General features: G+C 40.7%; 45 protein-coding genes. 27 read left to right on the top strand and 18 right to left on the bottom strand.

The window, feature by feature from the left end; genetic code table 11:
- Window positions 1–1,379: 1,379 nt before the first annotated feature.
- Window positions 1,380–2,141: a TatD family hydrolase gene (locus tag ED622_RS08125; RefSeq protein WP_122033397.1), complete on the bottom strand. Its 762-nt coding sequence runs from the start codon at window positions 2,139–2,141 to the stop codon at window positions 1,380–1,382.
- Between the two features lie 135 nt (window positions 2,142–2,276).
- Here ED622_RS08125 and hemB point away from each other — a divergent pair, with 135 nt between their 5' ends.
- Window positions 2,277–3,290, top strand: coding sequence for a porphobilinogen synthase (gene hemB / locus ED622_RS08120; protein WP_122033396.1), 1,014 nt, complete (start codon window positions 2,277–2,279; stop codon window positions 3,288–3,290).
- A gap of 471 nt (window positions 3,291–3,761) precedes the next feature.
- Here hemB and gppA read toward each other — a convergent pair whose 3' ends face one another.
- Together gppA and rhlB are read right to left on the bottom strand one after the other, a co-directional pair.
- A complete protein-coding gene (gppA, locus tag ED622_RS08115) occupies window positions 3,762–5,255 on the bottom strand; it encodes a guanosine-5'-triphosphate,3'-diphosphate diphosphatase (RefSeq protein WP_122033395.1) in 1,494 nt (497 codons plus the stop codon).
- A 32-nt stretch (window positions 5,256–5,287) separates the two neighbouring features.
- Window positions 5,288–6,598 (bottom strand): ATP-dependent RNA helicase RhlB, encoded by a 1,311-nt coding sequence (rhlB, locus tag ED622_RS08110; RefSeq protein ID WP_122033394.1) that lies wholly within the window; start codon window positions 6,596–6,598, stop codon window positions 5,288–5,290.
- Between the two features lie 112 nt (window positions 6,599–6,710).
- Between rhlB and trxA the strand changes: the two genes are divergently transcribed.
- The 6 genes from trxA to fre all read left to right on the top strand — a co-directional run bounded on the left by trxA (window position 6,711) and on the right by fre (window position 12,850).
- The gene (trxA, locus tag ED622_RS08105) at window positions 6,711–7,037 is read left to right on the top strand and encodes a thioredoxin TrxA (RefSeq protein WP_005416871.1); all 327 of its coding nucleotides are present in this window, start codon (window positions 6,711–6,713) and stop codon (window positions 7,035–7,037) included.
- Window positions 7,038–7,245: 208 nt separating this feature from the next.
- Window positions 7,246–8,505 carry a transcription termination factor Rho gene (rho, locus tag ED622_RS08100; protein WP_122033393.1) on the top strand — a complete coding sequence of 420 codons (1,260 nt, stop codon included), beginning with the start codon at window positions 7,246–7,248 and terminating at the stop codon, window positions 8,503–8,505.
- 160 nt (window positions 8,506–8,665) lie between these two features.
- Window positions 8,666–9,661 (top strand): hypothetical protein, encoded by a 996-nt coding sequence (locus ED622_RS08095; RefSeq protein ID WP_122033392.1) that lies wholly within the window; start codon window positions 8,666–8,668, stop codon window positions 9,659–9,661.
- Window positions 9,662–9,751: 90 nt separating this feature from the next.
- Complete coding sequence (ubiD, locus tag ED622_RS08090; RefSeq protein WP_122033391.1) at window positions 9,752–11,596, top strand: 4-hydroxy-3-polyprenylbenzoate decarboxylase; 1,845 nt, start codon at window positions 9,752–9,754, stop codon at window positions 11,594–11,596.
- 182 nt (window positions 11,597–11,778) lie between these two features.
- Window positions 11,779–12,042, top strand: coding sequence for a 2Fe-2S iron-sulfur cluster-binding protein (locus ED622_RS08085; protein ID WP_005416876.1), 264 nt, complete (start codon window positions 11,779–11,781; stop codon window positions 12,040–12,042).
- 97 nt (window positions 12,043–12,139) lie between these two features.
- Window positions 12,140–12,850 carry an NAD(P)H-flavin reductase gene (fre, locus tag ED622_RS08080; RefSeq protein WP_122033390.1) on the top strand — a complete coding sequence of 237 codons (711 nt, stop codon included), beginning with the start codon at window positions 12,140–12,142 and terminating at the stop codon, window positions 12,848–12,850.
- A gap of 87 nt (window positions 12,851–12,937) precedes the next feature.
- Here fre and ED622_RS08075 read toward each other — a convergent pair whose 3' ends face one another.
- From ED622_RS08075 to hemC, 4 genes are read right to left on the bottom strand one after another with little or no spacing between them, the layout of a single operon-like run.
- Window positions 12,938–14,122, bottom strand: a complete 1,185-nt coding sequence (locus ED622_RS08075) for a heme biosynthesis HemY N-terminal domain-containing protein (protein ID WP_122033389.1) — start codon at window positions 14,120–14,122, stop codon at window positions 12,938–12,940.
- Window positions 14,119–15,363: a uroporphyrinogen-III C-methyltransferase gene (locus ED622_RS08070; RefSeq protein ID WP_122033388.1), complete on the bottom strand. Its 1,245-nt coding sequence runs from the start codon at window positions 15,361–15,363 to the stop codon at window positions 14,119–14,121. Before ED622_RS08070 ends, ED622_RS08075 begins: the two co-directional genes overlap by 4 nt.
- The gene (locus ED622_RS08065) at window positions 15,360–16,121 is read right to left on the bottom strand and encodes a uroporphyrinogen-III synthase (protein ID WP_122033387.1); all 762 of its coding nucleotides are present in this window, start codon (window positions 16,119–16,121) and stop codon (window positions 15,360–15,362) included. The genes ED622_RS08070 and ED622_RS08065 overlap by 4 nt, the downstream gene beginning before the upstream one ends.
- Before the next feature lies 1 nt (window position 16,122).
- Window positions 16,123–17,058 carry a hydroxymethylbilane synthase gene (gene hemC, locus ED622_RS08060; protein WP_122033386.1) on the bottom strand — a complete coding sequence of 312 codons (936 nt, stop codon included), beginning with the start codon at window positions 17,056–17,058 and terminating at the stop codon, window positions 16,123–16,125.
- Between the two features lie 255 nt (window positions 17,059–17,313).
- On the opposite strand from hemC, the gene ED622_RS08055 reads away from it, so the two are divergent.
- A complete protein-coding gene (locus ED622_RS08055) occupies window positions 17,314–19,830 on the top strand; it encodes a class I adenylate cyclase (RefSeq protein WP_122033385.1) in 2,517 nt (838 codons plus the stop codon).
- Between the two features lie 158 nt (window positions 19,831–19,988).
- A complete protein-coding gene (gene uvrD, locus ED622_RS08050; protein WP_122033384.1) occupies window positions 19,989–22,193 on the top strand; it encodes a DNA helicase II in 2,205 nt (734 codons plus the stop codon).
- Between the two features lie 411 nt (window positions 22,194–22,604).
- Here uvrD and rarD read toward each other — a convergent pair whose 3' ends face one another.
- The gene (gene rarD, locus ED622_RS08045) at window positions 22,605–23,513 is read right to left on the bottom strand and encodes an EamA family transporter RarD (RefSeq protein WP_122033383.1); all 909 of its coding nucleotides are present in this window, start codon (window positions 23,511–23,513) and stop codon (window positions 22,605–22,607) included.
- A gap of 181 nt (window positions 23,514–23,694) precedes the next feature.
- On the opposite strand from rarD, the gene recQ reads away from it, so the two are divergent.
- The 4 genes from recQ to polA all read left to right on the top strand — a co-directional run bounded on the left by recQ (window position 23,695) and on the right by polA (window position 30,182).
- Window positions 23,695–25,530, top strand: a complete 1,836-nt coding sequence (gene recQ, locus ED622_RS08040) for an ATP-dependent DNA helicase RecQ (protein ID WP_122033382.1) — start codon at window positions 23,695–23,697, stop codon at window positions 25,528–25,530.
- 3 nt (window positions 25,531–25,533) lie between these two features.
- Window positions 25,534–25,824, top strand: coding sequence for a DUF3630 family protein (locus tag ED622_RS08035; RefSeq protein ID WP_122033381.1), 291 nt, complete (start codon window positions 25,534–25,536; stop codon window positions 25,822–25,824).
- 138 nt (window positions 25,825–25,962) lie between these two features.
- Entirely contained in the window at window positions 25,963–26,634 is a 672-nt protein-coding gene (locus ED622_RS08030; RefSeq protein WP_122033380.1) for a 7-cyano-7-deazaguanine/7-aminomethyl-7-deazaguanine transporter, read from the top strand.
- A gap of 746 nt (window positions 26,635–27,380) precedes the next feature.
- The gene (polA, locus tag ED622_RS08025) at window positions 27,381–30,182 is read left to right on the top strand and encodes a DNA polymerase I (RefSeq protein WP_122033490.1); all 2,802 of its coding nucleotides are present in this window, start codon (window positions 27,381–27,383) and stop codon (window positions 30,180–30,182) included.
- A 689-nt stretch (window positions 30,183–30,871) separates the two neighbouring features.
- On the opposite strand, the gene yihA is transcribed toward polA, so the two are convergent.
- Complete coding sequence (yihA, locus tag ED622_RS08020) at window positions 30,872–31,519, bottom strand: ribosome biogenesis GTP-binding protein YihA/YsxC (RefSeq protein ID WP_122033379.1); 648 nt, start codon at window positions 31,517–31,519, stop codon at window positions 30,872–30,874.
- 287 nt (window positions 31,520–31,806) lie between these two features.
- Between yihA and ED622_RS08015 the strand changes: the two genes are divergently transcribed.
- From ED622_RS08015 to hemN, 5 genes are all read left to right on the top strand, one after another.
- The gene (locus ED622_RS08015; protein ID WP_122033378.1) at window positions 31,807–32,424 is read left to right on the top strand and encodes a cytochrome c; all 618 of its coding nucleotides are present in this window, start codon (window positions 31,807–31,809) and stop codon (window positions 32,422–32,424) included.
- 156 nt (window positions 32,425–32,580) lie between these two features.
- On the top strand, window positions 32,581–33,222 hold the full coding sequence (locus tag ED622_RS08010; protein ID WP_122033489.1) for a class I SAM-dependent methyltransferase: 642 nt from the start codon (window positions 32,581–32,583) through the stop codon (window positions 33,220–33,222).
- Window positions 33,222–33,776: a Der GTPase-activating protein YihI gene (yihI, locus tag ED622_RS08005; protein WP_122033377.1), complete on the top strand. Its 555-nt coding sequence runs from the start codon at window positions 33,222–33,224 to the stop codon at window positions 33,774–33,776. The genes ED622_RS08010 and yihI overlap by 1 nt, the downstream gene beginning before the upstream one ends.
- Window positions 33,777–33,778: 2 nt before the next feature.
- Window positions 33,779–34,270, top strand: a complete 492-nt coding sequence (locus ED622_RS08000) for a DUF2489 domain-containing protein (protein ID WP_122033376.1) — start codon at window positions 33,779–33,781, stop codon at window positions 34,268–34,270.
- A 106-nt stretch (window positions 34,271–34,376) separates the two neighbouring features.
- The gene (gene hemN / locus ED622_RS07995) at window positions 34,377–35,750 is read left to right on the top strand and encodes an oxygen-independent coproporphyrinogen III oxidase (protein WP_122033375.1); all 1,374 of its coding nucleotides are present in this window, start codon (window positions 34,377–34,379) and stop codon (window positions 35,748–35,750) included.
- 242 nt (window positions 35,751–35,992) lie between these two features.
- On the opposite strand, the gene asnC is transcribed toward hemN, so the two are convergent.
- Window positions 35,993–36,454, bottom strand: a complete 462-nt coding sequence (asnC, locus tag ED622_RS07990) for a transcriptional regulator AsnC (protein ID WP_122033374.1) — start codon at window positions 36,452–36,454, stop codon at window positions 35,993–35,995.
- A gap of 153 nt (window positions 36,455–36,607) precedes the next feature.
- On the opposite strand from asnC, the gene ED622_RS07985 reads away from it, so the two are divergent.
- Window positions 36,608–37,384: a class I SAM-dependent methyltransferase gene (locus ED622_RS07985; protein ID WP_122033373.1), complete on the top strand. Its 777-nt coding sequence runs from the start codon at window positions 36,608–36,610 to the stop codon at window positions 37,382–37,384.
- 66 nt (window positions 37,385–37,450) lie between these two features.
- Here ED622_RS07985 and ED622_RS07980 read toward each other — a convergent pair whose 3' ends face one another.
- Window positions 37,451–37,879 carry a universal stress protein gene (locus ED622_RS07980; RefSeq protein WP_122033372.1) on the bottom strand — a complete coding sequence of 143 codons (429 nt, stop codon included), beginning with the start codon at window positions 37,877–37,879 and terminating at the stop codon, window positions 37,451–37,453.
- A 182-nt stretch (window positions 37,880–38,061) separates the two neighbouring features.
- On the opposite strand from ED622_RS07980, the gene ftnA reads away from it, so the two are divergent.
- The 4 genes from ftnA (at window position 38,062) to ED622_RS07960 (ending at window position 42,772) form a co-directional block, all read left to right on the top strand.
- A complete protein-coding gene (ftnA, locus tag ED622_RS07975) occupies window positions 38,062–38,589 on the top strand; it encodes a non-heme ferritin (RefSeq protein WP_122033371.1) in 528 nt (175 codons plus the stop codon).
- Window positions 38,590–38,683: 94 nt separating this feature from the next.
- Window positions 38,684–39,022 carry a universal stress protein UspB gene (gene uspB, locus ED622_RS07970; RefSeq protein ID WP_122033370.1) on the top strand — a complete coding sequence of 113 codons (339 nt, stop codon included), beginning with the start codon at window positions 38,684–38,686 and terminating at the stop codon, window positions 39,020–39,022.
- Between the two features lie 48 nt (window positions 39,023–39,070).
- Window positions 39,071–40,255 (top strand): NAD(P)/FAD-dependent oxidoreductase, encoded by a 1,185-nt coding sequence (locus ED622_RS07965; RefSeq protein WP_122033369.1) that lies wholly within the window; start codon window positions 39,071–39,073, stop codon window positions 40,253–40,255.
- 30 nt (window positions 40,256–40,285) lie between these two features.
- A complete protein-coding gene (locus ED622_RS07960; RefSeq protein ID WP_122033368.1) occupies window positions 40,286–42,772 on the top strand; it encodes an EAL domain-containing protein in 2,487 nt (828 codons plus the stop codon).
- On the opposite strand, the gene ED622_RS07955 is transcribed toward ED622_RS07960, so the two are convergent.
- The gene (locus ED622_RS07955; RefSeq protein WP_122033367.1) at window positions 42,736–43,359 is read right to left on the bottom strand and encodes a tRNA-uridine aminocarboxypropyltransferase; all 624 of its coding nucleotides are present in this window, start codon (window positions 43,357–43,359) and stop codon (window positions 42,736–42,738) included. The genes ED622_RS07960 and ED622_RS07955 overlap by 37 nt on opposite strands.
- A 2-nt stretch (window positions 43,360–43,361) precedes the next feature.
- On the bottom strand, window positions 43,362–44,405 hold the full coding sequence (locus ED622_RS07950) for a hypothetical protein (protein WP_122033366.1): 1,044 nt from the start codon (window positions 44,403–44,405) through the stop codon (window positions 43,362–43,364).
- 146 nt (window positions 44,406–44,551) lie between these two features.
- Here ED622_RS07950 and ED622_RS07945 point away from each other — a divergent pair, with 146 nt between their 5' ends.
- Window positions 44,552–45,187, top strand: a complete 636-nt coding sequence (locus ED622_RS07945; RefSeq protein ID WP_122033365.1) for a bifunctional 4-hydroxy-2-oxoglutarate aldolase/2-dehydro-3-deoxy-phosphogluconate aldolase — start codon at window positions 44,552–44,554, stop codon at window positions 45,185–45,187.
- 148 nt (window positions 45,188–45,335) lie between these two features.
- Here the strand turns inward: ED622_RS07945 and add are convergent, their stop codons facing one another.
- The 5 genes from add to glnA all read right to left on the bottom strand — a co-directional run bounded on the left by add (window position 45,336) and on the right by glnA (window position 53,326).
- Complete coding sequence (gene add / locus ED622_RS07940; protein ID WP_122033364.1) at window positions 45,336–46,337, bottom strand: adenosine deaminase; 1,002 nt, start codon at window positions 46,335–46,337, stop codon at window positions 45,336–45,338.
- Between the two features lie 133 nt (window positions 46,338–46,470).
- Window positions 46,471–49,023 carry a GGDEF and EAL domain-containing protein gene (locus ED622_RS07935; RefSeq protein ID WP_122033363.1) on the bottom strand — a complete coding sequence of 851 codons (2,553 nt, stop codon included), beginning with the start codon at window positions 49,021–49,023 and terminating at the stop codon, window positions 46,471–46,473.
- A gap of 206 nt (window positions 49,024–49,229) precedes the next feature.
- A complete protein-coding gene (gene glnG / locus ED622_RS07930; protein WP_122033362.1) occupies window positions 49,230–50,633 on the bottom strand; it encodes a nitrogen regulation protein NR(I) in 1,404 nt (467 codons plus the stop codon).
- A 55-nt stretch (window positions 50,634–50,688) separates the two neighbouring features.
- Window positions 50,689–51,732: a nitrogen regulation protein NR(II) gene (gene glnL / locus ED622_RS07925; RefSeq protein ID WP_371413432.1), complete on the bottom strand. Its 1,044-nt coding sequence runs from the start codon at window positions 51,730–51,732 to the stop codon at window positions 50,689–50,691.
- A gap of 184 nt (window positions 51,733–51,916) precedes the next feature.
- Window positions 51,917–53,326, bottom strand: a complete 1,410-nt coding sequence (gene glnA / locus ED622_RS07920; RefSeq protein WP_122033361.1) for a glutamate--ammonia ligase — start codon at window positions 53,324–53,326, stop codon at window positions 51,917–51,919.
- Window positions 53,327–53,883: 557 nt separating this feature from the next.
- Between glnA and typA the strand changes: the two genes are divergently transcribed.
- The 3 genes from typA (at window position 53,884) to dtd (ending at window position 57,352) form a co-directional block, all read left to right on the top strand.
- Complete coding sequence (gene typA / locus ED622_RS07915; RefSeq protein ID WP_122033487.1) at window positions 53,884–55,719, top strand: translational GTPase TypA; 1,836 nt, start codon at window positions 53,884–53,886, stop codon at window positions 55,717–55,719.
- A 294-nt stretch (window positions 55,720–56,013) separates the two neighbouring features.
- Complete coding sequence (locus ED622_RS07910) at window positions 56,014–56,946, top strand: virulence factor BrkB family protein (protein WP_122033360.1); 933 nt, start codon at window positions 56,014–56,016, stop codon at window positions 56,944–56,946.
- The gene (gene dtd / locus ED622_RS07905; protein WP_122033359.1) at window positions 56,918–57,352 is read left to right on the top strand and encodes a D-aminoacyl-tRNA deacylase; all 435 of its coding nucleotides are present in this window, start codon (window positions 56,918–56,920) and stop codon (window positions 57,350–57,352) included. The genes ED622_RS07910 and dtd overlap by 29 nt, the downstream gene beginning before the upstream one ends.
- The last annotated feature ends 319 nt before the right edge of the window (window positions 57,353–57,671 follow it).

The following is a 57,671-nucleotide window of genomic DNA, read 5'->3' as shown; positions in this document are numbered from 1 at the left end:
AACTACGGATTGTTAACGGATCAGGATAAGATCAAGGACACCGCTAGGATGGCGAGAAAGGAATGCACTGAAGGAATCAGTATACTATCAAGGATTTGATGCATGGAGCACCATTAGTAGCCGGATTGCTGCGAGTAAAGTTATAACCCCGTTAGACGAGAGTCTAGCGGGGTTTTTCTTGTTTGGAAAAAAATAAAAGCCTATACGCTGCGCTAACTAGAAACTAGAAACTAGAAACTAGAACGCTTCGCTTCTATAAGAGCAAGAGCTGATTCTGAATTTAATAGATTATGGTGTCAGCAACCCCCTCTAACTCCTCCTTATATTGATATTATCGATCCCAGTAATTCATAGAGAAAGGGGGTGAACCTTCTTTGGTGCGGATATTTCAGCGCTTACAATACAGTTCCTCCCCTTGAGTAAATATCCTTATGTGATCACCAATGTCGATATAAGGGGAGGCTAGGAGGGGTTGTGAATGCAGGGTTTAATTGCTCCGTATTTTTTCTTGATCTTATAGTTTCTAGTTAGCGAAGCGTATCGTTTCTAGCTGTATTTACCACTTATCACGTTCACTCCTGAAACCTCTAGCGAAGCGATCTTAATCCTTACTCCCAAAACACCATCACCCGTGTGCGAGATCTCTCACAAACAAGTGCGCTTTTTCGCTTTATTTATGGATAAATATAACCAGTTATATTTTAAGTTGTTGATATTTAATTGCTTTGTGTGTTTCAGCAAAAGGGCGATAATTATTTTTGCAAAAGTTTGAATTTAGTCTATTGCTGAAAATAATGAAAAGCGTAATCTTATTGGTGTCGGAAGGATGCTGACACGGAACAGGAACTAGCCAAGGATTTGGTACGCTTCAGGATGAGGCACTCGGTTACTTAGGATTAGTAATCGGCAAGGATAGCAAAACGGACATTGAATGGACGCAATAGTAACTAGGATGGTTGCTACTAAGGAAAGACAATGGACACCTCTAGGATTGAGGTAAAAGGACTGCACATCAGGATGATGTAAGGGACACCGCTCAAGGAACAAGCGAAGAGAGTTAACTACGGATTGTTAACGGATCAGGATAAGATCAAGGACACCGCTAGGATGGCGAGAAAGGAATGCACTGAAGGAATCAGTATACTATCAAGGATTTGATGCATGGAGCACCATTAGTAGCCGGATTGCTGCGAGTAAAGTTATAACCCCGTTGGACGAGAGTCTAGCGGGGTTTTTCTTATTTGGGACAAAGTAAAAGCCTATACGCAGCGCTAAAGAATCAGCTTTTTCTCTTATAGAAGCGAAGCGGTCTAGCCTCTAGTTAGCGTAGCGTATAGATTCTTCCTGAAACGAAGCGATCTGAACTCTATTGTTTTCTCTTAAATCCCAAAAAGTTTTTTAGCATTAGCCGTTGTAACCGCATCAACATCCGCCAGACTCATCTCACGTAAATCCGCTACACGTTGAGCAACCAACTGCGTATATGCAGGCTCATTACGCTTACCACGGTGAGGTACTGGTGCTAAATATGGGCAATCGGTCTCTAAGATTAAATAGTCCATATTAAGGTGTGGAATGATTTTATCCATACCGCCATTTTTAAAAGTAGAAACTCCACCAAGACCTAAGTGAAAGCCTAAATCATTGATCGCTTTAGCTTCATCAACTGAGCCACCAAAGCAGTGGAAAGTGCCTGATAACGAGCCGTCTTGCTCTTGTTTTAGCAGGGTTAATGTCTCTTCAATAGAGTCACGAGTATGAATCACTACCGGCAGTTTCATCTCTTTTGCCCAATTTAATTGGGTGATGAATGCCATCTCTTGTTCGGCTTTAAAGGTTTTGTCCCAGTATAGGTCAATACCTATTTCACCTACCGCTATGAAGTTGTGTTTTTCAAACCAAGAGTGGATGGTCGCTAGGGTTTGCTTAACATCAGCATTTACATAACAAGGGTGTAATCCCATCATCGAGCGACAAATATTAGGGTAGGCAGCCTCGGTTTTTAGCATTGGTTCGATAGAGTCTAAATCAATGTTAGGCAATAAGATCTGATCGATACCTTGTGATAAGGCACGTTGAACAACCAAATCTCGGTCTTCATCAAATTCTTTCGCATATATGTGAGCGTGGGTATCAATCATAATTAAGGATCTTTTATTCAAGTTATGTTTTCTATCATACCAAGTTAATTGTAAAAATCAGATCCCTAAGAAAATTTGGATTCAAAAGGCGATGGGTATATATTGAACGCATCATAAATACAAAAGGAGCTCAGTGTGTCTGTATCCATTCAAGGTGCGTTTCCAAACCGTCGTATGCGTCGTATGCGTAAGCATGAATTTAGCCGTCGTCTAATGGCTGAGAACCAATTAACCGTTAATGACTTAATCTATCCAATGTTTGTACTTATGGGTAAAGATCGTCGTGAAACGGTAGATTCAATGCCAGGTGTTGAGCGTTTATCGATTGATTTATTACTTGAAGAAGCACAACGTTTATATGATTTAGGCATCCCTGCGATTGCTTTATTCCCAGTCGTTTCTCAAGATGCGAAAAGCTTATGTGCAGCAGAAGCTCATAATCCAGAAGGCTTAGTTCAGCGTGCTGTGAAAGAGTTAAAAGCACATGTTCCTGAGTTAGGTGTTATCACTGATGTGGCATTAGACCCATTCACGACTCACGGCCAAGATGGCATTATTGATGAAGATGGTTACGTGATGAATGACGTAACGACAGAAGTTCTGATTAAGCAGGCGTTATCGCATGCTGAAGCCGGTGCTGATGTGGTGGCTCCGTCAGATATGATGGATGGCCGTATTGGTGAGATCCGTAAAGCGCTAGAGAAAGCAGGTTATGTACATACGCAAATCATGGCGTATTCTGCAAAATATGCGTCTTGTTACTACGGTCCGTTCCGTGATGCAGTCGGTTCATCGTCTAACTTAAAAGGTGGTAACAAGAAAAACTACCAGATGGACCCAGCCAACAGCGATGAAGCTATTCACGAAGTGGCAATGGACATCAATGAAGGTGCTGACATGGTAATGGTGAAACCAGGTATGCCTTACTTGGACATCGTTCGTCGTGTTAAGACTGAACTTCAAGTTCCTACGTTTGCTTATCAAGTGTCTGGTGAGTATGCGATGCACAAAGCCGCTATTATGAATGGTTGGTTGAGTGAGCGCGATACTGTGATGGAATCTCTGTTGTGCTTTAAGCGCGCAGGTGCTGATGGCATTTTGACTTACTTTGCGAAAGATGTCGCTGAGTGGTTGGCGGAAGAGAAATAAGAGCAGGGTTCAGATCGCTTCGCTTAAAGGTTTCAGGGGTGGGTGTGGTGGGTTTTAGTATTAACTAGAGACTATACGCTGCGCTGACTAGAAACTATAAGAGCAGAGTTCAGATTGCTTCGCTTAAAGGTTTCAGAGGTTGGTGTGATGAGCTTTGGTGTTAACTAGAGATTATACGCTGCGCTAACTAGAGGCTATAAGAGCATAGAATTCAGTGCTGTTAACTTTTTTCTAAGAAATAAAAAAAGCATGATGATTTTAGTTAATCATCATGCTTTTATTTTTCCTGAATCCTGAATCCTGAATCCTGAATCCTGAATCCTGAATCCTGAATCCTGAATCCTGAATCCTGAATCCTGAATCCTGAATCCTGAAACTAGCATAATAAGGCTCTTGCTTTTGCTCTTATAGAAGCAAAGCGTTCTAGCCTCTAGTTAGCGCAGCGTATAGGCTCTTACTCGTCCCTAAATACTAGTCCCTAGCATCAATAACCAAATCCCAACCAATATTCGTCTGCTTATCTGCTTCAATTTCCAACTCCGCTCTTGTCAGCGGGTTTTCTGCTAGCCATTGCTTATCAATCGCCAACGATAAAACATCATCTTTTTCAGATAGAGTCACAACTGGAGCTAAAGATACATCACGACGATGGGTTAAAATAAGCGCTAAACGTAGGATACGTAACATACGTTGAGCTGATAAATCAGACACCGCATGTTGGTTCGGCATTGCAGAGAACTGCTCGCGATAACGACGCAGTAATTCAGCTAATAGGTGCTTTTGAGCGCGAGTATAACCCGGTAAATCTAAGGCATTGATTAAGTAGGCTGAGTGTTCGCCCCCTTTTTTATAATCAATGCACATACCAATCTCATGAAGTTGAGACGCAGCTTTTAATAGCGGTAACGCTTGAGGCTCAATTAACCAATCATCACCACATTGTACGACAAGTTGTTCCACTAAATTAGTCACTTGTTGAGCGTAGTCGGTATCAAGTTGGTATCGTTGCTGAATGCTTGAGATGGTTCTTTTACACACTTCATCGTATTGAAGCGCTTCGATCATGCCATAGCATAACCCTTCACGCAGAGCACCGCCTGCGAGTGTCATTGAATCAATATCCAATAACTCAAAAATAGCGATAAGAATAGATAAACCACTTGGGAACACTAAAGCGCGCTCAAGGGTAAGGCCATCAATATCTAATTGTTCTAAATGTTCGTATTGCATTGCTTGCTTTTGAAGGCGCTTAAGCTTGGCTAAGGTAATAACCTCATCCATGCCTTGCGCCAACATAATTTCTTGCAATGCTTGAACCGTACCACTTGCACCTACACAGGTTTGCCAACCAAGATCGGTATACTGCTGTAAAATAGGAGCCAGTGTCTCTTTTGCGCCAGCAATAGCCGCATCAAAGTTATTCTTAGTTAATGCACGGTCTTTAAAATAGCCTTCAAGCCAAGTAACACAGCCCATTTTTAGACTTGTGAGTGCTTGTGCTTCAAAACCTTCGCCAATGATTAGTTCTGTACTTGCGCCGCCAATATCGACCACTAAGCGACGGCCATTACCACCCGAAGTGTGTGCAACTCCTTGGTAAATCGTACGAGCCTCTTCTTCACCTTCGATCACATTAATATCATGACCTAAGATTTGATTGGCTTTTTCTAAGAAGACATCCACATTGGTGGCTACACGCAATGCTGCGGTGCCGACAATGCGAATGTTTTCTACAGGGATGTCTTGCAAACGTTCTGCAAATAAGCTCAAACAATCCCACCCACGCTGCATAGCTTCATGGCTAAGTGTGTAGTTTTCATCTAATCCCGCAGCCAAACGAACTTTACGTTTGATTTTGGCCATGGTTTGCACACTACCATTTATATGACGCACAACAAGCATATGGAAGCTATTTGAGCCTAAATCAATGGCGGCATACATAGGTGATATCGTTGAACTTTTCATAACATCCTTTTCATTTTTCCGTAGAGCTCAGATTACGCTTGAGGGCTACGAGGTTGACGTGGGCGAGAGTACTTACGATTTCCGCCTTGACGCTGACCATTGTTGTTATTGTTGCCATTACGACGATTTTGCTGCGGACGACGTTGTAGACGTATAGGTGCAGGTAAGTCTTCTAATAGTGCCGAAGAGTCGTAATCAGATTGTGGGATTGAATGCTCAATGTATTCTTCGATTGCTGGAAGATTGATTGCGTATTCTTCACAAGCAAAACTGATAGAGTTACCACTTTCACCAGCACGACCAGTACGACCGATACGGTGAACGTAATCTTCAGCTTCGTTTGGTAAATCGAAGTTAAATACGTGAGTTACTTGTGGGATGTGTAGACCACGAGCTGCAACATCAGTCGCAACTAGGATATCAACGTCACCTTTAGTAAATTCTTCTAGGATGCGTTCACGTTTTTTCTGTGGCACGTCACCAGTAAGAAGACCAACACGGTGTTTATCTGCTGCTAGGTGACCCCAAACAGATTCACATTTGTGCTTGGTATTAGCAAAGATAATCGCACGATCTGGCCATTCTTCTTCGATAAGTGTTTGAAGAAGTGCCATTTTATGATCGTTTGAAGGATAGAATAATTCTTCCTTAATACGATGACCTGTTTTTTGATCCGGTTCTACAACAACGTGTTCTGGCTCTTGCATGTGTTCAAAAGCAAGCTCTTGTACACGGTAAGATAGCGTTGCAGAGAACAGCATGTTTAAGCGTTCTGTTGGCGCAGGCATACGACGGAAGATAAAGCGAATGTCTTTAATAAAACCTAAATCGAACATACGATCGGCTTCATCAAGTACAACGGCTTGAATCATCTTAAAGTCGATGTGACCTTGCTTGTAGAAGTCGATGATACGACCGGTAGTCCCGATCAAAATATCAACGCCTTGCTCAATCACTTGTTGTTGTTTTTCATAACGTTCGCCACCGTAAGCTAGCGCGGCTTTGATACCAGTGCTTGCGATTAGTGACTCAGCATCTTTATGAATTTGAATCGCTAATTCACGCGTTGGTGCCATGATAATGGCACGCGGTTGCGTAATTTTACGACCTTCAGGAGCTGGTGTCGTTAGTAGGTGATTAAAAGTAGCAGTAAGGAACGCTAGCGTCTTACCTGTACCCGTTTGGGCTTGGCCTGCAATGTCTTGGCCGGCGAGCAGTACCGGCAATGCCTTAGCTTGAATAGGAGTACATTTTATGAACCCCTGTGCATTCAAACCATCAAGGACCTGAGGCTCTAAACCTAGGTCGGCAAAGTTTTGCTCTGTGATGTGCGTCTTTTTCATTGCTATAGAATATCAGTTAAAGCTTGCAATACGAAACGTATTCCATTCAAATAGGGCATCAATTTGCTGGTTATCATCAAATCAGCCTTTAAATTTAACGTTGGAGTTGACGATGAGCGACAAAATTTTGCAGCTTACAGATGGCGGTTTTGAAGAAAGTGTGATCAATGCTGCAGGCCCAGTACTAGTAGATTTCTGGGCAGAATGGTGTGGTCCTTGTAAAATGATTGCCCCTATTCTGGATGAGATTGCTGACGAGTACGAAGGCAAACTAACGATTGGTAAATTAAATATCGATCAGAATGCAGGAACACCACCAAAATTTGGTATCCGTGGCATTCCTACGCTGCTTTTATTTAAAGATGGCGGCGTTGCTGCAACGAAAGTGGGTGCACTTTCGAAAACTCAACTTAAAGAGTTTCTTGATGCAAACCTATAATATAGGGTGCAATTAAGTCTGATAGAACCGCATATAATGAGAAATTATGTGCGGTTTTGTTTTTCTAAGCTAGACTAAAATGCGAATAAGTGATAATTTATTCGCGCGTATTTCATACGATTTCATTTCTTGACCGAGCTCGAAGGTCATCCATTCTTAAATCCACTAAAGATAGAATCTGATTTTGACTAAACAACTACCTACCACTATGAATCTTACTGAACTTAAAAACCGACCTGTATCGGATCTTGTTGCTCTTGGCGAATCATTAGGCCTAGAAAACCTAGCGCGTCTAAGAAAACAAGACATCATCTTCTCCATCCTTAAGCAACATGCGAAAAGCGGTGAAGACATCTTTGGAGATGGTGTTCTTGAGATTCTTCAAGATGGCTTTGGTTTCCTTCGTTCAGCAGATTGTTCTTATTTGGCTGGTCCGGATGACATCTATGTCTCTCCAAGCCAAATTCGTCGCTTTAACTTGCGTACTGGTGATACGATTGCTGGAAAGATTCGTCCACCAAAAGATGGCGAACGTTACTTTGCTCTTCTTAAAGTAAACGCAGTTAACCATGATCGCCCTGATAATGCTCGTAACAAAATTCTTTTCGAAAACCTTACTCCTTTACATGCTAACGATCGTTTACGCATGGAACGTGGTAATGGCTCAACAGAAGACATTACAGCACGTGTTCTTGATTTAGCATCACCAATTGGCCGTGGTCAACGTGGTCTTATTGTTGCTCCGCCAAAAGCGGGTAAAACAATGCTACTTCAAAACATTGCTCAAAGTATTGCTTATAACCACCCTGAGTGTGAGTTAATGGTTCTACTTATCGATGAACGTCCAGAAGAAGTAACTGAGATGCAACGCCTAGTTAAAGGTGAAGTTATTGCATCAACGTTTGATGAGCCAGCGTCTCGTCACGTACAAGTTGCAGAGATGGTTATTGAGAAGGCAAAACGTCTTGTTGAACATAAGAAAGACGTGGTTATCTTACTTGACTCAATCACTCGTCTAGCTCGTGCATACAACACCGTGATCCCATCGTCTGGTAAAGTTCTTACTGGTGGTGTTGATGCTAACGCACTTCATCGTCCTAAGCGCTTCTTCGGTGCTGCACGTAACGTTGAAGAAGGTGGTAGCTTAACTATCATCGCAACAGCCTTGGTTGATACTGGCTCTAAAATGGATGAAGTAATCTACGAAGAGTTTAAAGGTACAGGTAACATGGAATTACACCTAAACCGTAAAATTGCGGAAAAACGTGTATTCCCAGCTATCGATTTCAACCGTTCTGGTACTCGTCGTGAAGAGCTTCTAACTAAGTCTGATGAGCTACAGAAAATGTGGATCTTGCGTAAGATTGTTCACCCAATGGGCGAGACTGATGCAATGGAATTCTTAATTGATAAACTATCAATGACGAAGACTAACGATGAATTTTTTGATGCAATGCGTCGTCAGTAATTGATAACTAACTCAATTATTGGTACCAAGCTCAATAAATAATGAAACGCTGCCTAATAAGGTGGCGTTTTTTGTTGATTGTTTGTTAATTTGACGGCATCATCATTTGTACTAAGCTTGGTATAAGGAATATCCACTTAGTCCATTGAAGGAATAACATATGCAACAAGGACTGTTAGCATCGATCCTCCTTTCTGCAAGTTTGCTGACTGGTCATGTATCAGCGTCTGAAGTTCAACCAAGCTTTGTGAATAGTTTATTGGTTGATCAGCAACTCAATAAGAAGGTCGATGAACTGCATCAATATTTGATTGATGGCGATATCATCACACTCAACTTTTCTCTCAATCGTCTATCTATGCCACAGCAAGAAGCCGTTCGCTTCATGTTGGTTCAGCAGATAGAGCAGCAGCAATTGATCCTCGATCCAAAAGGAACCATCTGGCTTAAAGAGCAATTGACTATCCACCCAACCTACACCATTAAAGAGCAAGGTAATGGGTATGTGGTGACGAAACTCGCTTTTGATTATTCAAGTATTGCTTCGCGTGTTTTAAGTCAAATGTCGAAAGATCAACAAGTATTGGATTTTATACTCGCAGCAGAAGAGCACCGCTTAGTGTTATCTGAATGGCTAGTGGGTGAACCTCATGAAGTGCGTGTTCGTCAATCGATAGTATTAGCTGAATTAGACAGCTTAACCCCTGAAGCGTTAGATTATCTTGTTGCTCAGATAACAGATGACCCTTTGTCAGTTTGGTTACCAACGACCGAAGTCATGGTGCGTTTAGCGCAGTTATCTCGAAACAGTGAAGTGTATAAAATCCTATGGAAAATGCGCACTGATCAGCACAGTATCGCAGAGCTTGAGCGTCTATCTAACGTCGCTCCAGATCCATTCGCAACTCAACAATTAATGTTAGCCACTAATAATCCTTCACTAAAACAGAATGCTTTTGCTTCGTTAGCACAACTTCATCCTCTTCCTAAAGATGTTCAGCAATTCTTATTGGCTAAAATTGATCATATTCAAGATGGTGGTGCGGTTGCTATACATTTGGCTAATTATGGCCATACATCTTGGTTAGAAAGCTTACCGACAACGCGAAACAAAGTCCGCAAACAGCACGTAAGATTAGCGTTATCACAACGTTAACAGCTAGGACGGTAGGTAAAGATAAATAGAGAGTGTGAGTTTGAATTGGGTTGGGTATAATCTATTCAAACTTCACGACAGTAGATAGCGATGAAATATAAGGATTTACGTGATTTTCTCGATCACTTGGAACAGATCGGACAGTTAAAACGCATTTCACACCCCATTGACCCGCATTATGAAATGACAGAGATCAGCGATCGTACTTTACGAGCGGGTGGTCCTGCATTGCTATTTGAAAATCCTATCGGTTACGATATTCCTGTATTAACGAATCTATTTGGTACTGCTGAACGTGTTGCGATTGGTATGGGGCGTAAAGATGTTCTTGAACTGCGTGAAGTAGGTAAATTATTAGCGTATCTAAAAGAGCCAGAGCCACCAAAGGGCTTTAAAGATGCTTTAGATAAACTGCCAGTATTCAAACAAGTATTGAATATGCCAACCAAGAATATTCGTAAGGCAAATTGCCAACAGATTGTTTGGCAAGGTGATGAGGTTGATTTAGATAAAATTCCAGTAATGAGTTGTTGGGCTGATGATGTAGCGCCTTTATTAACTTGGGGTTTAACCATCACTAAAGGCCCAAATAAGAAACGTCAGAATCTGGGTATTTATCGTCAACAGAAACTCAGTAAAAATAAAGTCATCATGCGTTGGCTTGCTCATCGTGGTGGAGCGCTTGATTTACGTGACTGGATGGAAACAAATCCAGGTGAACCTTTCCCTGTCTCTGTCGCATTTGGTGCCGATCCTGCCACTATTCTTGGAGCTGTAACGCCTGTTCCTGACACCTTATCAGAATACGCATTTGCAGGTCTGCTGCGTGGTAGTCGAACTGAGATCACCAAATCTATTAGTAATGACTTAGAAGTCCCAGCCAGTGCTGAAATTGTACTTGAAGGCTATATAGACCCAACAGAATTTGCCGATGAAGGCCCTTATGGCGATCACACCGGTTACTATAACGAAGTTGAAAAGCATCACGTATTTACTGTAACGCATATCACCATGCGTAAAGAGCCTATCTATCACAGTACGTACACAGGTCGTCCGCCAGATGAGCCAGCTGTGCTTGGTGTGGCTTTAAACGAAGTGTTTGTGCCGATTTTACAAAAGCAGTTTCCTGAAATTATTGATTTCTATTTACCACCAGAAGGCTGCTCGTATCGCATGGCGGTAGTGACGATGAAGAAACAATACCCAGGACACGCAAAACGCGTGATGATGGGTGTGTGGTCGTTCTTACGTCAGTTCATGTACACCAAATTTGTATTAGTGTGTGATGAAGAGGTAAATGCACGAGATTGGTCACAAGTGACAGCAGCAATGTCTCAGCATATGGACCCATCACGTGATAGTTTGATGATAGAGAACACACCAATCGATTCATTAGATTTTGCTTCGCCAGTCGTTGGTTTAGGCTCAAAAATGGGTTTAGATATCACTAAAAAATGGGATGCAGAATTAGCATTATCACCTAATGTAGAATATTCACTGACAGACAGTGAAAAGATTGAAGGCTGTTTAGCTGAAATAACCAAAGCATGCCCTGAGATTATCGATATTCATTTGCAAAACAACAATGCCAGTATGGTCGTCGTTTCTATCAATAAGCAAGCGGTCGGTAATGGTAAGAAAATCATGCAAGAGGTTTGGTCTCAGTTTGATGAGAACAAGTTTGTTATCGTGTGTGATGACGATGTTGATGTGAGTGATTGGAACGACATTATTTGGGCGGTAACCACTCGAATGGACCCTGCAAGAGATACGTTATTTTTGCAAGATGGGGACGGACACTCAAAAATGGGGCTAGATGCGACCAATAAATTGGGCTCTGAATGTCTTCGTGAGTGGGGAACACCAATCAAGAAAGAACCAGAAGTTGTTGCTAAAATCGATGCCATTTGGGATGAATTAGGTATTTTCAAATAAGTATTGGTTTACTACATATTTTAGTGAAGTGTAATGTCTTGTAGCAAAACAGCTGTTGTTATCGATAAGCTATCAACACTAATTAAATCCATTCTGCTTTTGCGGAAAGGCATTTCATTTCACTGGATAAAGTAAACGAAAAGGTATTTCATTAAGCTCTGAAAAAGATAAAGAAAGGTGTGATGAAAAAAATAACCTTACTCCCACAACAAAAAGAATTCAGCATCGAAGAAGGGCAAACCATCTTAGATGCGGCATTGGAAGCGGGGATAAACTACCCAAATCGATGCCAAGTAGGTGCATGTGCCATGTGCTTATGTAAAAAGTTAGAAGGGGAAATTGAATACGATTTAGAACCACTTCTAACCGACAAAGAACAACAAGAAGGGTGGGTATTTGCGTGTCAGGCAACAGCAAAAAGTGATTTAGTGCTGTTGTTAGAATAAATCCTCCCCGTATAATTAGAGCTTAATGCTCAATACACATAATAATTACAGCGTATAAATACCATGTTAAATAGGTATCAGCTGAAAAAGGAAAGTCATGCCAATCAATTGCAAAGTAAAGTCTATCGAGCCATTGGCTTGTAATACTTTTCAAATATTACTTCACCCAGAACAGCCAGTAGAATTTAAAGCAGGCCAATACCTAATGGTTGTGATGGGAGAGAAAGACAAGCGTCCATTCTCAATCGCTAGCAGCCCTTGTCGTCATGAAGGCGAAATTGAACTACACATCGGTGCTGCAGAGCACAATGCCTATGCTGGCGAAGTGGTTGAGTCAATGAAAGCGGCACTAGAAAACGGCGGAGATATCCAAATTGATGCCCCTCATGGTGAAGCGTGGATCCGTGAAGACAGCGAGCGTTCAATGCTGTTAATCGCTGGTGGTACTGGTTTTAGCTACGTACGTTCAATTTTAGACCATACCATTAGTCAAAAAATTCAAAAGCCAATCTTCTTATACTGGGGTGGCCGTGATGAGTGTCAATTGTATGCAAAAGCAGAGATAGAAGCGATTGCAGCAGCACATGAACACATTACCTTTGTACCAGTAGTTGAACAAACTGAAGGTTGGACAGGTAAAACGGGTAATGTACTTGAAGCGGTAAAAGCCGACTTTAACTCATTAGCTGAAGTGGATATTTATATTGCAGGTCGCTTTGAAATGGCAGGTGCGGCTCGTGAGCAATTCATCACTGAAAAACAAGCAAAGAAAGAGCAGCTATTTGGTGATGCATTCGCATTTATTTAATCTAGAACAGTCGTTACATTAGTACTAATACCAATAAAAATGCCACTTCAAAAGAGTGGCATTTTTATGATATTTAATAGCTCAGGGTTAAGTTTGACTATCAACCATAGTCAACGCTTTACGAGACAGATCCGCCGCCGCTTGTTTACGGTTTTGTTTCTCTAAAACGCGCGCAAGATAAGCGTAATCAGACATATTCTCACGAATGGCTAAGGCCGCTTCAAAATGGTCACGTGCAGGCTGCCATTTCTCAGTTCGCATATACAGCTGAGCTAGCGTACTTTGAATCACAGGGTTACGAACATCGTAATTTGCCATGCCTTCAAGCAGTACTGTTGCCGGGTGATAATCGGCCAGGTTTAAGGTTGGTAATAGCTCTACCAAGCGATCATCGCTGCGCTTTTTCAAGTTATCACGTAGGATAATATAAGCTTCAGAATCCGCTTTACGTGCGTGTAGTTGCTTGATTAAACAGACCAATACAGGAACGTGTTTTTGTAGCTTCTTAGGTAAAGAGTTCCAGTGATCTAATAACCCTGCAGTCCCCTTATTTGTCGCAATAAAGGCCATTAATCCACATTCTGCTTTCTCTTCTAATTCCAGCGCTTGTTGCTCTGAAATAAGGTTCGCTTTAGTTAGAGGATGAATGATGTTCTTCAGAGCTTGCCATTCATTTAGCGCCAAATAACATTCTTTAAGTAACTCAAGCAAAACAGGATTACGTGGATAATCCACTTTTACCGACTGTAGCGTAGCAAGAGCAAGTTCATACTGTTGCTCACGCATTTGTAATTTCGCGCTCGTTAATGCAACCGCCAGTCTGCTGTCTGACTGTTCAGAAGCTAGCTTTAAGTAATGATCGCGTTGTTCAATTTGCTGACGACCTTGAGCTGCTTCTGCTGCGGCAAGATAGTTCAATAATGGGAAGTCATTATGTCGGCCACCTTTAGTGATAAGGCGCTCTGCATCTTTCCACTCACCCTCATGAAGCTTTATCATACCTTTGAACGTGTTATAGCGAGCTTTACGTAAGTGACGAGCACTGAACCAACCGCGAGTGAAGTTGCCCACTGATAGGATACGCTTTACCAAGATCTCTAATAGGAACAATCCAGCAATTAATGCCCCAATAAAGATAACCAGTGTGGTTAGGCTCATCTCAATCGTAGTATCAGCAACAGAAATGAGAACATAACCTTGTTGATCGGCAAACGTCGTTCCTACGATTAATCCGCCGACTAAAACAATGGCCAGAAGAAGTAATCGGATCATGAGTTACCTCCTTCTGTTGCTTCAGCTTGTTTTACTGGAGCCGTTTTTTCTTTCACAGGATCTGCTTTTGCAGGAGTCTCACCAATCGCTTGCACATTTCGACGTAAACGTTCAGAAATGAAATCAGACAGTAGGGCTTGCGTCTTCATTTTTTGAGGGTAACGAACATCAACTTTAAATTTCGCTAATGAATCTAATTGAGCCATAAAGCTCATCACCGCAGGATCATCTTGTTGGAAGTATTGAGAAGACCATAACTTCGCGCTCTCTAGTGATGAGGTATACACTTCACTTTGTTCACGATATAGCGCTTTAGAAGCCAATAGTAATTTACCTTTGATGTTCTCTTTTAGGTAAAAGTGCTGCTCAGGGCTAAGTAACGGGATCACATTACCTTCACGCACTCGGTACGTAATAAAGTGACCCGCAAAATCATTAACAGATTGCATTAGGTTTGATTGCCAATCATTAATATTGCTTGATACTTCTTTCTTTTCTATGGCTTCTGCTTCAGGAAGAATAGCACTCGCTAAAGGCAGAGTATTTACTTGTTGTTCAAGGCTATTTAGTTTGAGAACTAAGCCATCGCGGTCAATAAGAGGAATCGCTTTTAGGGTTGAAATGTCACTTGCCATTGCTCGACGTAGTGGCATTAGGCTTGGATCATTTAACGCTGAAATACGCTGATCGGCATTTTCCATTAGACGTGTAGCGCTAACCACGTCATGCTCGAGCCATAATTTACGCCCCGCCATTTTTACTAAGTAATCGGCTTCAGCAAGTAGCCAATCATTTGGACGGCGACCTTTAACATCTGCGATCGCCAATTGAAGGCTCGCAATGCTTTTATCTTGTTGTTGCATCAGAACCGTCGCTTTACGAACGATTTCATCTGCTTTACCCGTAATTCGTTGCTCAGCGGTTACCAGTTTTGCATCAAAGGTACTGTCAGCGCTGATCAGCTTTTGTTCTAACTGAGCAATTTGTATTTGTTGTTGAGTTACTTGCTGCTGTGATGCTAAGAAAGCACCCCCGCTGAATAAAATTGAGATAATGATTGCAACGGTACCTAAACGGCGGCCTTTTTTATCAACCAATTCTTCTGATTTTTTAGTCGTTGAAGAACCTGTTGGTGTCATTGTCTGCTCTGGCTCTTTTTTATCTTTATTTGTTGTAGAAGAAGCCGAAACCAATGCTGCATTTTCTTCTGCAGGCTGTGGTTTATTGTTGTTTTCTGTCATTTGAAAGTCCCATCATTATGATGCTCACTGAAATAGTGCAGCAAGTCGGAATTAGAGGCTCCGCCAACCGTTTCAATATGTTGATAACCAAGTTGTTGGCCAAGTTGGTTAATTCGTTCGCTAGGTACTAATAATCGACAACCTAGTACCCAATCTAAATCGGTATTAGTAAATTGAGAGGTGAAAAAAGAGAGCTGTTCACCACTGGTTATTACTAGGGTGTTTACGTTGTTCTCTTGCCACTCTTTAGCTTTAGTGGCGCCATTAAACGTGGTGGATTGACGTTGATAGGTTTCACAATAGGTGACTTCTGCACCAAGCTCTTCAAGTGCTTGATAAATGAGATCGCGTCCACCGTTGCCACGTAAAATAAGTACTTTTTTCCCTGCCACATTATCTAAGACTGGAAGTGCCAATAAATGTTCACTGTCGCTTGGCGTTGGGAAGTGTACTGGATCTGAAATATAGGATCTGAGGTATTGAGCGCTCTTTTGACCAACGGCAATGTAATTTACCCCTTTTTTCCACTCTTTTTGCTGCAATTGCAAATAATCTTGCGCGTGTTGCACTGCATGTTGACTCACAGCAATAAGAAAATCCCCATCAGAAAGTGATGAGAAATAGTTAGGAAGTAGAGAAAGTTCTTTACCTGGGTGAATGGTTAAAAGAGGATGAGAAATAGCATGATGCCCTAATGCTTGCAGGGCATCACACAATGCTTGGCTCTCTTGCTCAGGGCGAGTCACCAATATGGTCATATTAAGCGTCTGCGTATAGGCGATCTAAAATATCTTTCGCGCCATCGTTAAGTAGTTGCTCAGCCAATTGGGTACCTAATGCTTCTGCATCTGATACTGGTCCAGTAATTTCGCCACGAACCATGATAGTGCCATCGGGTTCACCAACTAAAGCACGTAACCAGATTTGGTTACCATCAATTAATGAATAACTACCGATAGGAACCTGACAGCCACCTTCAAGGCGGTTGTTCATTGCTCGTTCACACAGAACTCGATGTGCGGTTTCTGGATGATTAAGTGGTTCAAGTAGAGCACGAATACGAGTGTCATCTAGACGAGTTTCTATACCAACAGCACCCTGGCCAACGGCAGGTAAAGATTGTTCTGGTTCAATTGAGCTTTTGATTCGATCTTCTAGACCAAGACGGATAAGACCTGCACAGGCAAGAATGATTGCGTCATAATTACCATCGTCTAATTTCTGTAGACGAGTACCCACATTGCCGCGAAGCTCTTTAATTATTAAATCTGGACGAGCTTCTTGTAATTGGCACTGGCGACGTAAGCTACAAGTACCCACAACCGAACCTAGTGGTAAGTCTTCAATACAAGTATAAGTATTAGATACAAATGCATCACGTGGGTCTTCACGCTCACAAATCGTCACTAAGCCTAACCCTTCAGGGAACTCAACAGGCACATCTTTCATTGAGTGAACCGCAAGATCAGCACGACCTTCTAACATAGCCACTTCAAGTTCTTTTACGAATAATCCTTTTCCGCCAACTTTTGCTAATGGTGTATCAAGAATGATGTCACCTTTAGTTACCATGGTAACTAGTTCTACTTCCAAACCTGGGTGAAGCGTTTGCAGTGCATCTTTAACAAAGTGAGCTTGCCATAGAGCCAGAGGGCTTTTTCGAGTGGCAATTCGAACTGGTAATTGCTGTGACATAGTAGTATCCGATCAAAATAATTGCCTTATCCTACCACTACTTGAGGGTGAGGTGAAAATACAGGATGACAACAGTGTGATTATAGGTTAAAAACGACACCGAAATAGTATGGACACCCATATTGTTGTAAGCGTGTAAACTTTACGAGCATTATTAAAAGTGTTATCTTGATCACGTTTTACCGTCGGTATTGAGTAAATGGTATTCAATATTAACCGTCATCACTGATGACAAAGATAAACTAGGCTTTCTATTTGCAAACCTATATTGAAACTTTAATTGCTCGACAACAACGCCTTACTGAACAACGTATAGAGCGTGCGTTAGCATTAATGAAACCACTTGGGCAGGAGATCTTCCATCAATTGCCGTTGCTATTGCATTTCAATCACTCGGAACTTCCGGGCTTTGTTGAAGGTGCACCTAGTGGTATTAAACAGTTTCATGCAAATAAGAAGCAGCGTGAGTGGATGGCTCAACTGACGCTTCGTTACCCTCTATCTACCTCTAACCAAGGCAATATTCTTGGTTTGTATTCTATGGGTAGTACTTCTTCTATTGGCCAAACCATTGGCAGTGACCTTGATATTTGGGTCTGCATTCCAGAAAATCTTCCCGCAGATAAAAAAGCGTTATTGCAGAAAAAGTGCGATGCTTTAACTGAGTGGGCAGAGCAGTTTTACATTGAAGCGAACTTTTTCTTAATGGAACAGAATCGTTTTCGTGAAGCTTATTCTGAAGAGATGACGGGCGATAACTGTGGTTCTTCGCAGCATTTATTATTATTAGATGAGTTCTACCGTACAGCGGTATGTCTTGGTGGGCAGCAACTGTTATGGCAAATTATTCCTCCAGAAATGGAAGAAAGCTATGACGAATATGTCGACCAGCTGTGCTCTCAAGGTGTAATAAAAAGAGAGCAGTGGATTGATTTTGGACGCCTTAATCATATCCCAGCAGAAGAGTACTTTGGTTCTAGCCTATGGCAACTCTATAAGAGCATCGATTCACCGTTTAAGTCGGTGCTAAAAGCGATCTTGTTAGAAGCTTATTCGTGGGAATACCCACACACTCAATTATTAAGTATTGATAGTAAACGTCGATTCTTTGCCGATGAGCCTGATCTCTACGGTATGGATGCGTATTACCTGATGCTAGAAAAAGTCACGCGTTATCTTGAGCGTACCAATGACGCATCTCGTCTAGAATTAGTACGTCGCAGTTTCTATCTTAAAACACATGAGAAATTGTCACGTCGACAAGGACAAGGCTCTGTAGAGTGGCGTCGCAAAGCGCTAACTGAATTAACCTCACAATGGGGTTGGTCTCAAGCAACGATTGTTGAGCTTGATTCTCGTCGTACGTGGAAAGTGGAACAAGTTAAAAAATCGCATAACGATCTACTAGAAGCGTTAATGCAAAGTTATCGTAACTTGATCCGTTTTGCGCGTAATAATGACATAACGTCGTCGATAAGCCCTGAAGATATCAGTATTCTTGCTCGTAAACTTTACGCCGCATTTGAAGAGCTCCCAGGCAAAGTAACGTTACTCAATCCGCAAATTTCGCCAGACTTGCATGAAGCTGATTTAAGTTTTATAGAAGTACAAGATAACGGCATTAATAAAGCAGGTTGGTATGTATACAAACAACCATTAATTGCAAAAGAGTTGATGGGTGCAAAATATCTCGAGCACAATAGATATTTAAGTAAATTAGTTGCGTGGGCATTCTTTAATGGTTTGCTAACGGAATCTACACGATTAGGTGCGGTTGTTCGTCAGGCTGATTTGAACATTGATAAGTTCTATCAAATGGTGAGTGATCTAAGAAATACCTTCTCAGTACATATGCCACAACCAACCAAAGAAGAGTTAGGTAGCCCATGTGAGGTTCGCCAACTTTCTATTTTTATTAATTTGGAAAATGACCCAACTGAAACATTGAAGATGAAGCCTGAGCGTATGAATCAGACGGATGCTGATATCTTTAGTTGTGGTAGCGACCAGAATAATTTGATCGGCAGTGTCGACTTGGTATATCGCAATTCATGGCATGAAGTAAGAACACTTAACTTCAGTGGTGAAACGGCAATTTTAGATGCGCTTAAAACCGTGCTATGTAAAATGCACCAAGATGCTACTCGCCCTGAGTCGGTAGATGTCTTCTGCTACAGTAAACAAATGCGCGGTATTATTCGTAATAATATCTATCAATTGTTGGCTGAGTGTATCGAACTTCGTCTAAAACCGGTTGAAAATAACGAAAAACGCCGTCGCTTTAAAGGCATTAAAATTGGCTCGACCATGTATGGTTTATTCTTTGAACGCCGTGGTGTATCGATTCAGAAATTGGAAGATTCAGTTCAATTCTATTCAAGTATTTCAACCAATAAAGCGATTGGTTCAACGACGATTCCTCTTGGCGATAGTAGTGGTGTTGCGATTCCTGAAGCGGTAGATTCGTTTGCAAGTGAAGGCTTAATTCAGTTCTTTTTTGATGACAGTCAGGACGAAGGTTTTAATATTTACGTCTTAGATGAAGAGAATAAGGTTGAGATTTACCACCAATGTTATGGCAGTAAAGATGACATGGTAAACAGCATTAATCATTATTACACCTCAAGTCGTAACAATGTGGACTTAGCGAATCCAGATAAAGTGAACTTCAATTTACCTCAGTTTTATGAGGTGGTTTCTAATGGTGAGCAAGAAGCTTGTATTCTTCCTTATCGTAGCGGACAGCAACAATGTAAGGCAAAACAAGCCTAAGCTTTCTTATAAACTAAAGCGAAGGCATATTAAGTATAAGCTAAGTCGAAGTCAGTCTTAGCTTTGCTCAATTAAAGGCAAATCCCCCCTCGGCGTTTGGGTCTCACTTCATTTCAGTATATACTTCACGCACATGTATAAATAACCAGTGTGATGTGATGGACGTTTCTTTTCTTCTTGATGGTCTTAATGACAAACAACGCGAAGCCGTAGCCGCTCCGTTAGAAAACATGCTTGTACTTGCGGGTGCCGGTAGTGGTAAAACTCGAGTACTTGTTCATCGTATCGCATGGTTAATGCAAATCGAACAAGCGTCTCCTTTCTCTATTATGTCAGTGACATTTACCAATAAAGCGGCAGCAGAAATGCGTGGTCGTATTGAAGAGTTAATGCATGGCAGTGCTGGCGGGATGTGGAACGGTACCTTTCATGGTATTTGTCATCGTATTCTTCGTGCACATTATCTGGATGCGAAATTACCAGAAGGTTTCCAAATTATTGATTCAGATGATCAGCAGCGTTTATTAAAACGTTTGATCAAAGCTCAGAATTTGGATGATAAAAACTGGCCTGCACGTCAAGCAGCTTGGTTTATTAATGGTAAGAAAGACGAAGGTCTACGTCCTCATCAAATCAATACATTTAATGATCCTATCGCTCAGACTTGGCTAAAAGTTTATACCGCTTATCAAGAAGCGTGTGATCGTTCAGGCTTGGTTGATTTTGCTGAAATCCTACTTAGAGCGCATGAATTACTGCGTGATCACAAACACGTACGTGAACATTATCAAGCGCGTTTCAAGCACATTTTGGTCGACGAATTCCAAGATACCAACAACATCCAATACGCATGGTTACGCATGATGGCGGGCTCTGATTGTAAAGTGATGATCGTGGGTGATGATGATCAGTCTATTTACGGTTGGCGTGGTGCTCAAATCGAAAATATTCAAAAATTCTTAGATGAGTTTGTGGGTGCTAAGATCATTCGTTTAGAGCAAAACTACCGTTCAACTGCGAATATTCTAAATGCTGCCAATGAACTGATCAGTAATAACACTGAGCGCATGGGTAAGAAGTTATGGACTGAAGACGCGGATGGCGATCTGATTTCTATTTATTCTGCTTATAACGAAATGGATGAAGCCCGTTTTGCTGTAGGGAAAATTAAAGAGTGGCGTGATAACGGTGGAGCACTGCAAGATTCAGCGTTCTTGTACCGTAATAACGCCCAATCTCGTGTATTAGAAGAAGCCTTAATTCAAGCAGGATTACCGTATCGAATTTATGGTGGTATGCGATTCTTCGAACGACAAGAGATCAAAGATGCTTTATCTTACCTTCGTTTAATGAACAATCGTCATGATGATGCGGCTTTTGAGCGTGTTGTAAATACACCAACGCGTGGCTTGGGTGATAAAACATTAGAAACAGTACGTTTTGCAGCGCGTGAACGTGGAGCGACCATGTGGCAAGCCAGTCTTGCTTTGATTGAAGAGCAAGTATTACCGGGTCGTGCTGCCGGTGCATTAAGCCGTTTTATCGAGCTAATTAATGCATTAGAAGACGATACTCGTGACTGTCGTTTACATGAACAAACGGACCAAGTGATTAAAAGCTCTGGCCTGTTTACGATGTATGAGCAAGAGAAAGGTGAAAAATCAAAAGCCCGTATTGAGAACTTGGAAGAACTGGTAACGGCGACTCGTCAGTTTGATAAGCCAGAAGAAGCAGAAGAGATGACAGACTTAACTGCTTTCTTAACTCATGCTGCATTAGAGGCCGGTGAAGGTCAAGCAGATGAGTTTGAAGATGCGGTTCAACTGATGACATTACACAGTGCTAAAGGGTTGGAATTCCCATTAGTATTTATGGTGGGTGTTGAAGAAGGGATGTTCCCAAGCCAAATGTCAGCAGAAGAAGCAGGGCGTTTAGAAGAAGAACGTCGTCTTTGTTATGTTGGTATGACGCGTGCGATGGAAAAGCTGTATATTATTTATGCAGAAACGCGCCGAGTGTATGGCCAAGAGAAATACCACAAACCGTCACGCTTCATTAAAGAGCTCCCGACTAACTGTGTTGAAGAAGTTCGTATGAAGGCTAAAGTAAGCCGAACGGGGTCTTATGGTGGTTATGGTTCTCAAGAGGGTTCATCTGACAGTCGATTTGGCCAGAAAGCGATTAATAATAACTTTAATGAAACTGGCTATGCATTAGGGCAACGAGTTAAGCACCCTAAATTTGGTGAAGGTACAATCATTAACTTTGAAGGTGCTGGCGCGCAAGGTCGAGTACAAGTCGCCTTTAACGGTGAAGGTATTAAGTGGCTTGTCACTCAATATGCAAAATTAGAATCAATGTAAATTTAAGTGATTCGAAAATAAAAAAAGAGAGCAAATATGCTCTCTTTTTTTATTTCTATGCGGCATCTACTTTTCTTGACGTAAATGGGCTTATGAATTGTAATTCATTGCAGCCATGGCATTTGAATTTTTTCGTATCGCGTTTAGTTATGTGTTTTTCCACAAAACTTCTTTTTGTTGGTAAGAGCGGTAGCTCCGTATTACATTTCGTACACCTAGCCATAATAGATACCTAATTACAATATTATCAATAGTTTATTTTGTTTTTATTAAACTAGTGTCACATAATAAGTAATAGATTTCATGGTTTTTTTACGATTCTCACATAATATATTTATATATTATAAACTAGCTCTATTATTTATAATATTTGTGTGGCTATAGTGTAAGTAATTGTTTAATACTTTAGAGTTATGATGCAATTTTCTTCTTTTTGAATAATAATGCGTCCGTAGTAAATATAATCAACGCACCCCAAATAAAGACAAAAGTAATCGCTTTATCTGTACTAAATGCTTCACCGTAAAGACCCACCGCAAGAACAAACATCAAGCTTGGCCCTATGTATTGAAAGAAACCTAACGTTGATAGCTTTAATCGTGTTGCTGCGCCAGTAAAGCAAAGCAGAGGAACCGTAGTGATAATCCCTGCGGCAATTAGGAGTAAATTTAGATTGGTTGAGTTCTCTGCAAAATTTGAGGTTGGAGAGTTGGCAATAAATAGCAAATAGGTTGCTGCGATTGGCAATAAAACCAAGGTTTCAATAAATAAGCCTGATTGCGCATCCATCGCTACTTTCTTACGTAATAGTCCATAAAACCCAAAACTACAGGCTAGGGCTAACGCAACGATAGGTATCGATCCAAATGTGATTAATTGGATAAGAACGCCGATAGCCGCAAAAACAACTGCAAGCCACTGTAATTTTCGTAATCGTTCCCCTAAAAAGATCATACCGAGCATGACATTAAAAATGGGGTTGATGAAATAGCCGAGACTGGCATCCAACATGTGATCAGCAGTGACAGCCCAAATGAAAATTAACCAATTAGCGCCTATCAACACACTGCTTGTCATTAGATAACCCATTTTTCGTTTATCTTTTAATGTATTGGCAACGGTTTTCCATCCTTTAGATAGAAACAGCAATCCAGCTAGAAAAAAGAAAGACCAAATAATACGGTGACTTAAAATCTCAAAAGGCGACACTTCACTGATGGTTTTAAAATAAATAGGTGCAATACCCCACATGGTGTAAGCACTAAGAGCAAAAAATACACCCTGACGAGTGCGCTGTTGTTCGATTTCAGTGGTTGGCATAAGTCGATTCTTAACGAAGTAATGTAACGGGAAAGGTGGTTTTATGATCACACCTTGTATGAGTTGTTATGCGACGAAGTATAGAGGGGAGTGTCGAATGTGCCTAGTATTTTCCTATTGCTCTTTTCCTCACCAATAACCATAGGTAGAATAAGCCTCCCATAGTATTGATGAGTTTTTTATGTCCAGCATTATCGCAGAGCAGCCAGCAGAACAGGTTTCACAGAGTTACACTGTTTTAAAAGACGTGTTTGGCTACCAAGAATATCGTGTTGGACAAGAAGAAGTCATCAATGCCGTCCTTGATGGTAAAGACAGCCTCGTTATCATGCCTACGGGCGGGGGTAAATCTCTCTGTTATCAGATACCCGCATTGGTTTTTGATGGGTTAACCTTGGTTATTTCTCCTTTAATTTCATTAATGAAGGACCAGGTTGATCAACTTAAAGCTAATGGAGTAAAGGCGGAATGTTTAAACTCAACCATTGATCGTGAAGAGCAAATTTCGATTTGGAATCGTGTTAACTCTGGCGTGGTAAAAATGCTGTATGTTTCTCCTGAACGCGTGATGATGCGTGATTTTATGGATCGTTTAGAGTCCTTAAATCTTTGCATGATAGCAGTAGATGAAGCGCACTGTATTTCACAATGGGGTCACGATTTCCGTCCAGAATACGCATCACTTGGACAAATTAAACAACGTTTTCCAGCTGTTCCGATTATGGCTCTAACTGCGACGGCGGATGAAGCAACACGTAAAGACATTTTAAGCCGCCTCTCCTTACCAAATCCTCATGAATATTTGGGCAGTTTTGATCGCCCTAATATCCGCTATACCGTATTAGAGAAACACAAACCCGTAAGCCAAATTGTGCGCTATCTTGCCACGCAGAAAAACCAGTGTGGCGTGATCTATTGTGGTAGTCGTAAGAAAGTAGAAATGCTGACGGAAAAGCTCTGCAATAACCATATTCGAGCAGCGGCTTATCATGCTGGTTTGGATTTGGATGAGCGCAACTATGTCCAAGAAGCGTTTCAACGTGATGATATTCAGATCGTTGTCGCTACGGTGGCGTTTGGTATGGGGATCAACAAATCAAACGTTCGTTTTGTCGCACACTTTGATATACCTAAGAACATTGAATCTTACTATCAAGAAACGGGTAGAGCAGGGCGCGATGGCCTACCTGCTGAAGCGGTAATGCTATACGATCCTGCCGATATTGTATGGCTAAGAAAGTTGGTAGAAGAGAAGCCTGAAGGTCCTCAAAAATTGGTAGAAAGCCATAAACTGAATGCCATGACCGCTTTTGCTGAAGCCCAAACTTGTCGTCGCCAAGTACTATTAAACTACTTTGGAGAATACAGCGCTAAGCCTTGCGGTAACTGCGATGTCTGTTTAGACCCACCAAAACAGTTTGATGGTACAGAAGCTGCACAAAAAGCACTATCGTGTGTATATCGAGTAAACCAAGGTTTTGGTGTTGGCTATGTAGTGGAAGTACTCAGAGGGTTGAAGATTGCCCGTATTCGAGAGCACGGACATGATAAGTTATCGACTTATGGTATTGGTAAAGAACACAGCCATGAGTATTGGGTGAGTATTATTCGCCAGCTGATCCATAAAGGATTATTAGCGCAGAATATTACGCGAAACTCGACCTTACAATTAACAGAAGAAGCCCGTCCTATCTTAAAAGGACAAGAAGCCTTAGAGCTTGCTGTTCCGCGTTTAGATATTGCGGCGAAAACAGCAAAATCAGAGAAACTCAATAACCGTAATTACGATAAGCAGTTGTTCGCCAAGTTACGTAAATTGAGAAAGTCGATTGCAGATCGCGATGACTTACCGCCTTATGTTGTCTTCAGTGACGCGACCTTAATGGACATGGCTGATATCACGCCGACCTCGTATGGTGAAATGTTGGCGGTTAATGGAGTAGGGCAAAAGAAACTAGAAAAATACGCTGATCCATTCTTGGATTTGATTGAAATGCACATAACCGGACAAGGATAAGTCATGAGTCTATTTTCAGTAATTGAGTTTGATAAAGACGCGGGACGGATCATCTTTTCTATTCCAGAGTTTGATTTTGATTCTTTTGAAACGATAGGTAAGCAGTTAGTGAGCGCTATGGATGCCAAGATCACTGAGCAGCAAATGGATGCGGATTTACACTCGTGGTTAATCGACTTTGAAGGCGCGCAATTTATGTTACGCGCTGAGCATTATTCGAATTCGGTATGGCTTGAAGCCTTAGCTCGCACCGAACATCAAGAAGAGTTGGCGTTTATTGCAGGTTTGTTTTAAGCGGCTCTTGTGATCAAAAGCGGTTAATGTATAATCACCGCCCTGAAAATTGGCTAGAGTCATTACGTAAATAAACGGTGATTTTAGCTTTGTGTTTAATTTGGGTTCCCTCGCCCCCAATGACAAAAAGGTACTTATATGAGTACATTTACGCCCGCGCAACAGCGCAATGCTTTATCTTTCCTTGTCGTATTCCACCTTGTAATTATTGCATCTAGTAACTATTTGGTTCAGATCCCATTCACTTTGTTTGGGTTTCACACCACATGGGGTGCATTTACTTTTCCCTTCATTTTCTTAGCTACAGACTTAACAGTTCGTATTTTTGGGGCAAAAATGGCAAGAAGTATCATCTTCTTTGTTATGTTGCCTGCATTAGCGGTCTCTTATTTCTTATCGGTTATTTTCTTTGAAGGTCAATATCAAGGTTTTTCACAACTGGGTGAATTTAACTTATTTGTTGCTCGTATTGCGATCGCAAGCTTTATGGCTTATTTACTGGGACAGATATTAGATGTTCATGTATTTAACCGTCTTCGTCAGCTAAAACAGTGGTGGGTTGCTCCAACATGTTCAACATTGTTTGGTAATGCGATAGATACCTTAGCATTCTTTGCTATTGCTTTTTATCACAGCCCTGATGCTTTCATGGCGGAACATTGGACTGAAATTGCGTTGGTTGATTACGGTGTAAAATTAGTGATTAGCTTAGGCTTATTTGTCCCAATGTATGGTGTGCTACTGAATTACTTAATTCGTAAGTTAACCTCAGAAGGGCATCAATTGGCGACATCAGCTTCTCAGTCGTAGTGTTAAAGAAAAATACAAGAGTAAGGTCAGCAATGTGCTGGCCTTTTTTATATCATAACAACATGAAAACAAACGTTTTTATAAATTAGTTGAGATCTTTTCTCATTAACCTATTGCAATCTAAATGAGAATGGTTATTATTACATTGTCTTCAGGGAGTTACGCACTACGGTTTACCCCGCACAACTTCAAGAAGGCACGACATTGCTCACATTGCTTCCAGTATAAATCAGCTCTATGAGTGGTGGTGGCGTTTCTAAGTTAACGACACCATTATTCTTTTTTTGCTGAGCGGCGCTTCTTATCGAAGACGCCGCTTTTTTTTGTCTGTTTTTTGAGTTTCTAGTGACTATTTTATAAATAATGAGCTTTTAAAGCGGTCTTTTTTCATACATAAATAAGGAGGTTAATATTATTGTCCACAAAGCATGATCAAGTAAGGATCTCTTTGTTGATCGTTTTTTTAGATCTAACCATTTGATTTTTTAGTTTTTAATTGTATTTTTTTGAATTGATAAATTAGTTATTAATTAACCAAAAAATAATTACAAACAGAGTTATCCACAGGAGATGCCTAAGAAAAGAGTTCTATTTCTATTCATTAAAGTAAAGAAAAGCAAGAACCCACGATATTGAGCAGTTTGAAGCCTAAAAACCAAGCAATTCGTACTGAAACTGGCATCTTTAAGTTACTTGGGTATAAAATGAAACTCATTGATCATAATAACCTCTGGATAATACCGACTATGGCAAGAATTCCTGATAATCCATTCATCTTAGTGGATGGCTCTTCGTATCTTTTCCGTGCGTATCACGCAGCGCCTAATTTTACTAATGGCGACGGCCAACCAACGGGTGCGGTGTATGGCGTTATCAATATGCTACGTAGTCTTCTAAAACAATTTGAAACGGATCGTGTTGCGGTTATTTTTGATGCGAAAGGAAAAACCTTCCGTAATGACATGTATCCAGAGTATAAAGCGAATCGTCCACCTATGCCGGATGATTTACGTTGTCAAATTGAACCTCTACATAAACTGATCAAAGCAATGGGCTTACCACTGCTCTCTATATCAGGGGTAGAGGCCGATGATGTGATTGGTACGTTAGCATCGCAGGCATCAAAAGCGGGTATTCCAGTACTGATCAGTACTGGCGATAAAGATATGGCGCAATTGGTTGATGAAAACGTAACTCTGATCAATACCATGACAAATGTGATCATGGGACCTGAAGGTGTTGAAGAGAAATTTGGCGTGCCACCAGAGCTGATTATTGATTATCTCGCACTGATGGGTGATACCTCAGATAACATTCCGGGTGTTCCTGGCATTGGTGATAAAACAGCAAGAGCACTATTACAAGGTGTGGGTGGCTTAGATGCCCTTTATGCCAATCTTGATGATATTGCACCATTAGGTTTCCGTGGCTCAAAAGGCATGGCGAAAAAGTTAGAAGAGAATAAAGAAGGGGCTTACCTTTCTTATGAACTAGCGACCATTAAGCTTGATGTTGAATTAGAGCAGCGACCTGAAGAGCTTGTAAAACAAGCCCCAGATGTTGATGAATTAATTCAGATGTTTGGTCAAATGAACTTTAAGCGCTGGCTAACTGAAATGTTAGACGGCAGTGACGGTAAGATCGTTTCACATGAAACATCAGCAAATCGAGCAACGAGCTCATCAGACAGTGCTAATGAAGCTGAAGAAGAAACAATTGTTGCTGCTCAAATAGATCGTTCAAAGTACGAGACTATTTTAACCAAAGAAGCATTTCTATCTTGGTTAGAAAAATTAAATAATGCAGAAGTCGCTGCATTTGATACAGAAACAGACAGTTTAGATTACATGGTGGCTAACCTGATTGGTTTGTCATTTGCTATCGAAGAAGGCGAAGCTGCGTATGTTCCTGTTGCTCATGACTATCTTGATGCCCCTGAGCAACTTGATCGTGATTGGGTTCTTGAGCAATTAAAACCGTATTTAGAAGACGACAACAAAGCAAAAGTGGGTCAAAACTTAAAATACGATGCAAGTGTATTAGCGCGTTACGATATCGAGATGAAAGGCATTAAATTCGATACTATGTTGGAGTCATACGTTTATAACAGTGTGGCAGGCAAGCACAACATGGACAGCCTAGCTCTACGTTATCTGCAACATAACACCATATCTTTTGAAGAGATCGCAGGTAAAGGTAAGAAACAACTTACGTTTAACCAAATCGCATTAGATGAAGCGGCACCTTATGCCGCTGAAGATGCTGACATCACGCTGCGTTTACATAACGTATTACACGCAAAACTCGTGGCGGATGAGAAGTTAAACACAGTATTTACTGATATTGAGCTTCCTTTGATCTCTGTACTTTCTCGTATGGAAAGAAAAGGGGTTTATATTGATGACATGCTGCTTTCTGCACAATCACTTGAAATTGGGCAGCGCTTAGATGAGCTAGAAAAAGCAGCGTATGAAGTCGCAGGCCAAGAGTTCAACATGAATTCACCAAAGCAGCTGCAAGCGATTCTATTTGAGAAAATGGAACTGCCAGTTATTAAAAAGACACCATCAGGCGCAGCTTCAACTAATGAAGAAGTACTGCAAGAATTGGCTTTAGAGTATGAACTTCCTAAGCTGATTTTAGAATACCGTGGCTTAGCAAAATTAAAGTCGACTTATACCGATAAACTTCCAAAGATGATTAATCCAACGACGGGTCGTGTGCATACCTCTTATCATCAAGCGGTCACAGCGACGGGTCGTTTATCATCGACCGATCCAAACCTACAGAATATCCCTATTCGTAATGAAGAAGGTCGTCGTATTCGCCAAGCGTTTGTTGCTCCTCATGGTTGGAAAATCCTAGCAGTCGATTACTCTCAAATTGAATTGCGTATCATGGCGCACTTATCTCAAGATAAAGCGTTATTAGAAGCGTTCTCGGCAGGTAAAGACATTCACTCAGCAACCGCTGCAGAAGTGAAGGGCGTATCAATAGAAGAAGTGACCTCTGAAGATCGTCGCCGTGCTAAGGCCATCAACTTTGGTTTGATCTATGGCATGAGTGCATTTGGTCTTGCTAAACAAATTGGGATTTCTCGTGGTGAAGCTCAAGATTACATGAATGTGTATTTCGAGCGTTACCCAGGTGTAATGCAATACATGGAAGAAACTCGTTTGTTAGCAACAGAACAAGGTTATGTAGAAACGTTATATGGCCGTCGCCTACATTTGCCTGAAATCAATGCTCGTAATGCGATGCGTCGTAAAGCGGCTGAACGTGCTGCAATCAATGCGCCAATGCAAGGTACTGCGGCTGATATCATTAAGAAAGCAATGATCTTAGTGGATAACTGGATTGAAGCGGAAGGGAATGGTCAAGTTAACTTGTTAATGCAAGTACACGATGAATTGGTCTTTGAAGTGAAAGAAGATGCATTAGAAGACGTGACTAAGCAAGTAACGGCATTAATGGAAAGTGCAGTCGAGTTAGATGTGCCATTAATTGCAGAGAGTGATTTTGGTAACAATTGGGATGAAGCCCACTAAGCTAACGATATTGTTATAAAAATGATAAAACTTATTACTGACTGAATTGTAACTAAGTTACATCTAAAACTAAAACTATGAGCTAGCGCACGCGTTGGCTTTTTTTTACCTAAAATAAAGTGACCTCCATCAGATGAATGTTGTGTTTTTATGAACGAAACTGAAAAAAAATTACAAAAAAAGGTTTTCAAAACTGTTCGTTTGTTGTACATTTATCTGCGTAGGGTACAGAGGTAAAGATGTTCTATCTTTCAGACCTTTTGTTTCACGTTATTGGATTTGGCTAAATTCAGCCGCCTCAGTCAACCTTTTTGACTGGGGCGTTTTTTCTTTCTGGCCTTCTAAAAAGTCATCTTCAGGTTTTCTCTTCACTTTTTCCTTTCTTCTTATCTTTCAATATATGTAATTTTACTACAAGTTGCTTTATTGATAATTAATTCACATAATTATCTTAACTTATTGTTTTTTAATGGATAGGTTTGTTTCTACGTGATTTTCAAGACAGATTTGTTGTTTTTAAGTGTGTTATTAATTCTTAAAGGGATTTGGCTTTTTCGAGGATTTGTTTCGAAGAGAAGATTGTAGCATTATGCGCGGCAGAAAAATAAAAACACCTCTTTATCTCTCCCATTTCCCCACCACTTAAGGTGGGGTTATTTTTTGTCACAGGCTGTATCTATATACTCTGTTTATTCAGCATCTAGACCTTCAATGAATTCATCATCGATTTCAAAAGCTGGTGCAAACCATGTATCTAGCTTGGCACGAAGAATATCAACACCAATGCCCTTTAATGAAGAAAATGCATCAACCACCACTTCACCACCAAAATCTACTGCAGCTTCACGCACTTTTAGCACTTGAGCTTTACGCGCACCACTTTTCAGCTTGTCAGCTTTAGTTAATAAGATTTGTACTGGAATATTTTGATCAACAGCCCAAAACACAAGTTGTTGGTCAATATCTTTAAGCGGGTGACGGATATCCATCAATACCACTAAGCCTTTTAAGCACTGACGCTTCTGTAGGTATTCACCTAAAGATTTCTGCCACTTCTTTTTCATCTCAATTGGTACTTGAGCAAAGCCGTATCCTGGTAAATCCACGATATGGCAGTTTTCATCAACTTTGAATAAGTTAATTAATTGCGTACGACCAGGAGTCTTAGATGTTTTAGCTAAGCCTCTTTGGTTTGTTAAGCGGTTTAATGCGCTTGATTTACCCGCATTCGAACGGCCAGCGAAGGCAACTTCAATACCTTCATCTTCAGGTAGATGGCGAATATCTGGTGCACTGGTAATGAAGTGCGTCTTTTGGTAGTGAATGATTTTGCTCACTGTTAACTCCGTCTCGAAGGAAACCAAGCTGTAGATAATGATCCAAGTAGGATTATTGTAGTCAGCTGATTACTTTTTTGTGAAAATGTGTAAAATAACCGCATTAAGGATGTCACTATTAACGTTATGGTGACAAACTTAGAACAAAAACGGTAAAGGTCGCTCATTGTACCATGCTGTAGCCAATTTAGAGCGGTACTGGAAGCTTAATATCCAACACAATGTAAATAAATCCTATTAAAAAGGATAACTCATTGTGAGGGAACGATAATAATAAATGGAATGTCATGAAAAAATTAGCGCTGATATTAACTCTCCTAGCTAGTTGCTCAACATGGGCTCAAGGAGATATCGAAGCTGGAAAGCAAAAATCTGCAACATGTACGGCGTGTCATGGTCAAGAAGGTAATAGTGCTTTGACCCAATACCCAAACCTAGCAGGTCAACACGCAGGTTATCTTGAAAAGCAAATTAATGAATTTAAATTAGGTATGCAAACTCAAGGTAAACAAGGTCGTATGGACCCAGTAATGGGTGCAATGGCGATGGGCGTTGATGAGCAAGGAGCTAAGGATATTGCCGCGTATTATGCCTCTTTACCGATGGCTGATAATACAACACCAGAAGAGTCGATTCCTGCTGGTAAAGCCTTGTACTTAGCGGGTGATATGGAACGTGGAATTACGGCGTGTGTTGCGTGTCATGGTCCTCGTGGTAATGGTACATCATTGTCTGGTTTTCCTAAGATTTCAGGTCAACACTCTGATTACATTAAAGCGCAGTTAGAAAAATTCCGCTCAGGTGATCGTTCTAATGATATGAACGCGATGATGCGAGATATTTCGAAGAAACTGACGGATGAAGACATTTCAACATTGTCTAAATACGTTGGTGGTTTACATTAATTATTAATGTAAACTCTTCAATAAGAGTCCAAATTTTAAAAAGCAGCTCTTGTAGCTGCTTTTTTTATGAAAAAAAACGTTAAAACGATTATCTTTGCACCAGTATCGGGTATACTTCCGCCCCTAGAATTTTCAGGGAGCAGTAGTGAGCTTATGATGCAGCCTTGCCCTTTGTGTCAGCATTTACATGCTGATAAATTCCACCAAGATAAGCACCGACGCTATTATCGCTGTCAGCACTGCTATCTTATTTATGTGGATGAGGCAGATCGTTTCGACGCAAAAGCAGAAAAAGCGCACTATGATTGCCATAAAAATAATCTTGAAGATGAAGGGTACCGAACCTTCTTATCTCGATTTTCTGAGCCGCTGTTGCAACGTGTTGGTGAGACACCGCAACAAGGACTAGATTTTGGATGTGGCCCTGGACCATTGCTTGCTCATATGATGAGAGAGGCCGGTCACCATATCGAACTCTATGATATTTATTACACACCAGATAAGTCCGTGTTCAATAAGCAGTATGACTTCGTCAGTTGTACAGAAGCTATTGAGCATTTTTATCAACCTCAAAACGAATTGGAATTGTTATTGAGCTTGATAAAACCTGGAGGTTGGTTAGGTATCATGACGAAACTAGCCAGGGACGAAAGCGCGTTTGCCACTTGGCATTACAAGAGTGATTTAACCCATGTCAGCTTCTTCAGCAGGGAAACGTTTGAGTTTGTAGCAAAACGCTACCGACTTGAGCTAGAATTTGTTGGAGATGATGTCATCTTACTGAGGAAAACCCAGTAATGAGCCGTATTAAAAAAGCCCGTACTCCGGGAATGGCGAGTGAGCCAGTAGTTGTAACACGTAACCGTACTGATCGTGACGTAGACAGCCGCGAAATCAAGCGTAAAAGAAAGCGTAAAGGCCTAAAAGCCGGTGCTCGTAATGCTGAAAGTAACGCAGAACAAAATCGTCGTTTCGCTCAGAAAAAAGATCCTCGTATTGGTAGTAAAAAACCAATTCAACTTGTTGTTGAAGAGAAGAAGAAAACAAGTAAGCAAGAGCGTCGTCTAACGAATGAGCAAGAGCTTGCGATGTTAGAAAATGATGCACAGCTAATGGTTCTTCTAGACCGTCTCGATAATGGTGAGAACCTAGGTACTGGTCTTCAGAAATACGTGGATGAGAAATTGGCACGTATCGAGCACTTAATGGGTCGTTTAGGCTTATTAGATGACGAAGAAACAGAATCAGAAGAAGAAATTGCTGAATTCCCTGAGTTTGCAGAGCGCAAAGCGAAAAGCGATGACGATCTACTTGCGGAATTTGATGACTTCAACATGGATGACTTTAAGTAATTATGTCTACAGTAACCCTGTTAGCACTGCTTGGCGGTGCAATTATTCTTGCACTAGCCGGTTATGCTGGCAGTTTACTGATGAAGTTAAAAAAGCAGAAGGAACTGCAAGAACAACACAGAAAATTGGCGATACAAAAACGTAACGCCAATATTTTTGAGAATGTGGTGCTGCTTTGTCAGGCTGGTATGCAAGAGCAATGTGATCACTCTGAGTTGGCGATTCGTTTGTACAGCATTATGGATTATCTACAAGAAGATGACCGTATTGATGTTGAACAAGATTACCCTGCGTTATCTGAGTTATTTCATGTAGTCAAAGACATGCCACGCGGTGATGCAAGACAAGAACTCGCAAAACAAGATCGAATGAAAGACAATTTAGTTCGAACTAAAGCGGAAGCTCGTCTGCAAGATATGATTAAAATTGAAATTCAACAATTGCATGATCGTATTAAGCCACTGAATCAAAAAATTGATATTAAAATGATCTGATCGACACTTCTATTTACCACTGCATTGAAGTCATCGGCTTTGTGAAGCAAATGCTTTATGATGCAGGAATAGTGTCAATGCAGATATAAAGAGATGGAAGTTAGTCATGTCAAATCAACAAATAGTATGGGACCAAGAGATCATTGAGAAGTATAACTACTCAGGTCCACGTTACACCTCTTACCCAACCGCTTTAGAGTTTCACGAAGCTTATACTCCTGCTGAATTCGATATGGCGTGTACTCAGTACCCTGAACGCCCATTGTCTCTTTATATTCATATCCCATTCTGTCACAAGCTATGTTACTTCTGTGGCTGTAATAAAGTGATCACTCGTCATCACCATAAAGCGGATATTTATTTAGATTCACTAGAACTAGAAATCCGTCAGCGTGCAGCACTGTTTACTGAACGTAAAGTAACGCAATTGCATTTTGGTGGTGGTACTCCAACCTTCCTAACTAAAATTCAGTTTACTCGCTTAATGAATTTATTACGTGGTGAGTTTAACTTTGAAGAAGGCGCAGAGATCAGCATTGAAGTTGACCCGCGTGAAATTGAATTGGATATGCTTGATCATCTACGTGATGAAGGCTTCAACCGTCTAAGCATTGGTGTACAAGACTTCAATAAAGAAGTTCAGCACTTGGTTAACCGCGATCAAGATGAAGATTTTATTATCTCTATGGTACAACGAGCAAAAGACTTAGGTTTCCGCTCAACCAATCTTGATTTGATTTACGGTTTACCAAAGCAATCAGCAGAATCTTTAGCATTAACGATCAAGCGTGTACTAGAAATGGAACCGGGTCGTTTGTCTGTATTTAACTATGCACACATGCCAACGCTGTTTGCTGCGCAACGTAAAATCAAAGATGCTGACTTACCAGCACCTGCTGAAAAATTAGTGATGCTGCAAGAAACCATCGAAAACCTAACTGGAGCAGGCTACCAGTTTATCGGTATGGATCACTTTGCACTGCCTGATGATGAACTAGCAGTTGCACAGCGTGAAGGCATTCTTCACCGTAACTTCCAAGGTTACACCACTCAAGGTGAGTGTGATTTATTGGGGATGGGCGTATCAGCTATCTCAATGATTGGCGACAGCTACGCACAGAACAAAAAAGACTTAAAAGAATATTACGCTCAGGTTGACGAAAAACGTCACGCTCTGTGGCGTGGTGTTGCGCTAGACCAAGATGATTTAATTCGTCGTGAAGTGATTAAACAGCTTATCTGTAATTTCACCCTGGATACCAAAGCGATTGAAGCGGAGTTTAATTTAGACTTTGATAAGTACTTCGCGGAAGACATTAAGCTTCTACAAACGTTTATTAACGATGAATTAGTGACTATGCACGAAGGGCGTATTGACGTTGAACTGCGTGGTCGTTTATTGATCCGTAATATCTGTATGTGTTTTGATAAATACTTGCGAGATCGTGCGCGTCAGCAGCAGTTTTCTAGAGTGATCTAGGAACGAGATGCGAGAACGGACTTCGTCCTTCGAGGGGCGAGTAAAAGCGTTGTAGTTTGTCTAAAAATTTGAAGCCGTAGGTGTTGATGCACCTGCGGTTTTTTTGTTTTTAGAGCAAGGTTTCAGGACGCTTCGCTTGCAGGTTTCAGGCAGTGTTCTTTCTGTTTTGGTGCTGTGATTACAACGAGTACCTCTGAATCCTTTAAGGGAGCTTGCGACCGATCTGAACCCTGCTCTTACCTTTACGGCTTCACATTCCTACTGATCGGATTCTGCAACGAGATCAGCGTCTCAGTCGACTGCACTTCCTCAATCGCTTGCAGCTTATCAATCAACACATGCTGCAGCTCTTGAATACTCTTACACATCAATTTTACAAAAATATTGTAAGCCCCCGTTGTGTAATAGGCCTCAACCACTTCTTCTAATGCATCTAATTTAGCAAGCGCTGAGTGGTAATCACGAGCGGCGTATAAATTAATCCCAATAAAACAGCAGACGTCATAACCTAATGTTTTTGGGTTAACGATCACCTCAGTCCCTTCAATGATATTAGCAGCTTTCATTTTCTCGATGCGTACATGGATGGTTGCAGGGCTGACATCAAAGCGCTTCGCTAATTCAGCGTAAGGGGTGCGGGCATCATTCATCAGCGCTTGTAAAATATCACGGTCGAGATCATCGATTTTGTTGGTTTGATTCATGAAGCGTCCTTAGCTGATGGGAATTTATATCGTCCAGTCTTTAAATTACCTCAAGATCCCCAGGACAGCGAGCACTTTATCTAGTCGTTTTTATTAATATCTATTACCATAGGCGCTTGCTGTTCCTAATTGATTAAGCCGGTGGAGTGCCCTGTGCAAATAGCGTTATTGTGTGAAGACCCAAATCGTCAACCTGAGTTAGAGGCTATTGCCACTCGCTGGGGATTAACGCATGACCAAGATAATGTTTTTGCTTTGGTATTAACCACAGAGCAGCTGGAACTTCATAAGCGTGATGAACCTAAACTAGGCGCAATCTTTGTTGACTTGGTTTCAGGTGCTGTTGCTCATCGCCGTAAATTTGGTGGTGGTAAAGGACAATCTATTGCTAAAGCGGTTGGTTTAAACAAAGGGGCAACGCCAGTTGTGCTTGATGGTACGGCAGGGCTTGGACGTGATGCGTTTGTATTAGCATCGTTAGGTTGTAAAGTTCAAATGGTAGAGCGTCATCCAGTGGTTGCAGCCTTACTTGATGATGGCTTAGCTCGCGCCAAAAAAGATACAGAAATCGGTACATGGGTTTCAGAGCGAATGTCTTTACTTCACGCTTCAAGTCATGATGCGTTAGAGCAATTAATGGCGCAAGAAAGCTTTCAACAGCCTGATGTGGTTTATCTTGATCCTATGTACCCACATCCTGAGAATAAAAAGAAAAGCGCATTAGTGAAAAAAGAAATGCGTGTTTTTCAATCTTTAGTTGGCGCAGATAACGATGCCGATGCATTGTTAGCACCGGCATTAATCATGGCAAAGAAACGTGTTGTGGTAAAACGTCCAGATTACGCAGAGTGGCTGGATAACCAAAAACCATCAATGGCGATTGAGACGAAAAAGAACCGTTTTGATGTATATGTGAATGCGGCCATGTAATGTAGCCGCACCGTGCTTGTTAAATATGTCTGCTTATAAATATATCAGCTCATAATTAGCTAAGCTTTATTCGTCTTTAAATGGCACCACAAGAACATCAATAGGACAGGTGTTGATCACTTGTCTGGTTGATGACAGCAATTTACTCCAGAAATCTTGATGATGACCACAAACCACAAGGTCGACATCAAGGTTTTCTATCGCCTCACACAGCTCATTACTCAAATCACCACTACTTACTAATGTTTTATGGATTGGGTACTCTGCAAACTCCACCAAGTGCTTCATGGCTTCTTTTGAGGCTTCCATCGCCTGATGTTGTGTTTCTGCAAGATTGATATCAATTAAGCCAGTGTAAAGCTCAGCGTAGCTTACATCGATATGAATAAAAGAAACCTTAGCATCCAAAGCTTTTGCTAGCCCTGCAGCTTTAGTAACCAAAGATTTACTCTCTTCTGTTAAATCGACAGCGACAAGAATATGTTGGTAACTCATGATGTTTCTCCTATAAATTCAATATTGAATCTCTTTATAAAGATAGATTATCACCAGTACTTTTATTTTTTTGTTGCCTAGATCTCGTTCTTGTTGCAGATGATTGAATAAGTATTTGTAGAACGAGATATGATAGAATTGTTGTAATTTCTAATGATAATTGCTCATAAAGGAACATAAATATGTTAGCTAAAACGATGGTTGATCATCTAAATGCACAAATTAACCTAGAATTTTTCTCATCTAATCTATACTTACAGATGAGTGCTTGGTGTGAAGACAAAGGTTTTGATGGCGCAGCGTCATTTTTCCGAGCTCACGCAACCGAAGAAATGGAGCATATGCAGCGTTTATTTACTTATGTAAGTGAAACTGGCGCGATGCCAATCTTAGGTGCGATTGAAGCCCCACAATCAGAGTTTTCTGGCTTAGGCGATGTATTTCGTACCACATTGGAACATGAGCAAATGATCACGCAAGAGATCAATAAACTGGCTCATGTGGCGTTTACTGCACAAGACTACTCAACGTTTAATTTCCTTCAGTGGTATGTGGCTGAGCAGCATGAAGAAGAGAAATTATTCAAAGGTATTTTAGATAAAATTGACCTAGTAGGTGAAGACGGTAAAGCATTGTTCTTTATCGATAAAGATTTAGCAGTATTAGCAAAATCTGGTTCTACATCTATTATGGATAGCACTGCTGGATAAGTATCAATCTTTGCAATGTAGACGTCTACAGATAATGTAAGTACATCAAGGGTCGTTACTTATTAAGCACATAGACAAGTATGTCGAGGTGATTATGATAAGTGGCGACCTTATATTATTAGCGTTATTTTCAGTAACGGGTATCAACATTATTCGTTATTTGAGCACATTAAAAACCCTTCTTTTTGTGATGAAAGAAGCGCACCCTTTACTTTATCAGCAAGTAGATGGTCGTGGATTCTTCACTACCCACGGTAACATTGGTAAGCAAACCAAACTGTTTCAATATCTATGGCAAGAAGAGTATCTAGATCATTACGACACACTCTTTGTCTTTAAATGCGAAAAAGCCCGTTATTTATTTATGCTCTCTAGTGCGTTATTACTAGTGAGTGTGGCTGTGTTTTTCTTAGTAATTAGTTTGGGCATCTAGCGCTGATAATAGTACACTCCCTGCCAATTGAATTTGGGTGAGAGTGTCATGAAAAAAGTAGACGTAGTAGTTATCGGTGCAGGTGCTGCCGGATTAATGTGTGCAGCAGAAGCCGGTAAACGAGGCCGTAGTGTATTAGTGGTTGATCATGCTAAGAAACCAGGAAGAAAAATCCTGATCTCTGGTGGTGGTCGCTGTAATTTCACTAACTACGATGTTACTGCCCATAACTATGTGTGTAAAAACCCTCACTTCGTAAAATCAGCATTATCCCAATACACCAATTGGGATTTCATTTCATTGATTTCCAAATATGGCATTGACTTTGAAGAGCGAGATCATGGTCAACTGTTCTGTGTTGATTCAGCGAAAGAGATCGTCGATATGCTGCTTAAAGAATGTGAATTAGCAGGGGTTAATTACCGTTATCGTTGTGCTATCTCAGATATTGCCAAGCAAGAATCTGGTTTTTCTCTTAAGTTAGATACAGACACTATTGAGTGTGAATCCCTAGTTGTCGCAACGGGGGGCTTGTCTATGCCTAAATTAGGCGCGACGCCATTTGGCTACCAGTTAGCTGAGCAATTTGACCTCTCTATGGTTCCAACATCAGCTGGTCTTGTGCCTTTCACTTTGCATAAAGAAGATAAAGAAGCGTTTTCTGAGCTTTCAGGTATTGCGATCCCTGTGGTTGTTGAATCAGAAAGTGGTGATAACTTTAAAGAGAATTTATTGTTCACACATCGCGGTTTATCAGGCCCTTCTATCCTACAAATTTCATCATATTGGAACGCAGGTCAAAAAGTAATGATAGATCTATTACCTAATGACGACTTATCTGAAGAATTAGATAAGATGCGTGAATGCCATCCAAATCAAAGTGTTAAGAACTCACTTGCGAAGTTTTTACCTAAGAGAGTGGTAGAGACCTTATTAAATAATACGATTTTTCATGATAGGTCTCTAAAACAAGTCAACCATAAAGAGCAAGAACAATTATGCTCTTTGATTCACCAATGGAAAATATTACCTAATGGTACGGAAGGATACCGTACGGCAGAAGTGACTTTGGGTGGGGTTCATACTGATGAACTTTCTTCTAAAACGATGGAATGCAAGAAAGTATCAGGGTTATATTTTGTCGGCGAAGTCATGGATGTTAGTGGTTGGTTAGGTGGATATAACTTCCAGTGGGCATGGTCAAGCGGCTATGTAGCAGGAATAAATGTGTAAATATTATAATTAATAAAGGCTAAATAGATAATGAAAACTCTTTCGTTAAGTGTACAAGATGTTGTTCAATTACAAGAAGAGTGTGATTCATTAATCGTCCAACAAAGCCCCTCGTGTTTGATACAGATTTTCTCATCTCAATCAAAAGAGTGCGTTCGTAGTTACTATTCATTACTAAAAAAACGTTTTCCAAATGCTGAGATCATTGGTCTCAGCGTTATTCATGCTAGTGTTAATTCTTCTATTTATACCCAATCTACAGTTATCTCCATCTCGACATTTGAATCGACAGGTATTACTTCAGCAGCGGTATTTCATTCAAGAAATGAAAAAGACGTCGGTCATCAGTTACTCAGAAAACTCTCGATGAATCAAACGTCAAAAAGTGTTATCGCATTTGGTTGCTATGGTTCAGCCAGTAATTACCCTCTCTTTGAAGCATTTTCTGAATACTCTAATGCGGTTCCGGTCTCTGGTGGTGTTGCTGCAGATGCAGGCAATGGACGATGGGTTTTTCTGGATGGTGAGTTTTATCAGGATCATCTTGTTGCTATTGCCTTACATAGTGAAGTGCTACAAGTATGGTATGAAGCCTTTGTTGAGTGGAACCCAGTAGGTAAACACTTTCGAATCACCTCATCTGAAGGGCGAATGGTTCAAACTATTGATCACATTCCGGCTTATGAGTTTTATTGTAAATACTTAGCGGACAATAAAAAACTCTCACTGAGTCAGATCCAAGCCTTTCCTTTGATGATTGAAGAGGAAACGGCGCGACTGATTAATACGGTTGAATCGATAACCAAAGAAGGATACTTACAGTTTGCCTCTGAGGTTGCTATTGGTGATGAGGTTCGTTTTTCTTACAGTCATCCATCGTTGACGCAAGAAAAAGTAAATCAAGGTGTGGTGGCACTAGCAGAGAAACACCCTGAGTCTATTTTTATTTATAATTGTGAGTCTCGGATTGAGAATAGCTCTGAATCAACAGAACTTCACAGCTTTTCTGATATCGGTATATGCCAAGGTATGTATGGTATGGGAGAGTTTTTCCGTGCGAATAAACAACAAATTCTGCATCATAGCTTAACGTATTTGGCTCTAAGAGAATCAGAGGAGATCTTTGTTGAGCCTTCTATTTCGCATACACCAAGAACGCACAACTTAACGCCGTTATTTTCATTAATTAAAAACTCATTGTGTGAGCTCGATAAAATGACTTCTCAAATGGAGCAAAAGATCAGTGAGCAGTCGATGAGATTGATTCAAACTTATCGTACAGATAGGCGCACAGGATTACTTAATCGTACTGTGCTAAAAGAACGTCTTTCTCATATATCGCATACTGATCATTTATTATCATTTAAGCTTACCAATTTAAGCCAAGTAAATGAAAAATATGGTTATCAGGTTGGAGATAAACTGCTTCAAGATATTAGTGTTTATATCGAGACTCATTTGAGTGACAAGCTCTCTACTGAAACAGAGTTATATAGTATTGGCGTTGCAGAGTGGGGCATTCTTTTTAACAGCGAAAAGAACAGTGAATATCTGCGTAAACATATCACCGATTTTATTGAAGACTTAGAGCACGAAAATTTTGAACCTTACGGGTTGAGTGATGTTGACTATCTGAGTGTCGCTGTCTCTGGTGGAATTATCAGTCGTCGAGATTTTACTCACGTCGCAGTAGAAGATTTAATTTTAAAAACGGTTGAAGCTCGTCGAATTGCTATGCGTCGAAATCGTCATCTGTGTAATGCGCGTGATTTATTAAATGAGGAGCGCTTACGTCAAAGCCAACTGGATTGGCTAACTTGTGTTAATAGAGCTATTTCTCAGAAAGGCGTATTGGTATATGGCCAACCTATTTATGAAGCAAAGACTCATAAAATGGTTTCAACTGAATGTTTAATGCGTATTCGAGAAGATGGTCAGATTTTTTCCCCAGGGCAGTTTTTACCTGCGGTGGAAGGGACTCATCTTTATACTCGATTAAGCCGTGAAATGATCTCTCGCTCGTTTGAAATAATGCAAACTAATGATCTAAAGTTCTCTATTAACCTCTCACCGCAAGACTTAATGAGTGATAGGACGCTAGATCTATTGGAGACATCGATTTTACGTCTTGATAATCCATTTAGGGTTGGGTTTGAAGTGCTTGAAACAGAGCAGATCCAAGATTATGGGCATATGATTGAAATATGTAACCACTTTAGACGTCTTGGGGCACGTATCATTATTGATGATTTTGGGTCTGGTTACTCGAATATTGATGAGATTATGAAGTTAGAACCTCAAGTCATTAAACTTGATGGGTCGATCATCAAAAATGTTCATCAAGACAGACGTCAACGCCTCATATCACAACAAATGGTACAGCTTTGCCATGCTCTTGATGCCAAAGTGGTTGCTGAGTTTGTACACAATCAAGAGGTGTGCTCAATTGTTGAAGACATGGGCGTTGATTACCTACAAGGTTATTTCTTAGGGGCACCTAAAGCGCTAGAGCCATAAGTATGACCACTACGTTCTGCCTGAAATACCGTTAAAAAGTGATCATAATAGTCTGAAAGAGCCTGGGCATTCCTCAGCTCTTTTGTCATTTCTAATACCTCAATTCCCGCTTCACAAGTACACAGATTTCCTTGGCTTTGATTCCGACGTAAATGATAGCGAGACGCTTCTGTTGGGGTTAATTCAAGACAAGGAAGCGCTTTTAACCAAGGACTTTTGTTAACCATTTTCTTTGCTTCTTGCCATGTCGAATCCAACAAAATAAAGAGCTGCTTTTTGTTTGGATCCTTACATTCAAGATATTCTGAACTCAGGGTTGGCGAATCACTTGGAAACAGCAACCATGTTTCAGTGTCTTCTTGATTTATGTGGTTAATTAGATCTTCTGGCGGTACTTTTCTTTGCCATAAATAGCTTTTGGTTTTAGGTAGGCCATTTAGTAATAACTTACCGGTGTTGGTTAACTTATCTAGTTCGTTTTCATGATAAAGCAAAGCAAATTCAATATTGGAGTCTAAGTGTGGCTGATGATCGCAAATACAGTTATGTACAAAACCACAGGCAGAGCATGAGTTGGTGACAGCCATTATTATTGACCTTGTATCGTGCTGGTTGAATTTACGTTGTCGATTGAATAAAGGGTTAACCCAGATTTAATTGGGAAAACCACACCATTTACTCGTTCTTTATCGGCAGATATTTGGGTGCCATTTTGGGTAAAGACACGTTCAGAAATCATGTATTGGCGTTGATGACGGCTCATGAGGACATGAAGTTTATTGTCCTTAGTTGCTTGCCATACTCCGGTTTCAACCAATTGAGGTTCATCTGTATTGTAGTCATAAGTAGTGACTGCTGAATGGTCAGGATTTAATGTTAAACCAATGGTTAATCCTGAATCCCCAATCGTGCTTGTTCCCTGATAAGCTTCTACCCAATTGAGTGTTGTATCTTTTGCGGCTAGCGTAGCGCAACCTTGGTATTTCTTACCGTCAATATCGACTTCTGAATTCCACCCGTAAATGGACTCTACCATGCTGTCTTTGCAGATCCCTTTAGTCATGGTTAAAGAGAAGTCACGACTTTGATAAACACGCTTATTTATCTCAAGTTTTTGTTCTGTAATGGCTTGTTGTTGCTTTGGTTTTCCCATTTCAGAGAAAACGAGTTCACCGTTAACTACCTGTAAATTCCAAAATGGTTCAGTACCAAAGGCCTTAGTAGGTTGAACATTTCGTTGACAAGATGCCCCTTCGCCAGCAACGAGGGTATTTATTTGAGAGACAACAAATCGGGCAGGGTAATCATTGGCAAAACCGCCTTTTGGTGGCGCCTCAAAATGGCCGATTAATTCACCATACATAGGCTGATAAGGGGATGACTGTATATCAGTACCCGCTTGCCATTGCGTAGGAGATAGGTTTATCCAATATTGTTGATCGCTATTACAAGGCTGAATGCTTTGAGATTCATGCCCAATAATGACAGTGCCACGCAGCATGAAAGTATGCGGTGTTTTTACATCATTTAATTGGTTAGCCTCAGAAGAGTTCCCTGATGTTTTTATTGATGATTGTTGGCTACACCCAGCAATAAATAATAAAGCGCCTAAAGCCAGTAGTGATCTTTTCATCCTATTTCTCTGCATGGTCAGTGTGAATACTAGTATGCCATAGGACAGTAAAAATGAGTGGGAATTCACCTTTGTCAGAGCTATTGGGTGTAATTTAGCGTAAAATAGTAGGGTTATTTAAATGAATAAAGAGAGCTAAGAGAAATATGAGTTGGAACCTTTCGCCTTCAGACGTATTTAGTGCATCACCTGTTGTCCCTGTTATGGTTATTGAACAGTTGGAAGATGCAGTACCAATGGCTCAAGCATTAGCAGCTGGTGGGATTAATGTATTTGAAATAACGCTACGAACAGCGGTTGCTTTAGAAGCAATTACGGCGATTCGTAAAGCGATGCCAAAAGCATTAGTTGGTGCAGGCACCGTGATCAGTACTCAACAGTACGATCAAGCGGTTGAAGCTGGTGCTCAATTTATTATTTCACCAGGATTTACACCAAGCTTATTAGCCCATGCAAAAACGGCGGATGTTCCATTGATCCCAGGTGTTGCAACCCCATCAGAAGTTATTCGTGCGATTGAGCTTGGTTATGCACACTTAAAATTCTTCCCAGCAAGTGCGTTTGGTGGCCCATCGGTATTAAAAGCAATGGCGGCACCGTTACCACAAGTTCAATTTTGTCCAACGGGCGGCATTAATCCACAGAATGTAAATGACTACACAGCATTAGATTGTGTGGCGACTGTAGGTGGTTCTTGGATGTTACCGAAAGACGCTATTGCTGCAAAAGATTGGGTTAAAGTGACAAGACTTGCGAAAGAAGCGGTTGAGTTGATTAAGTAAGAATTGAGAGACTAGAAGCTATACGCTTCGCTAGCTAGAGACTACTAAGAGCAAAAGCAAAAGATAGGATTCAGGGCTCAGGCTTCAGGAAGAGCAAAAGCAAGTACTCCTGAAACCTGTAAGCGTAGCGCCCTGAAACCTGCTTTAATTAGCGCTTAGCTGCCACATCACGCAATGCTTGTTTCTCTGCATCACTTAGGAAAGCCAGATCCAAACCATTAATTTGAATTTGACGAAGTTGTTCCTGAGTTAGGCCAACTTTTGGTGCAGCAACTTCATATTCATGAGGAAGCTCAATCCCTTCAACTGCAGGATCATCTGTATTTAGACAAACCTTAACACCGTGATCAAGGAAAGTTTTGATAGGGTGAGATTCGAACGAAGCAACCGTACTTGTTTGAATGTTAGACGTTAAACATGACTCAATACCAATGTTGTTTTTCGCTAAAAACTCCATCAGTTTAGGATCTTCAACAGCCTTAACACCGTGACCAATACGTACCGCACCAAGCTCATTAATTGCTTGCCACATGCTTTCTGCACCAGCTGCTTCACCTGCGTGTACCGTCACTCGAAGGCCTGCATCACGAACTTGGTTAAAGTGGCTCACAAAACGATCGCCAGGTTGCCCTAGTTCATCACCCGCTAAGTCGATTGCAACCAGTTTATTCTTTTGAGTTAGAAGGCCATCTAGTTCTTGCTGACAAGCGTCTTGACCAAAAGTACGACTCATAATACCAATTAGGTTGGCTTTCACACCAAAATCTTTACAGCCTGCTTCAACGCCATCCACTACCGCTTCAACAACGCCAGCAATTGGTAAATTATGCTTCATTGCCATGTAGTATGGAGAGAAACGTAATTCTGCGTAATCAATTTGTGCGTTCATTGCATCTTGTACGTTTTCATAAGCAACACGACGACATGCGTCTAGATCACCAAGAACCGCCACACCCCAATCAAGCTTAGATAGAAAGGCAACAAGACTTGGCTCTGCTTCTACGATTTGGACATGAGGGCGCAGTGCTTCAAGATCATAAGCAGGTAATTTAAGACCAAATTTCTGACCTAAATCTAAGATTGTTTCAATTCGAATGTTGCCATCAAGGTGACGATGTAAATCCGTAAGAGGGAGTGTTTTAGTTATCATTATTAACTGTTCCTACAAAAAAGACGTGAATGCGTGTATATATTAAGACTGAGTATAGAGAGTCATGCTTATTATGTCAGTAGCCGATCGGCCAAAAACAGCGCAATATTGGTGATTGCGCTGTGATGTTAACTTATTCTGTTGGCCAGTCAGATAATGGTAGTGGACGACTATAAAGGAATCCTTGTGCATGGTCGTAATTTAATCGGGTTAATAGCTCTGCTTGTTCTTGAGTCTCAATGCCCTCAGCAACAAGAGTTATTTTGAAGCCTTTTGTCATGTTATAAACTGCCGCCGCAATGGAAGAATCAACATTATCTTCAGTGAGATCTTTGATAAATGAGCGATCTACTTTTAGTACATCAAAAGGTAATTTATGAATGTACGCCAGTGAAGAGTAGCCGGTACCAAAATCATCAATGGCAATTTGAATGCCTAAATCACGAATACGTTGCATCGTATCTGTGGTGTTTGTATCGTGATTAACGAGACGAGACTCTGTGATTTCTAACGTTAAGTTTTGTGGTGGCATTGCTGTTTGTTGCAATATTAATTCCAGATCTTCTAAGAAGTTATCTTGCGTTAATTGACAGACAGATAGATTGACGTGCATATGGAAATCGTGTGGCCACAAGCCTTGATTAATACGTTCTACTGTATCAAGACATGCTTGAGTGAGGATCTGAGCACCAATAGGAACAATCATGCCATTATCTTCAGCAAGAGGGATGAACTCTAACGGTGATACCATTCCTCTACGTGGATTGAACCAACGAATAAGTGCTTCAGCACCAATTATATTCCCTGTTTTTACATCAATGATGGGTTGGTAAAATGGCACCATTTCATTGTTTTCAATCGCTGAGGCCAACTCGGCGGTTATATTGGCTTTATGTAGTGAAGCTTCCGCCATCTCAGGGGTGTATAAAGAAATATTAATGTTATTCTTTTTAGCCTGACCAAGTGCAATGCTGGCGTTTCTAAGCCATAACGTCATAGAGTCACAATGTAAATCACCGTGTACTAAACCAATAGAGATCGAAATCAAGGTCGGGTTAGTGCTTATTTGAAATGGGGTCATAAAGCAGGAATGAACATCTAGAGCATACTGTTGCAGTTGGTTAATACCTTTTATATCAGCAAAGAAAAGCCCAAATTCATCCCCACCTACACGCCCAATCGCAATATTCTTGTTAGTAAAGCTGGCTTGTAAGCGTTCAGTGATACGTTTTAATAGCTGGTCGCCTTCTAAGATGCCCAAGCTGTCGTTAATATCTCGAAAGTTATTAATACCAATAAGGATAAGCCCTTGCTCATTGTCTTGCTGTTTATCCAGCATAGTTCGGCTATGCTCAATGAGGCCTTGTCGGCTTAATACCTGAGTTAACGAATCAAAGGTGATTTGTTGGCGCATGGCTTCAAACGAAGATTGCAGCTTTTGAGTCATGTCATTAAAGGCGTTCATTAGCATCGTGGTTTCATAGATGCTGCCTTTGGCTTCAACATTATTATCCCAATTACCACTGGCAATGTTACGAGCAGCATTGGCGGTAGTAAAAATAGGTTTAGTGACTTGAGTGATTGAGTACACACCGACAATTAGCCCCACTAACGCCAGTAAAATACCAAAGAAAAGCCCTTTACGTTGCTCTTGTTGTAATTGACCAAGTAAATCACTTTCTGAAATTGCAATGACGATATACCAATCAAGGCCATTACTGTCTTGATAAGGTGTAATTTGGCTGAAGTAGCGTTCGCCGTTATGAGGGAAACAAAACACTTCTGCCTTGTTACGATTCATTAGCTGATTTTCTTTAATGTATTCGGCACTTTTCTGAATCGCAATATCAGAGCTTTCAATTGCTAATAACCGAGATCCTACTGGACTACTTGGTGAGCCAAGAGAGATTATGCTACCGATATTAGAATGAGCAATTAAGCGCTGCTCATTATCGATAAGATAAATCGAGCCTTTTGTCAGTTGAGTCTCTTTATTTAAAAAGGCATTAAATGAGTCTAACTTTACATCTGCGGCAAAGACGCCAATAAAATCATCATCATAAAAAACAGGATGCATGGTGGAGATTGTGATCTCTTTGCGTTCATCAGCATTGGTGTAAATTTTTGACCATGAGGGCGTTAAGGTGTCAGCCGCAGGGATATACCAAGGCCTTTGTCGAGGATCATAATTATATACAGTGGTTCGAATATCATCAGAGATTTTATTACCACGATAGATAATGAGATCATCTCCTGTGCGCTTATCTTGAAGCATAAGAGAGAGCGCGCGATTACTTTCTCGACGAAAACCAACATACTCTTTTTGTTCACCACCGAAAGATAAAACATCCATCTGTTCTAAATCTTTATATAACCCTAAAAAACTGTGTTCTAAGTAGGATTGCATGTCTTTGGTATCGTTTGGTTGATACATTTGGTAGCGCTGAATTTGGTCAACGATATTCTGAACGGCGATAAAAGGGGCTTTTAAGAAAATATTTAGATCGGCGTGCGTGTTTTGCGTATAAGAGGTAAGTATTTTACCACTGACATCATCAACTAATTTCTCATAGCTATTATTTTGGGTATAGAAAACCACGCTTAGTGTTAACAGCAATACCGTAATGAAAGGCAACATCACAGCGGATCTTAAAGAAAACTGCTTTTTGGTGGTCGTATTATTCATAAAGCTCTTTTTATACAATATCGTTCTGTTTAGCATTATAGCGGATTAATCTGCCTAAAATGCAGTTATTTTATCTGTATACTGTTTAAGCTATACAGATAAGATAGCGACGATATTGGTAAAAACTGAAGCTTTATTGTCTTTTAAATGATGAAAGTAGTTTGTTAGATTGTATATTTTCTTCTTAACTTACTGTTTAAAAAGTGCTATTCAAATTCTTTTAATTTTCGAGTTAATGTATTTCTGCCCCAGCCTAATAGCTTAGCGGCATCCTGTTTATGGCCATGAGTATGGTTAAGTGCTTTCTCTAATAAAATACGTTCAACATTAGGGATGACTTTATTTAGGATATTAGCTTCCCCTTGATGCAGTTGTTGTTCTACCCAATCGCTCAGTTGAGATTGCCAGTCTGTATTATCATGAGTGCTAATGCTGATCGGTGAGTTAAATAACTCTTGAGGTAAATCAGAAACGAGAACTTCTTGGCTGCTTGCCATGACGGTTAGCCAACGACAGGTATTTTCTAACTGCCTTACATTTCCGGGCCATGCACATTGGCTTAATGCTTTACTCGCTTCATTACTCAGTGTTTTACACTCTATTCCTAATTCTTTAGAGGCCAAGTGTAAAAAATGCTCTGTTAATTTTTGAATGTCTTCTCGGCGCTCTCGAAGTGCTGGGATATGAACACGAATGACATTGAGGCGGTGAAATAAATCTTCACGAAATCCACCATCTGCGACCAATTTTTCCAAGTCTTGATGAGTTGCGGCGATGATCCGAACATCGACTTGTACTGGTGAGTGCCCGCCAACGCGATAAAACTGACCATCAGCCAATACTCTTAATAGGCGTGTTTGGATATCGAGTGGCATATCACCGATTTCATCTAAAAATAAGGTTCCACCATTGGCTTGTTCAAAGCGACCTTTACGAACTGCATTTGCACCAGTAAATGCGCCTTTTTCGTGGCCAAACAATTCAGACTCAATCAGATCTTTTGGGATCGCCGCCATGTTTAAAGCAATGAACTCATTGTTAGCGCGCGGGCTATGACGATGAAGCGCGTGAGCAACGAGTTCTTTACCCGTTCCTGATTCACCATTGATTAAGACTGAAATTGAAGAGCGAGAAAGGCGTCCAATGGCTCGAAATACTTCCTGCATTGCAGGAGCTTCACCGATAATTTCTGGAACATGATGCTCTTTGACTGGCTTGTTACTGTTTTGCTTTTTCTGTTCTTGACTGTGAGCAAGTGCGCGTTCAACCAAAGTAAGAGCTTCATCAATATCAAAAGGTTTTGGTAAATACTCAAAAGCCCCTTTTTTATAAGCACTAACAGCGGCGTCTAAATCTGAATGGGCAGTCATGATAATAACGGGCAGGTCAGGGTAGTTTTCCTGCACGTGATTAAGTAGTGATAAGCCATCCATTCCCGGCATACGAATATCAGATATAATCACATCTGGTACGTTTCGCTCTAGTGCTTGGAGTACACTTTCAGCATCGCCGAAGCTTTCACACATCATGTTGGTGCTGGTGAGTGTCTTTTCTAATACCCAGCGAATAGAGCTGTCATCATCAACAACCCAAATAAATCCTTTACTCATAATTTGTCTCCGTTATCCACTGATACATTTGTATTTGTTGTGGTCATTATTTTTATTATTTAAGTGGAAGGTAAATGGTAAATACGGTTTTTCCAGGCCAACTTGTCACATCGATTTTTCCATGATGTTGGTCGATGAGGTTTTGGGAAATTGAGAGTCCAAGCCCTGTTCCTCCTTCTCGAGCACTCACCATTGGATAAAATAGTGTGTCTTGAATATGACTGGGGATGCCAGGGCCATTATCAATAATGTCTATTTTGGCGGCAAGTCGGTGGCGTTGGCCATAAATATTGGTTTGATAGTCAGTACGAGTTCGTAGGGTAATCAAACCATCAGGTTGATCTTTTAAAATTTCAGCGGCATTACTGACGATATTTAAAATTGATTGTTCTATCTGCTCGGCATCCATATCAAAGTCAGGCAGACTAGGATCGTAATCACGAACAATACGTACTTGGTAACTTGAGTTTAACTCAATGAGTTGGCGTACTTTTTCAATCACAGCGTGTAGGTTTTCAGGCTTCTTTTGGCCTAGTTTTTGCGGACCTAATAAACGGTCGACTAAATTACGCAGTCGGTCAGCTTGTTCAATAATAATTTGAGTGTATTCATGTAATTCTGGGTTGGGCAGCATTCGCTCTAGTAGCTGGGCGGCGCCACGTAAACCACCTAATGGGTTTTTAATTTCATGCGCTAAGCTTCGAACTAAGACTTTGGCTGCTTGTTGCTGTGCATGTTGGTTGATTTCTTGTGATAAACGACGTTGCTGTTCTATTTGGCGGATCTCAACCAATAAATAGAGGCTTTTCTTTATCTCAATTGGACTTGATGTCACTTCAATGTATAGCGGACGATCTTCAATCATGATGCGAACATCACTGTCAGTCACGCTTTGGCCTGTATTCAAAGGCTGCATTAATGTGGATAGGTCTAATTGAGAATGATGAAATAACTCATCGAAGCTGTGTTGAGCCATGCGTTGAGCGCTTTGAGAGAAAAGTTGTTCAGCCGCGGGATTGGCATAATGAATATTACGCTGATCATCAAGCAGTAAAATTGCAGTGACTTGGTGTTCGAGTAGTTGGGTTGAAAAATCCATAGTGAGCGCCATTATCCTTATAACAAAAATCCTTTGCACCATTATAGTGCATCATACCTTGTTTTTCATACGGGAACTATGTCAATTCCTTTACCGCTTTTTTCTAATATAAAAAAGGCCCGCTTAATTAAAGCGAGCCTGAAATAGTGCAATCTACAGTGTAATCAAAGTAGGTTACGTGAAATTATACTGAGTAGTACATTTCAAACTCAAGTGGGTGAACTGCTGTGTTGAGAGCAGCAACATCTTGAGCTTTAAGGTTGATGTAAGAATCAATGAAGTCATTAGAGAATACGCCACCCGCAGTCAAGAATTCGCGATCTGAATCTAGAGCTTGTAATGCGATATCTAGAGACTCAGCTACTTTAGGGATCTCTGCTGCTTCTTCTGCTGGTAAGTCATATAGATCTTTATCCATTGCTTCACCTGGGTTGATCTTGTTCTTAATGCCATCAAGACCGGCCATTAGCATTGCAGAATAGCTTAAGTATGGGTTTGCTGCTGGGTCACCAAAACGAACTTCGATACGACGTGCTTTCGGGCTTGGTACCACAGGGATACGGATAGAAGCAGAACGGTTACGTGCAGAATATGCAAGCATAACAGGCGCTTCAAAACCAGGTACAAGACGCTTGTATGAGTTAGTTGTTGGGTTAGCAAATGCATTGATTGCACGAGCATGTTTAATGATGCCGCCAATAAAGAAGATAGCCATTTCAGATAGGCCGCCGTATTTATCGCCAGCAAATAGGTTTTGCCCATCTTTGTTTAATGACATATGAACATGCATACCTGAACCGTTGTCACCAACAAGAGGTTTTGGCATGAAAGTCGCTGTTTTACCGTAAGCGTGAGCTACGTTATGAACAACATACTTATAGATTTGAGTTTCATCTGCTTTGTTTGTTAGCGTATTGAAGCGTGTTGCGATCTCATTTTGACCTGCTGTTGCTACTTCATGGTGGTGTGCTTCAACAACAAGGCCCATTTCTTCCATGATTAAACACATAGCAGAACGGATATCTTGAGATGAATCAACAGGAGCTACTGGGAAGTAACCACCTTTAACGCCAGGACGGTGGCCTTTGTTGCCGCCTTCGTATTCCGTACCTGAGTTCCATGCTGCTTCAATATCATCAATCTTAAAGAAAGAACCTGACATATCAGTATTGAAACGAACGTCATCAAATAGGAAGAATTCTGGTTCTGGACCAACTAAAACTGTATCAGCAAGACCTGTTGAACGTAGGTAATCTTCTGAACGTTTTGCGATTGAGCGTGGATCACGATCGTAACCTTGCATTGTTGTTGGTTCAAGAATGTCACAACGAATGTTTAGTGTTGGATCTGCCGTGAATGGGTCAAGTACAGCACTTGCTGCATCTGGCATCATTACCATGTCAGATTCGTTAATGCCTTTCCAGCCAGCAACTGAAGAACCATCAAACATTTTACCGTCTTCGAAGAAGTCTGCGTCAACTTGATGAGAAGGGATTGAGATATGTTGCTCTTTACCTTTTGTATCGGTAAAGCGTAAATCAATAAATTTTACTTCGTTCTCTTGAATTAGAGCTAATACGTTTTCTACTGACATGTAGGATAACCTCCGGTGTTATAATTTAATATTGGCCAGCTAAGCTGTTATTTTCTATATAGCTAGAACTGTGCCAAAAGTAATAATCCTTTAATATTAGTGAGTTATGTTATTTCTCCTTGAGCGTTACTCATTAATTGCACCAATTTAATCTTTGCTTGCACCAATTTAGTGCGAGTAAGGTTTGGGCTAATTAAAAAAATAAATCATCACTAATTACTTCTGACTGCTATTCAGCAGGGAAATAGCATATTTGTCAATCAAATTTCCGTATGAAATGGACTAAATTAAAATATGTTCATTCTTAACGTATTGATAAAGAAATGTTTTTGTTTTTTGTTTTTTTTAATAAAGTTGAAGTTCAAATTGGCTTTTTTTTAAACGTAGCGGTCGTTTTTTCGTCGTTTTTGTGGGCTCGATTAAATTAATTGAAAAAAAATTGTGTCTTCAATCACATATTTCGTGGGTTTTGCTCTAAAATCTGTTAAATTATTGACCGTTTTTAAACCAAAGTAGCGCCAATGGTGGCTCTACCCGCTCTGAGTGAATTTGAATCCATGTCTACTCCACAGATTGATAAACTAAGAAATATCGCAATTATTGCGCACGTTGACCACGGTAAAACAACACTGGTTGATAAGCTATTACAACAATCAGGCACACTAGAATCATCTCGTGGTGAGACTGAAGAACGCGTAATGGACTCGAACGACATCGAGAAAGAGCGTGGTATTACGATCCTTGCTAAAAATACAGCAATTAACTGGAACGATTACCGCATCAACATCGTAGATACTCCTGGACACGCCGATTTCGGTGGTGAAGTTGAGCGTATTATGTCTATGGTTGATTCTGTTCTTCTTATCGTAGATGCAGTTGACGGCCCAATGCCTCAAACGCGTTTCGTTACACAAAAAGCATTCTCACACGGCCTTAAGCCAATCGTTGTTATCAACAAGATTGACCGCCCTGGTGCTCGTCCTGATTGGGTTATGGACCAAATCTTTGACCTATTCGACAACCTAGGCGCAACAGATGAGCAACTAGACTTCACAGTTGTATACGCTTCAGCTCTAAACGGTTGGGCTACAATGGAAGAAGGCGAAATCGGCGAGAACATGGAACCATTGTTCCAAGCTGTAGTTGATAACGTTGAAGCTCCAAATGTTGATATCGACGGTTCTCTACAAATGCAAGTTTCTCAACTAGATTACAACTCTTACGTTGGTGTAATCGGTGTTTGTCGTGTTACTCGTGGTTCTGTAAGAGCAAACCAACAAGTAACTATCGTTGGTGCTGATGGCAAACAACGTAACGGTAAAGTAGGTACAGTTCTTGGTTACCTAGGTCTTGACCGTCACGAAGTTGAAGTTGCAAATGCTGGTGACATCATTGCAATCACAGGTCTTGGTGAGCTGAAAATTTCAGACACAATCTGTGACGTAAACAACGTTGAAGCGATGAAGCCACTGTCTGTTGACGAACCAACAGTAACAATGACTTTCCAAGTAAACAACTCACCTTTCGCTGGTAAAGAAGGTAAGTTCGTTACTTCACGTAACATCCTTGAGCGTCTAGAAAAAGAATTAGTTCACAACGTAGCATTACGTGTTGAACAAGCATCAGATCCAGATAAATTCCGCGTATCAGGCCGTGGTGAACTTCACCTATCTATCCTGATCGAAAACATGCGTCGTGAAGGTTTCGAGCTAGCAGTATCTCGTCCTGAAGTTATCATCAAAAATGATGAAAACGGTGTTCTAACAGAACCGTTTGAAACAGTAACTATCGATGTTATGGAAGAGCACCAAGGTGCAATCATGGAAAGCATTGGTATCCGTAAGGGTGAGCTAACAGATATGGCTCCAGATGGTAAAGGCCGTGTTCGCATGGACTTCATGATGCCTTCTCGTGGTCTTATCGGTTTCCAAACTGAATTCCTAACAATGACTTCAGGTTCTGGTCTAATCTACCACTCATTTGATCACTACGGTCCACACAAAGGCGGCGAAATCGGCCAACGTGCTAACGGCGTATTAATCTCGAACGGTATGGGTAAAGCAGTAACTTACTCTCTATTCAACCTTCAAGAGCGTGGTCGTCTATTTGCTGAACACGGTGACGAAGTATACGAAGGTCAAATCATCGGTATTCATAACCGTGCTAACGATCTGACTATCAACTGTCTACGTGGTAAGCAACTGACTAACGTACGTGCATCTGGTACTGATGAAGCACAAACGCTTTCTCCTGCTATCAAGTACACACTTGAGCAAGCTCTAGAATTCATCGATGATGATGAGCTAGTAGAAGTAACACCAGCAAGCATCCGTATCCGTAAGCGTCATCTTACAGAGAACGATCGTAAGCGTGCAGGTCGTGCTCCTAAGTAATTATTGATTCGGATTTAGCTTTAGTTAAATCACAAATCGAATAAAATTTAAAATCCCTTTGTAGGCAACTACGAAGGGATTTTTTTTATCTGTTATGATAATACCAACCCAAATAAGTAGGTGATCATTCTTGCTTGTTAAAATAGATTATAACTGCGTTATAAACCTTATAATTAGGCCCACTAGTTATTGCAATTTATGCCTTGTTTTAATCTATTTTTCCTACGCAATTATCTGGACATCTACTTACTTGAATTGGTATATGTAAAAATTGATTTTTTAAAGAGTGGATAAATGGAAGACAAGATTAAACATAAGCTAAGGATTGGCTGGTCATATTTTTTATTTTTAAAACAACGAATTATTCACGATAGACTTACAGTAAGTGCCGGCTACATGGCCTACATTACGTTGCTGTCTTTGGTGCCATTAGTGACGGTTCTATTATCTGTACTGTCTCAATTTCCTCTATTCTCTGGTGCTGGAGATATAATTCAGGCTTTTGTCATTGAGAACTTTGTTCCTGCTGCCAGTGATGCCGTTGAAGGAAGTTTAAAAGAATTTATCTCTAATACCGGAAAGATGACCGCGGTTGGTTCAGGCTTTTTATTTGTCGCGTCAGTGATGTTGATCTCAGCGATAGATCGTAGCTTGAATTATATTTGGCGAGTGAAAGAAAAGCGCCGTCAGATGTATTCGTTTTCACTTTATTGGATGATATTGACGCTAGGGCCTTTATTGGTCGGGGCAAGTATTGCTGCTACTTCGTATGTGACCTCATTAAAGATCATGGACGATGAAATTGTTTCCAGTTTTTATCGGACTTTATTAGGTTGGTTGCCTATCATATTGTCTTTCTCAGCATTTGTTGGTTTGTATTTATTGGTACCCAATAAGAAAGTGCGAGTGAGGCATGCCTTGGTTGGTGCGATGTCGGCAGGGTGTTTATTTGAAATCAGCAAAGTTGGTTTTGCTCAATACATCACGCAATTTCCTTCTTATCAAGTGATTTACGGTGCATTGGCTGCGGTTCCTATTTTGTTCGTCTGGGTTTATTTATGTTGGATAATCGTACTTATAGGTGCTGAAATTACCGCAAGCCTAGGTGAGTTTGATGAATGGTTAGCGGGTAAAGTAGGTACCAATGTATTGGAATCTGATATTAAAGCATTAACAAAACAGCAAGGATTTATTGAAAGTGATAGCACTGATCCAGAGAGTAAGTGAAGCCGCAGTAAAAGTGGATGGCGAAGTAACCGGTGAGATTAATCAAGGGTTATTGATCTTACTTGGTGTAGAAAGAGAAGATGATGAAGCCAAAGCAAAACGTTTAATGGAACGCGTACTGACTTATCGAATTTTTGAAGATGATGACGGTAAGATGAACTTAAATGTGCAACAAATTAACGGTAGTGTATTAGTTGTTTCGCAATTTACTTTACCTGCAGATACTAAAAAAGGCACACGTCCCGGCTTTTCTAAAGGAGCGCATCCTATTGATGCCGAGCGTTTGTATGATCACTTTTCAGATTTATGCGAAGAGAAGATAAATACGCAAAGAGGGCGATTTGCCGCGGACATGAAAGTGTCGCTAGTGAATGATGGGCCAGTGACGTTCTGGTTGCAGGTATAGAGCAGGGACGAGGCTCGAGGAAGAGCAGAGTTTAGATCGCTGCGCTTGCAGATTTCAGAGGTGATCGCGGTTATCACAGCGACAAAGAATGGTTCTCCCCCTTTATTGCTATTGTTATGAGACCGATATAGTGAATACAAGGGGGAGTTAGAGGGGGTTGCTTGTGATTACTAGGTTTAGGAAGAGAAAAAACAGAAGTTGGTTATACTGTTTTTATGTTATGTCGATAAGTTAAGTTTCGTTATTAACAACCCCTCCTAGCCTCCCCTTATATCGACAATGACTACCAAATAACATTGGTGAAAAAGGGGAGGAACAG

It is taken from the genome of Aliivibrio sp. EL58, assembly GCF_900312675.1.
Lineage (GTDB): Bacteria > Pseudomonadota > Gammaproteobacteria > Enterobacterales > Vibrionaceae > Aliivibrio.
Note: the sequence above shows the minus strand (reverse complement) of the source record. Positions and strands in the feature narration are given on the sequence as shown.

Bases quoted from the DNA above. Each gene is read 5' to 3' on its own strand.
- ED622_RS08030 (WP_122033380.1), top strand. From the start codon at position 25,963: ATGAGTACATTTACGCCCGCGCAACAGCGCAATGCTTTATCTTTCCTT.
- ED622_RS08000 (WP_122033376.1), top strand. From the start codon at position 33,779: ATGTCTACAGTAACCCTGTTAGCACTGCTTGGCGGTGCAATTATTCTT.
- ED622_RS07965 (WP_122033369.1), top strand. From the start codon at position 39,071: ATGAAAAAAGTAGACGTAGTAGTTATCGGTGCAGGTGCTGCCGGATTA.
- ED622_RS08065 (WP_122033387.1), bottom strand. From the start codon at position 16,121: ATGACCATATTGGTGACTCGCCCTGAGCAAGAGAGCCAAGCATTGTGT.
- rhlB (WP_122033394.1), bottom strand. From the start codon at position 6,598: ATGAAAAAGACGCACATCACAGAGCAAAACTTTGCCGACCTAGGTTTA.
- uspB (WP_122033370.1), top strand. From the start codon at position 38,684: ATGATAAGTGGCGACCTTATATTATTAGCGTTATTTTCAGTAACGGGT.
- rarD (WP_122033383.1), bottom strand. From the start codon at position 23,513: ATGCCAACCACTGAAATCGAACAACAGCGCACTCGTCAGGGTGTATTT.
- glnG (WP_122033362.1), bottom strand. From the start codon at position 50,633: ATGAGTAAAGGATTTATTTGGGTTGTTGATGATGACAGCTCTATTCGC.
- ED622_RS07960 (WP_122033368.1), top strand. From the start codon at position 40,286: ATGAAAACTCTTTCGTTAAGTGTACAAGATGTTGTTCAATTACAAGAA.
- ED622_RS07955 (WP_122033367.1), bottom strand. From the start codon at position 43,359: ATGGCTGTCACCAACTCATGCTCTGCCTGTGGTTTTGTACATAACTGT.
- rho (WP_122033393.1), top strand. From the start codon at position 7,246: ATGAATCTTACTGAACTTAAAAACCGACCTGTATCGGATCTTGTTGCT.
- yihI (WP_122033377.1), top strand. From the start codon at position 33,222: ATGAGCCGTATTAAAAAAGCCCGTACTCCGGGAATGGCGAGTGAGCCA.
- ED622_RS08035 (WP_122033381.1), top strand. From the start codon at position 25,534: ATGAGTCTATTTTCAGTAATTGAGTTTGATAAAGACGCGGGACGGATC.
- polA (WP_122033490.1), top strand. From the start codon at position 27,381: ATGGCAAGAATTCCTGATAATCCATTCATCTTAGTGGATGGCTCTTCG.
- ED622_RS07950 (WP_122033366.1), bottom strand. From the start codon at position 44,405: ATGAAAAGATCACTACTGGCTTTAGGCGCTTTATTATTTATTGCTGGG.
- ED622_RS07945 (WP_122033365.1), top strand. From the start codon at position 44,552: ATGAGTTGGAACCTTTCGCCTTCAGACGTATTTAGTGCATCACCTGTT.
- ED622_RS08070 (WP_122033388.1), bottom strand. From the start codon at position 15,363: ATGACAGAAAACAACAATAAACCACAGCCTGCAGAAGAAAATGCAGCA.
- fre (WP_122033390.1), top strand. From the start codon at position 12,140: ATGCCAATCAATTGCAAAGTAAAGTCTATCGAGCCATTGGCTTGTAAT.
- ED622_RS08125 (WP_122033397.1), bottom strand. From the start codon at position 2,141: ATGATTGATACCCACGCTCACATATATGCGAAAGAATTTGATGAAGAC.
- ED622_RS08075 (WP_122033389.1), bottom strand. From the start codon at position 14,122: ATGATCCGATTACTTCTTCTGGCCATTGTTTTAGTCGGCGGATTAATC.
- typA (WP_122033487.1), top strand. From the start codon at position 53,884: ATGTCTACTCCACAGATTGATAAACTAAGAAATATCGCAATTATTGCG.
- recQ (WP_122033382.1), top strand. From the start codon at position 23,695: ATGTCCAGCATTATCGCAGAGCAGCCAGCAGAACAGGTTTCACAGAGT.
- ED622_RS08015 (WP_122033378.1), top strand. From the start codon at position 31,807: ATGAAAAAATTAGCGCTGATATTAACTCTCCTAGCTAGTTGCTCAACA.
- uvrD (WP_122033384.1), top strand. From the start codon at position 19,989: ATGGACGTTTCTTTTCTTCTTGATGGTCTTAATGACAAACAACGCGAA.
- gppA (WP_122033395.1), bottom strand. From the start codon at position 5,255: ATGAAAAGTTCAACGATATCACCTATGTATGCCGCCATTGATTTAGGC.
- ftnA (WP_122033371.1), top strand. From the start codon at position 38,062: ATGTTAGCTAAAACGATGGTTGATCATCTAAATGCACAAATTAACCTA.
- add (WP_122033364.1), bottom strand. From the start codon at position 46,337: ATGATAACTAAAACACTCCCTCTTACGGATTTACATCGTCACCTTGAT.
- ED622_RS08085 (WP_005416876.1), top strand. From the start codon at position 11,779: ATGAAAAAAATAACCTTACTCCCACAACAAAAAGAATTCAGCATCGAA.
- ED622_RS08010 (WP_122033489.1), top strand. From the start codon at position 32,581: ATGCAGCCTTGCCCTTTGTGTCAGCATTTACATGCTGATAAATTCCAC.
- hemN (WP_122033375.1), top strand. From the start codon at position 34,377: ATGTCAAATCAACAAATAGTATGGGACCAAGAGATCATTGAGAAGTAT.
- ED622_RS07910 (WP_122033360.1), top strand. From the start codon at position 56,014: ATGGAAGACAAGATTAAACATAAGCTAAGGATTGGCTGGTCATATTTT.
- ED622_RS07935 (WP_122033363.1), bottom strand. From the start codon at position 49,023: ATGAATAATACGACCACCAAAAAGCAGTTTTCTTTAAGATCCGCTGTG.
- glnL (WP_371413432.1), bottom strand. From the start codon at position 51,732: ATGGATTTTTCAACCCAACTACTCGAACACCAAGTCACTGCAATTTTA.
- trxA (WP_005416871.1), top strand. From the start codon at position 6,711: ATGAGCGACAAAATTTTGCAGCTTACAGATGGCGGTTTTGAAGAAAGT.
- ED622_RS08095 (WP_122033392.1), top strand. From the start codon at position 8,666: ATGCAACAAGGACTGTTAGCATCGATCCTCCTTTCTGCAAGTTTGCTG.
- ubiD (WP_122033391.1), top strand. From the start codon at position 9,752: ATGAAATATAAGGATTTACGTGATTTTCTCGATCACTTGGAACAGATC.
- glnA (WP_122033361.1), bottom strand. From the start codon at position 53,326: ATGTCAGTAGAAAACGTATTAGCTCTAATTCAAGAGAACGAAGTAAAA.
- asnC (WP_122033374.1), bottom strand. From the start codon at position 36,454: ATGAATCAAACCAACAAAATCGATGATCTCGACCGTGATATTTTACAA.
- hemC (WP_122033386.1), bottom strand. From the start codon at position 17,058: ATGTCACAGCAATTACCAGTTCGAATTGCCACTCGAAAAAGCCCTCTG.
- ED622_RS07980 (WP_122033372.1), bottom strand. From the start codon at position 37,879: ATGAGTTACCAACATATTCTTGTCGCTGTCGATTTAACAGAAGAGAGT.